This is a genomic window from Microvirga arsenatis, from assembly GCF_009910705.1.
GTDB classification, from domain to species: Bacteria; Pseudomonadota; Alphaproteobacteria; order Rhizobiales; family Beijerinckiaceae; genus Microvirga; species Microvirga arsenatis.
This window is the reverse complement of the sequence record NZ_JAAAXJ010000005.1, coordinates 217,367-273,433: the sequence shown is the minus strand read 5'-3', so window position 1 is coordinate 273,433 and position 56,067 is coordinate 217,367. Positions and strand designations below refer to the sequence as shown.

57 protein-coding genes (2 of these 57 only partly in view) are annotated in these 56,067 nt (G+C 64.7%); 4 read left to right on the top strand and 53 right to left on the bottom strand.

From position 1 onward, the window contains the following. The 7 genes in view from GR303_RS12615 to GR303_RS12585 are tightly spaced (at most 54 nt apart) and all read right to left on the bottom strand, a layout consistent with a single transcriptional unit that may run on beyond the window. On the bottom strand, positions 1-2,584 hold the 5' portion of the coding sequence (locus tag GR303_RS12615) for a tetratricopeptide repeat protein (RefSeq protein WP_161725754.1). It extends 362 nt beyond the left edge of the window; only the first 2,584 of its 2,946 coding nucleotides appear in the window; the start codon lies at positions 2,582-2,584; its stop codon lies beyond the left edge, outside the window. Next, on the bottom strand, positions 2,566-3,657 hold the full coding sequence (locus GR303_RS12610) for an alginate lyase family protein (RefSeq protein ID WP_161725752.1): 1,092 nt from the start codon (positions 3,655-3,657) through the stop codon (positions 2,566-2,568). Before GR303_RS12610 ends, GR303_RS12615 begins: the two co-directional genes overlap by 19 nt. A 7-nt stretch (positions 3,658-3,664) precedes the next feature. Continuing rightward, complete coding sequence (locus GR303_RS12605; protein ID WP_161725751.1) at positions 3,665-7,396, bottom strand: right-handed parallel beta-helix repeat-containing protein; 3,732 nt, start codon at positions 7,394-7,396, stop codon at positions 3,665-3,667. Then, a complete protein-coding gene (locus GR303_RS12600; protein ID WP_161725749.1) occupies positions 7,374-8,792 on the bottom strand; it encodes a mannose-1-phosphate guanylyltransferase/mannose-6-phosphate isomerase in 1,419 nt (472 codons plus the stop codon). Before GR303_RS12600 ends, GR303_RS12605 begins: the two co-directional genes overlap by 23 nt. A gap of 54 nt (positions 8,793-8,846) precedes the next feature. Further along, positions 8,847-10,055: a PilZ domain-containing protein gene (locus tag GR303_RS12595; RefSeq protein ID WP_161725748.1), complete on the bottom strand. Its 1,209-nt coding sequence runs from the start codon at positions 10,053-10,055 to the stop codon at positions 8,847-8,849. A 30-nt stretch (positions 10,056-10,085) separates the two neighbouring features. Beyond that, a complete protein-coding gene (locus GR303_RS12590; protein ID WP_343038488.1) occupies positions 10,086-11,627 on the bottom strand; it encodes a glycosyltransferase in 1,542 nt (513 codons plus the stop codon). Further along, the gene (locus GR303_RS12585) at positions 11,599-12,909 is read right to left on the bottom strand and encodes a nucleotide sugar dehydrogenase (protein ID WP_161725745.1); all 1,311 of its coding nucleotides are present in this window, start codon (positions 12,907-12,909) and stop codon (positions 11,599-11,601) included. Before GR303_RS12585 ends, GR303_RS12590 begins: the two co-directional genes overlap by 29 nt. A 693-nt stretch (positions 12,910-13,602) precedes the next feature. Here GR303_RS12585 and GR303_RS12580 point away from each other — a divergent pair. Further along, complete coding sequence (locus tag GR303_RS12580) at positions 13,603-14,103, top strand: lytic transglycosylase domain-containing protein (protein ID WP_161725743.1); 501 nt, start codon at positions 13,603-13,605, stop codon at positions 14,101-14,103. 68 nt (positions 14,104-14,171) lie between these two features. On the opposite strand, the gene GR303_RS12575 is transcribed toward GR303_RS12580, so the two are convergent. After that, complete coding sequence (locus GR303_RS12575) at positions 14,172-14,552, bottom strand: rhodanese-like domain-containing protein (protein ID WP_161725742.1); 381 nt, start codon at positions 14,550-14,552, stop codon at positions 14,172-14,174. A 494-nt stretch (positions 14,553-15,046) separates the two neighbouring features. Between GR303_RS12575 and GR303_RS12570 the strand changes: the two genes are divergently transcribed. Further along, positions 15,047-15,652, top strand: a complete 606-nt coding sequence (locus GR303_RS12570) for a 3'-5' exonuclease (RefSeq protein ID WP_161725740.1) — start codon at positions 15,047-15,049, stop codon at positions 15,650-15,652. A 56-nt stretch (positions 15,653-15,708) separates the two neighbouring features. On the opposite strand, the gene GR303_RS12565 is transcribed toward GR303_RS12570, so the two are convergent. Together GR303_RS12565 and GR303_RS12560 are read right to left on the bottom strand one after the other, a co-directional pair. Then, positions 15,709-15,933, bottom strand: a complete 225-nt coding sequence (locus tag GR303_RS12565) for a hypothetical protein (RefSeq protein WP_161725739.1) — start codon at positions 15,931-15,933, stop codon at positions 15,709-15,711. Between the two features lie 523 nt (positions 15,934-16,456). Next, entirely contained in the window at positions 16,457-16,783 is a 327-nt protein-coding gene (locus tag GR303_RS12560; protein WP_161725737.1) for a hypothetical protein, read from the bottom strand. Between the two features lie 170 nt (positions 16,784-16,953). Between GR303_RS12560 and GR303_RS12555 the strand changes: the two genes are divergently transcribed. Then, positions 16,954-18,468, top strand: coding sequence for a sensor domain-containing diguanylate cyclase (locus GR303_RS12555; RefSeq protein WP_161725735.1), 1,515 nt, complete (start codon positions 16,954-16,956; stop codon positions 18,466-18,468). Between the two features lie 10 nt (positions 18,469-18,478). On the opposite strand, the gene GR303_RS12550 is transcribed toward GR303_RS12555, so the two are convergent. The 22 genes from GR303_RS12550 to GR303_RS12450 all read right to left on the bottom strand — a co-directional run bounded on the left by GR303_RS12550 (position 18,479) and on the right by GR303_RS12450 (position 36,021). Beyond that, complete coding sequence (locus tag GR303_RS12550) at positions 18,479-18,871, bottom strand: RidA family protein (protein WP_161725734.1); 393 nt, start codon at positions 18,869-18,871, stop codon at positions 18,479-18,481. A 268-nt stretch (positions 18,872-19,139) separates the two neighbouring features. Further along, complete coding sequence (locus tag GR303_RS12545) at positions 19,140-20,852, bottom strand: adenylate/guanylate cyclase domain-containing protein (RefSeq protein ID WP_161725732.1); 1,713 nt, start codon at positions 20,850-20,852, stop codon at positions 19,140-19,142. A gap of 208 nt (positions 20,853-21,060) precedes the next feature. Beyond that, a complete protein-coding gene (locus GR303_RS24480) occupies positions 21,061-21,213 on the bottom strand; it encodes a hypothetical protein (RefSeq protein ID WP_210254028.1) in 153 nt (50 codons plus the stop codon). Positions 21,214-22,419: 1,206 nt separating this feature from the next. After that, positions 22,420-22,968 carry a deoxynucleotide monophosphate kinase family protein gene (locus GR303_RS12540; RefSeq protein ID WP_161725807.1) on the bottom strand — a complete coding sequence of 183 codons (549 nt, stop codon included), beginning with the start codon at positions 22,966-22,968 and terminating at the stop codon, positions 22,420-22,422. Then, entirely contained in the window at positions 22,965-24,281 is a 1,317-nt protein-coding gene (locus tag GR303_RS12535) for a hypothetical protein (protein WP_161725808.1), read from the bottom strand. Before GR303_RS12535 ends, GR303_RS12540 begins: the two co-directional genes overlap by 4 nt. A gap of 8 nt (positions 24,282-24,289) precedes the next feature. After that, the gene (locus tag GR303_RS12530) at positions 24,290-24,508 is read right to left on the bottom strand and encodes a hypothetical protein (protein WP_161725809.1); all 219 of its coding nucleotides are present in this window, start codon (positions 24,506-24,508) and stop codon (positions 24,290-24,292) included. Continuing rightward, positions 24,505-24,687: a hypothetical protein gene (locus GR303_RS12525; RefSeq protein ID WP_161725810.1), complete on the bottom strand. Its 183-nt coding sequence runs from the start codon at positions 24,685-24,687 to the stop codon at positions 24,505-24,507. Before GR303_RS12525 ends, GR303_RS12530 begins: the two co-directional genes overlap by 4 nt. Before the next feature lie 10 nt (positions 24,688-24,697). Then, complete coding sequence (locus GR303_RS12520) at positions 24,698-25,030, bottom strand: hypothetical protein (RefSeq protein ID WP_161725811.1); 333 nt, start codon at positions 25,028-25,030, stop codon at positions 24,698-24,700. 2 nt (positions 25,031-25,032) lie between these two features. Next, complete coding sequence (locus GR303_RS12515; RefSeq protein WP_161725812.1) at positions 25,033-25,503, bottom strand: lysozyme; 471 nt, start codon at positions 25,501-25,503, stop codon at positions 25,033-25,035. Next, positions 25,491-25,724: a hypothetical protein gene (locus GR303_RS12510; RefSeq protein ID WP_161725813.1), complete on the bottom strand. Its 234-nt coding sequence runs from the start codon at positions 25,722-25,724 to the stop codon at positions 25,491-25,493. Before GR303_RS12510 ends, GR303_RS12515 begins: the two co-directional genes overlap by 13 nt. 154 nt (positions 25,725-25,878) lie before the next feature. Beyond that, on the bottom strand, positions 25,879-26,319 hold the full coding sequence (locus tag GR303_RS12505) for a hypothetical protein (protein ID WP_161725814.1): 441 nt from the start codon (positions 26,317-26,319) through the stop codon (positions 25,879-25,881). A 2-nt stretch (positions 26,320-26,321) separates the two neighbouring features. After that, a complete protein-coding gene (locus tag GR303_RS12500) occupies positions 26,322-27,017 on the bottom strand; it encodes a hypothetical protein (protein WP_161725815.1) in 696 nt (231 codons plus the stop codon). A 48-nt stretch (positions 27,018-27,065) separates the two neighbouring features. After that, complete coding sequence (locus GR303_RS12495; protein ID WP_161725816.1) at positions 27,066-29,036, bottom strand: putative phage tail protein; 1,971 nt, start codon at positions 29,034-29,036, stop codon at positions 27,066-27,068. Between the two features lie 12 nt (positions 29,037-29,048). Continuing rightward, the gene (locus GR303_RS12490; protein WP_161725817.1) at positions 29,049-30,143 is read right to left on the bottom strand and encodes a baseplate J/gp47 family protein; all 1,095 of its coding nucleotides are present in this window, start codon (positions 30,141-30,143) and stop codon (positions 29,049-29,051) included. After that, positions 30,140-30,649, bottom strand: coding sequence for a phage GP46 family protein (locus GR303_RS12485; RefSeq protein ID WP_161725818.1), 510 nt, complete (start codon positions 30,647-30,649; stop codon positions 30,140-30,142). The genes GR303_RS12490 and GR303_RS12485 overlap by 4 nt, the downstream gene beginning before the upstream one ends. Positions 30,650-30,660: 11 nt before the next feature. Further along, complete coding sequence (locus tag GR303_RS12480; protein WP_161725819.1) at positions 30,661-30,924, bottom strand: PAAR domain-containing protein; 264 nt, start codon at positions 30,922-30,924, stop codon at positions 30,661-30,663. Further along, positions 30,924-31,319: a phage baseplate assembly protein gene (locus tag GR303_RS12475; protein WP_161725820.1), complete on the bottom strand. Its 396-nt coding sequence runs from the start codon at positions 31,317-31,319 to the stop codon at positions 30,924-30,926. Before GR303_RS12475 ends, GR303_RS12480 begins: the two co-directional genes overlap by 1 nt. Further along, positions 31,316-32,374: a phage baseplate assembly protein gene (locus GR303_RS12470; protein ID WP_161725821.1), complete on the bottom strand. Its 1,059-nt coding sequence runs from the start codon at positions 32,372-32,374 to the stop codon at positions 31,316-31,318. The genes GR303_RS12475 and GR303_RS12470 overlap by 4 nt, the downstream gene beginning before the upstream one ends. Beyond that, the gene (locus GR303_RS12465) at positions 32,371-32,841 is read right to left on the bottom strand and encodes a hypothetical protein (protein WP_161725822.1); all 471 of its coding nucleotides are present in this window, start codon (positions 32,839-32,841) and stop codon (positions 32,371-32,373) included. The genes GR303_RS12470 and GR303_RS12465 overlap by 4 nt, the downstream gene beginning before the upstream one ends. Then, positions 32,841-33,614, bottom strand: a complete 774-nt coding sequence (locus GR303_RS12460) for a DNA circularization N-terminal domain-containing protein (protein WP_161725823.1) — start codon at positions 33,612-33,614, stop codon at positions 32,841-32,843. The genes GR303_RS12465 and GR303_RS12460 overlap by 1 nt, the downstream gene beginning before the upstream one ends. Before the next feature lie 9 nt (positions 33,615-33,623). Then, a complete protein-coding gene (locus GR303_RS12455) occupies positions 33,624-35,582 on the bottom strand; it encodes a phage tail tape measure protein (RefSeq protein WP_161725824.1) in 1,959 nt (652 codons plus the stop codon). 82 nt (positions 35,583-35,664) lie between these two features. Next, on the bottom strand, positions 35,665-36,021 hold the full coding sequence (locus GR303_RS12450; protein ID WP_161725825.1) for a hypothetical protein: 357 nt from the start codon (positions 36,019-36,021) through the stop codon (positions 35,665-35,667). A 132-nt stretch (positions 36,022-36,153) separates the two neighbouring features. Here GR303_RS12450 and GR303_RS12445 point away from each other — a divergent pair, with 132 nt between their 5' ends. After that, positions 36,154-36,669, top strand: coding sequence for a hypothetical protein (locus tag GR303_RS12445; RefSeq protein ID WP_161725826.1), 516 nt, complete (start codon positions 36,154-36,156; stop codon positions 36,667-36,669). Positions 36,670-36,677: 8 nt separating this feature from the next. Here GR303_RS12445 and GR303_RS12440 read toward each other — a convergent pair whose 3' ends face one another. The 21 genes from GR303_RS12440 to GR303_RS12340 form a co-directional block, all read right to left on the bottom strand. Continuing rightward, complete coding sequence (locus GR303_RS12440) at positions 36,678-37,046, bottom strand: phage tail tube protein (RefSeq protein WP_161725827.1); 369 nt, start codon at positions 37,044-37,046, stop codon at positions 36,678-36,680. Positions 37,047-37,085: 39 nt separating this feature from the next. Continuing rightward, a complete protein-coding gene (locus tag GR303_RS12435; protein WP_161725828.1) occupies positions 37,086-38,618 on the bottom strand; it encodes a phage tail sheath subtilisin-like domain-containing protein in 1,533 nt (510 codons plus the stop codon). A 53-nt stretch (positions 38,619-38,671) separates the two neighbouring features. After that, positions 38,672-38,875, bottom strand: a complete 204-nt coding sequence (locus GR303_RS12430) for a DUF2635 domain-containing protein (RefSeq protein ID WP_161725829.1) — start codon at positions 38,873-38,875, stop codon at positions 38,672-38,674. A 6-nt stretch (positions 38,876-38,881) separates the two neighbouring features. After that, on the bottom strand, positions 38,882-39,658 hold the full coding sequence (locus tag GR303_RS12425) for a hypothetical protein (protein ID WP_161725830.1): 777 nt from the start codon (positions 39,656-39,658) through the stop codon (positions 38,882-38,884). Then, the gene (locus GR303_RS12420; RefSeq protein ID WP_161725831.1) at positions 39,655-40,047 is read right to left on the bottom strand and encodes a hypothetical protein; all 393 of its coding nucleotides are present in this window, start codon (positions 40,045-40,047) and stop codon (positions 39,655-39,657) included. The genes GR303_RS12425 and GR303_RS12420 overlap by 4 nt, the downstream gene beginning before the upstream one ends. Before the next feature lie 6 nt (positions 40,048-40,053). After that, a complete protein-coding gene (locus GR303_RS12415) occupies positions 40,054-40,389 on the bottom strand; it encodes a DUF2190 family protein (RefSeq protein ID WP_161725832.1) in 336 nt (111 codons plus the stop codon). A 73-nt stretch (positions 40,390-40,462) separates the two neighbouring features. Then, positions 40,463-42,100 carry a phage major capsid protein gene (locus GR303_RS12410; RefSeq protein WP_161725833.1) on the bottom strand — a complete coding sequence of 546 codons (1,638 nt, stop codon included), beginning with the start codon at positions 42,098-42,100 and terminating at the stop codon, positions 40,463-40,465. A gap of 85 nt (positions 42,101-42,185) precedes the next feature. Next, on the bottom strand, positions 42,186-42,857 hold the full coding sequence (locus tag GR303_RS12405; protein WP_161725834.1) for an HK97 family phage prohead protease: 672 nt from the start codon (positions 42,855-42,857) through the stop codon (positions 42,186-42,188). Beyond that, positions 42,841-44,367 (bottom strand): phage portal protein, encoded by a 1,527-nt coding sequence (locus tag GR303_RS12400; RefSeq protein WP_161725835.1) that lies wholly within the window; start codon positions 44,365-44,367, stop codon positions 42,841-42,843. The genes GR303_RS12405 and GR303_RS12400 overlap by 17 nt, the downstream gene beginning before the upstream one ends. A gap of 7 nt (positions 44,368-44,374) precedes the next feature. Next, entirely contained in the window at positions 44,375-44,572 is a 198-nt protein-coding gene (locus tag GR303_RS12395) for a phage head-tail joining protein (RefSeq protein WP_161725836.1), read from the bottom strand. 2 nt (positions 44,573-44,574) lie between these two features. Next, positions 44,575-46,623: a terminase gpA endonuclease subunit gene (locus GR303_RS12390; RefSeq protein WP_161725837.1), complete on the bottom strand. Its 2,049-nt coding sequence runs from the start codon at positions 46,621-46,623 to the stop codon at positions 44,575-44,577. Beyond that, a complete protein-coding gene (locus tag GR303_RS12385; protein WP_161725838.1) occupies positions 46,620-47,219 on the bottom strand; it encodes an ArsR family transcriptional regulator in 600 nt (199 codons plus the stop codon). The genes GR303_RS12390 and GR303_RS12385 overlap by 4 nt, the downstream gene beginning before the upstream one ends. A gap of 135 nt (positions 47,220-47,354) precedes the next feature. Continuing rightward, positions 47,355-47,963, bottom strand: coding sequence for a phage tail protein (locus GR303_RS12380; protein ID WP_161725839.1), 609 nt, complete (start codon positions 47,961-47,963; stop codon positions 47,355-47,357). Positions 47,964-48,055: 92 nt separating this feature from the next. Further along, entirely contained in the window at positions 48,056-48,817 is a 762-nt protein-coding gene (locus GR303_RS12375) for a hypothetical protein (protein ID WP_161725840.1), read from the bottom strand. Between the two features lie 340 nt (positions 48,818-49,157). After that, positions 49,158-51,947, bottom strand: a complete 2,790-nt coding sequence (locus GR303_RS12370) for a phage/plasmid primase, P4 family (RefSeq protein WP_210254027.1) — start codon at positions 51,945-51,947, stop codon at positions 49,158-49,160. 8 nt (positions 51,948-51,955) lie between these two features. Then, positions 51,956-54,469, bottom strand: coding sequence for a DNA methyltransferase (locus tag GR303_RS12365; protein WP_343038489.1), 2,514 nt, complete (start codon positions 54,467-54,469; stop codon positions 51,956-51,958). Beyond that, positions 54,466-54,684 (bottom strand): hypothetical protein, encoded by a 219-nt coding sequence (locus GR303_RS12360; protein ID WP_161725842.1) that lies wholly within the window; start codon positions 54,682-54,684, stop codon positions 54,466-54,468. The genes GR303_RS12365 and GR303_RS12360 overlap by 4 nt, the downstream gene beginning before the upstream one ends. Then, positions 54,681-54,863, bottom strand: coding sequence for a hypothetical protein (locus tag GR303_RS12355; protein ID WP_161725843.1), 183 nt, complete (start codon positions 54,861-54,863; stop codon positions 54,681-54,683). Before GR303_RS12355 ends, GR303_RS12360 begins: the two co-directional genes overlap by 4 nt. Then, positions 54,860-55,099 (bottom strand): hypothetical protein, encoded by a 240-nt coding sequence (locus GR303_RS12350; RefSeq protein WP_161725844.1) that lies wholly within the window; start codon positions 55,097-55,099, stop codon positions 54,860-54,862. The genes GR303_RS12355 and GR303_RS12350 overlap by 4 nt, the downstream gene beginning before the upstream one ends. A 4-nt stretch (positions 55,100-55,103) precedes the next feature. Then, positions 55,104-55,562: a hypothetical protein gene (locus GR303_RS12345; protein ID WP_161725845.1), complete on the bottom strand. Its 459-nt coding sequence runs from the start codon at positions 55,560-55,562 to the stop codon at positions 55,104-55,106. 93 nt (positions 55,563-55,655) lie between these two features. Continuing rightward, positions 55,656-56,067: the 3' portion of a hypothetical protein gene (locus GR303_RS12340; protein WP_161725846.1), read on the bottom strand. 101 nt of this gene lie beyond the right edge of the window; only the last 412 of its 513 coding nucleotides appear in the window; its start codon lies off the right edge, out of view — the gene reads right to left on this strand; its stop codon occupies positions 55,656-55,658.

The following is a 56,067-nucleotide window of genomic DNA, read 5'->3' as shown; positions in this document are numbered from 1 at the left end:
TCGCTGGCGCGGAACCGGCCTCTGCGGCGCGCAGGTGCGAGGCGAAGGCTCCCTCCGCATCGACGGTCGACGTAAGGCCTGAGAGCTTCGCGCTTCCCAACTGCACCTTCGCTTCGATCAGCCCGGCCTCGCCGGCCTGGGACAGCCACTGCTCGGACAGCCGGCCGTCGCGAGCCACGCCGCCGCCGTGGAGATATGCCAGACCAAGGCGAACCTGCCCCTCGGGATCGCCCTGGCGCGCCGCCTGAGCGTAGAACTCCGCCGCCAGGGTCCGGTCCTGCGCAACTCCTTCACCGCGTGCATAGGCATCGCCCAGGGCCAGCTGCACCTTCGTGTCCCCCGGCTCCTCGTTGTAGATCTCGCGATAGAGAGCGATGGCCCGGGATGGATCGCGCGCAAGGCCGACGCCGTCGCGATAGGCCTTAGCGAGGATGAAGCGCGCGCCATCGTCCCCGAGCTGGATCGCACGGCGAAGCAGGGCCTCCGCGCGTGCGGGGTCCGGCTTCACACCCATGCCGTTGAGGAGCGCCGTGGCTAGAAGCGACATGGCCGGTGCGTTGTTCTTGCGGATCAAGCCTTCCAGGACCGAGGCGCCGTGCTCGATGGAGCCGCCGTCGGGAAGCTTCAGGTAGTTCAAGGCAATGCGCGCAGCCTGCTCGTCATCCCCGGCCAACGCCTTCTCCGCCAAGGCCAGCCAGCGGCGGGCAGCATTATGCTGTTCGGGGCCGGGCTGGTTCATCAGGTAGAGCTCGCCCAGTTGCAGGGCGGCCTCGGCATTGCCGGCTTCGGCAGGCTTCTTGAGGGTCGCCTCGGCGAGCTGGTATTCCCCACGGACGAGATAGAGTTTGGCAAGAGCGACGGGAGCCCGAAGGTCCCCTGCGCGGATCGCCTTCTCGAGGGCATCCTTCGCCAGATTGAAATGGCCCGGGCCGCCGGCGCGCGAGTAGAGGGCGCTCAGCTCCACCATCGCTGCGCCGCTGCCGGCAGCGGCCGCCCGGCTGAACCACGTGGCGGCTAGTGCCTGATCCTGCGGAACACCCCTTCCCTCGTTGAACATCTTGCCCAATCGCACCATGCCGATGGCGCTGTTGGCTTCGGCCGCCTTGCGGTACCACTCAAGGGCACGCGACGCCTCCGCACCCGACGAACGGCTGGCATACAGGTCGCCAAGGCGGATATAGGCCGCCGACGATCCGCTCTCCGCCGCCTTCTGATACCAGCGCATCGCCTCTGCCTGTGACTCGGGAACGCCATGGCCCCGGAGAAGCGCATCGCCCATGCTCACGGCCGCCTTGACGTGCCCGCGCTCCGCCGCATGGCGAAGATGCGCCACCGCGCTCTTGCGCATGTCCTCCGTCGCCTGATCGAGATAAGCCAGCGCCGTACGTCCGAACTCGTAGGATGCGGTCAGGTTGTCTGTGCGTGCGGCTCTGTCGAAGAGCCTGAGCGCGAGAGGAACGTCGCGATGGATGAGGATGCCGTCGCGGGCATGGCGGCCTAGGGCAACAAGGGCCGTCACATCGTCGTCCACCCTTTGAAGCGCCTCAAGCAGGAGGTTCTTCGCCGCCTCGCGCCCCTCGGACCCGAACTGGCTGCGGATCTCCGCCGCCAGTACGAGAGCCCTGGGCGCCTTGGTCTCGATGGCGCGGTTGAGCCAGAGATCGGCCGCAGCGCCCGGCACGCCGAGCGCGGCGCCGTTGTAGGGATCCTCCGAGAGGATCATGGCAGCTTCGATGGAGCCGCGCTGCGCCGCCTTCTCGAAGGCGATCCTGGCCTCTTGCGGTTGGCGCAACGGAGATTTCGGATCGAGCCGCAGACGACCGAGGCGCAGCGCAGCTTCGCCGTCTCCGAGATCGATGGCCCGCTGATACCATTCGACGGCGGCACTGAGGCGCTCCGGCCCATCTCCTGTGCTGCGGTAGTGATCGGCGAGGGTCCGTGCCGCCTCTGCCGAGCCCTGACGCGCCTCCTGGAAAAGGATCCTCAATCCCTGTGTCGCGAACACGGCCGCCTTGGCGGGATCCGTCTCGAGGCGGGCCAATGCAAGCCCGGCAGGTCCATGCTCGGAGCGCAGGGCGATCTGGTAAAGGTTCTTCGCCCCTTCCATGTCACGACGCCCGGCGATTCCCTCCTCCATCAGACCCGCCAGCACGAAGGCGGCCTCATGGTTCTGCATGGCGGCCGCGCGGCGCAGGAGTTCGGCGGCCCTTTCCTGCGAGGCCTGATCCTTGTCGCGCGCAAGAAGGAGCTTGGCCCGCCGCAGGGCCGCCGAAGGCCAATGCGCTCCCGGCACCCCTAGAGCCTGCTCGTAGAGCCGCTCCGCCTCATCGACCTTCGGCACTCTGAGCGGATTGATCTCGCTCACCGGCAGGCCGCTCTGGAGCAGTTGCGCCCGCTCGATCAAGGCAGCGGGATCGTTGCGCTGCTGGAGCTTCTCCATCTGCTCGGCCGCCGCCCGGAAGCGGTTGCGCGAATCCGTGTCCGCATCCTGCGCGAAGGCGGAAGACAGTATCAGCAGGGCGAAGGCTGCGACGGCTCCTGTCAGGCGCATGTTCGAGCCCACCATCAGCGCCCCCAGAAACATGTGGCGTTTCCGCCAACGGCCTCGTCAATCAGCGGGCGGTCCAAGCGCAGGCTGCGGGCATGCAGGCTCTTCAGCCTCCGGGTTGCCAAGCCCGGGCGATCCCGCGCCAGAACGGGCTCGGCCCAGGCCATGAGATGGCGCCCATTGCCCCGCTTGGACAGGAAGCCGAGTTCCTGGCGCCGGAAATCCAGCTCGCCGCCAAGGATGTCGCCTTCCGATGCATAGGCCATGACGACACTGGGTTCTGCAATGGCATTCAGCAGATAGGAGAGGACGCGATCGAAATTCGCTTCACCCTCGCGAATGCCGTAGAGATCAGCTCCGCGGGTCGCGGCCACCTCTGCCATCACCGTGAGGCTCGCGAGGGTCTGACGGGTGAACCACAGGGCGCGAGCTCCGCGGCGCACGTCCGGAGCCAAGCTCCCATCGGAGCGAGCCTGGGCCAAGATGGAGCGGTAGCGCTCATAGCCCTTGGCATAGAGAGCATCATCGCCGGTGGCGGCGCCCCATGCCATCAGGATGCTGGCGGCCATATGGCCATGGCTGCTGCCGTCACCTATGGTCTCAGCGCCGCGGTCGATCCTGCGGACCAGGGAGTTGATCCAGCCCGCAAGGGATTGCCGTTGCGCCTCATCGAGCCCTCGGTGCAGCACGGAATAGGCGGCAACCGTCGGCAGAAGCGCGCGCTTCAAGGCATGCTCGGCATCGCTCCCTGCTTCCGTCCTCTCAAGGGCCTTCGCCCTGGCCCAGGCGAGCAGGAGATCGCGAAGCGAGGCTTCGGAGGCTGTATCTCCGGCAAGAGCCCGCCCCGTCAGCACCATCACGGCCCATGTGAAATCGGCCACGGCACCATCGGCACCCGTGCTTTCACTCACCTTGAGCTGATCGACCGGCCGGAGGCCGGTCCAAGCCGGGTCCCGCGGAATGGCGAGGCAGGCAGCCCTGACGGTCGTCATTGCCGGCTGCGCGAGGGCAGCTCGCCGGGCTTCGACATCAAAGAGGCTTTTCACCTGAGCGTGGGAGGCTCCGATGGTGAGGAGATTGACGAGCAGGATGAAAAGAACGTGCCTCATGCTGCCTCTAAGTGCCTTGCGATGAGCTGGCGAAAGCCCGCTGTTGCACGGTTCCGTTGACATCGGTGCAGTTCGAACGCCCGTCCGAGCTGAAGATCTGGAGTTCCGAGTTGCCCTCGAAGAAGCCCTGGCTCCGGAGACGGCATGAGGTGGCGGGCTTCACCGGCCGGCAGGTGCTCGCGATCAGCACGTCCGCCTGGGAGGTCAGGCGCAGGACCGGCCCTTCCAGGCCACGGACATCTCCGCCGAACAGGCGCCGCGACTGTTTCACGAAATGGTTGCCGTACATCACCAGCCCCGAAGCGCCCTGGGCATTGATACCGACGCCGTTCGAGGAAAAGCGGTTGTTCCTCAGCGAAAGGCCCGTGACCGGCGAGAACATGTCAGACGCTTGGCCCTCCCCTGTCTTGCCCGAAAGAATATTCGCGATGTAGGCGCTCACACCGGATTGCGCATTCGCCTCGAACCTGTTGCCGTACGCCCCGATATCGATGCTGTTGCGCACCTTCAGGCCGTCACGCTTGTTGCTGGCGAGGAAATTGCCGCTCAGAACGTTGCAGGAGCTTTCGAAGACCGTCACGCCATCCTGGGCATTCCGGAAGGCGCTGTTGGCCTGCAGCACGTTGTTCGTACTGTTGCGGTCCAGAACGATTCCCGACCCCGCATTGTCGAAGGACAGGTTGCCGACGACCACGCTGTCCTCCACATCCCGCGAGATCGTGATGCCATGCCGCAGCATGGTGCCATAGGCCGCATTGAAGGCGAGGGTGATGCCTTTCGAGCGATCATGGGCATCGATGGCATAGAAGATGCTGTCGCGGAACTCGTTGCCGACCACCTGGACGCGTTCGGCTTCGTAGGAATGGAACCCGAGGTAGAAGTTGCGGAAGACGTTGTCGACGACGACTCCCGTGGGTCGCGTCTGATCGCGCAGGCTTGCGACCGCATCCGGCCCTGAGGAGTAGGAGAGCCCCGAGGATCGGGGATTGTCGTATCCGAGGGCGGCAAGAACGGAGGATGCCACATCCATGCGGCCGTCGCCCCAGCTCAGGAGGAATGGACGGAACTGGGCGGCCTTCGTGCTGTCGGCCCAGAAAGGCTGCTTGGCCTTCTCGTCATACCCGACGATATCGGCGTCGATGATCTGGACCTCGCCGGCATTCGCGATGAAGGCTCCCGCATCGGCGCTCAGCCGATAGACGGGTACATCCAGCCGGGAAAGGATGAGCGTTGCCCCGGGAGCGACGAAGATGGGAGCGCGGATCGTGAGAGCATCCTGCTCGATTCCGATCAGGTCTCGCGCATCGGTGCTCTGGAGTTGGCGCGCAACCATGCCGAGCGTCGCAACGCCGCTCTGCATCACGATGATCCGCGGCGAGGGCTGCCCCTGGTAGCGGATCGCCTGCTCCAGGCGCGTTGCGCCCTCGGCATCATCCTCGAGGAACTTGGCGATGTAAGGATTGTGATGGGCGAACGTGCTCCCGACAACTGCGCCGCTCGGCCACGGAACTTTTGCCCGGACATCCTCCGCGGCAGCCATGCGCCGCGGCATCCGGAGCCCTCCCGCCGACGGCCTGCCCGACTCCAATGTGAGCAGCGCGAGGCCCCGGCGCGTCTGGATCTCCTGAGCCGTTTCGCCCCCCTCCCCGGAGACGGACGCAACGGTTTCGACATCGACAGCAGGATCGGAAGAGGAATTGGCCGGAGAAGTGGCCAGGAAATCGGACCTTCTTTCGGCCAACCGGCGGAAGGCAGCCCTGCGGAGGCGGTCGTCGGCGATCGAGCGGATGAGGTCGGCGGCATGGATGCCGCCATCCGCCAGCACCGCCAGATCGGAGGCGAGATCGACCTTGTCCTGATCGTTCGTGACCCTTGCGAGGCTTCGCTTCAACAGCGCTTCGGGAAGGCGGGCATCCTTCCACTGGCTCACGGCGTCCCGCACCTCGGTTCGAACGATCCAATCCTCCGCCCGCTGGCGGAGGGACGCATCGGCGATGCGCTGCGCCAGTTCGCCGGCCTGTGCCTTCTCCCCTAGATCCGCCAGCATCCTGACGAGGGCAAGGATCGCCTCGTCCTGAGAGCCTGCCGCCTGGCCCGCGGCCGTGCGGACGGCCTCCTGCAAGGCCTTGCCGGCAAATTCCTTGTTCTGTTTCAGAACAGCCTGTCGCGCGATCCCAGCAAGCGTTTCGGTCCGCTGCTTCGTATCACCGATGCGTCCGGCCAATGCCAGCGCTTGTGCGAAATCGCCGGAGGCCGCGCGGGACTGAGCGAGAGCCAAGAACACCGCTGCGATATGCTGAAGATCGCCGATTTCACCGATCAGCCGCAGCGCGCCGGCGGTATCGCCGGCCTTTGCCTTGGCACGGGCGACCGCGCTCAGAACCTGGTCGCGGCGATCCCTGTCGGCAATGCGCGGCAGCAGAGCCTCGGCATCGGCGCTGCGGCCCTGATCCGCCAGGCGCTCGGCAAGCTCGCTGAGGACAGCAGGTCCCTCGGGACCGGAATCGAGACGGTCGGCGTAGGCGAGAGCATCGCTCAATCGTCCTGCACGCGACAGGGACCGCACGAGCTCCGGGTAGAGCGCCCTCCGCTCCTCCTCCGGCAGCGCTTTCACGATCTGAAGGCTTGAGGAAAGAAGCCGGTCGGCCATGCTGCCGTAGCCGGCCTCCTGAATTTCGGCTGCAAGGATGAGTTGGATCGCCGCTTTGTGCGGCCCGTCCAGCATGCCGTTGACGATCTCTGCCGCCTGGAACGGCACACCTCGATCGGCATAGTCCCTGACCAACACCGCCAGAGCCTTCTGCTGCCTGACGGACTCGAAGAATCCCTGCGCAGCAGCGATCGCGACATCCCGGTCCTGCTTCCTGATCGCAGCCGCGAAGAGATCGGAGAGGAGGTTCTCCCGGTCCTCGCTCGCGGACAATGCCAGAATCAGGGATGCACTGCCGTGCAGATCCCCCGCCCCCAACCGTCTCGCAGCCTCGACCTTGATCCTCGTCTCGGAGGCTTTTTCGAAGGTGCTTCCCTTGAGCTGTTCGCGCGCCGCCTCATGCCGGGCATAAGCGCGGTTCCGCGGTTGCGGGATCTGACCGATGGCACGGCTCGCCAGCGACGTGCCGGGCGCTCCGAGGCTGGCTGCCAGCCGGGCCACGGCACGATACGCGCCCGCCTGCGGTCCCGTGTCCTGGATCGATTGAGCCGCCTCGAGAGCGAGGGCGGCGTATCTCAAGGCCCGGTCCTGGGCACCCGCCCTGCTGAAAGCATAGCCAATCTCGATGAAGGCTGCCGCACGGTATGCGGGCGAACGCTGCTCGCTGGCGAGCTGATGCAGCGTGACGCCCACCTCCACCCGGTCGGCCCCAGCCTGCGTTCCCGCCAGGTCCCCGAGGGAGGCCTGAAGCAGCATGGAGCTGAGGATGTCGTGGCTCAAGCCGTCATCAGCGAGCCGCCGGAGTTCCGCACGCGCATTGTCGCGCAGTTCCGGGGAGCCCGATGTACCCTGCCCGGCGAATTTTTCGAGGAGCTTCAGCCGAGCACGCGCGATCTGGTAGAAGCCCGCCTTCTGCTTCGGGCTCGCATTCCCCTGCTCCGCGGAGAGGAAGGCCTGGCGAGCCTCCTCAGCGAGGCGGGCAATCTCGCTGCCGTCCTGTGCCATGGCGCCGGATGTCAGCGCCATGGACAGGATGAATGAAGCGATCAGCAGGCGAAGGCGACCGTCAGATCGTGACGATGCGGTCATACTGATCCTCCAGACGAACGATGTCGTCCTCGCCGAGATATGTACCGCATTGAACCTCGATCAGATGAAGCTCCTCGTCGCCGATGTTCTCCAGCCGGTGCACATCGCCCTTCGGGATGTAGACGGATTCGTTCGCCCTCATCACGAAGACCTTGTCGCCCACCGTGACGCGGGCCGTGCCGGACACGACCGTCCAGTGCTCGGAGCGGTGGTGGTGGTACTGCAGCGACAGCCGGCCTGCGACATCCACGATGATGTGCTTGACCTGGAACGTCTCGCCCACCCGCAGCGACTCGTAGGAGCCCCAAGGACGACGCACCTTCTTGTGCAGGGTCGCCTCCGGCCGCTTGGCGGCTGCGAGCTCCGCGGCCAGGCGCCCGACGTTCTGCGCCTGATCCAACGAGCTGACGAGAACCGCATCCGCCGTGTCGATGACCACGACCTTCTCGACGCCCATGACGGCTACGAGGCGGGTGTCTCCATGGACATAGCTGTTGCGCACATCGTGGAGGATGGTATCGCCGCGCGCCACATTGCCGTTGTTGTCCTTGGAGCCGACATCCCACAGGGCCGACCAGGAGCCCAGATCCCGCCAGGATGGATCGACGGGAACGCACACGAGCCGGTCGCTCCGCTCCATGACGGCATAGTCGATGGAGATGACAGGCGCCGTGTCGAAATCGGAGGCAAGGCGGATGGTGTCGTTGCCACGCTGCGCCATCGAGAGCGCGCGACGCGCGCAGTCCAGGACTTCAGGGGCGTACCGCTCCAACTCCTCGAGGATCGTGCGGGCGCTGAACATGAAGATGCCGCTGTTCCAGAGGTGCCGTCCACCGGCCACGAGGGCTTCCGCCACAGCGCGCTTCGGCTTCTCGACGAAACCCGCGACCTTGAAGCACGATCCGTCGAAAGGCTCGCCCGTCTCGATGTAGCCGAACCCCGTCTCCGGCTGGGTGGGCCGGATGCCGAAGAGAACGATCTGACCCTGCCGGGCGGCAGCCGCTGCCTGGGTCACCGCCTGCGAGAAGACCTCGTTCTGCTCGATCAGGTGGTCGCTCGGCGCTACCAGCATCAGTCGATCCGGATCCTCCTCGGCGATGAGGGCCGCTGCAGCCGCGATCGCAGGCCCGGTGCTGCGCACGCAGGGCTCGACCAGGAGACGCGCGGTTCCGGCGCTCAACCGCCCGAACTCACGCAGGGCCAGATCGCGGTGGTTGGTATTCACCACGATCAGCGGCTCCGCATAGTGCTCTGAACGAAAGCGCTGAACCGTCTGCTGGAAGAGGCTCGCATCTCCGGACAGGGTATGAAACTGCTTCGGCTCGCTGGACCGTGATACCGGCCACAGGCGGGTTCCCGACCCACCGCACATCAGAACCGGAATGATATTATCCATTATCGATCTCCAAGATTCGGGTTGAGGTCCTCCGGCTGAAAACTCCGGACCAGTTCATTCCCCTGATTTGAGCCCGGCAAGACGCCTCCCATTTTCGATTTCAGGCTCTTTGGCCCTCTTGGGTACTGTTGCCACTTCGCTATCTCGTCCGAGGATAGCGGCAATCCGCTTGCCTGCCCAGCTAGCCGCCGTCTGCAGCTTGCCGACTGCAGTCCCGAACGTCGATCCAGAGAAGGTGTTAAAGACGACCGATACGGGTTGACCGATCGCGGAAGCTTCAAGCTCGCGCCCAGGCGCAAGCTTCACGAGAAACCGGCCAGCACCGGAAGGATCACTTGTATAGGACGGTAGCGGCTCGATCTTTCCTTCCTTTACGCGAGTTCCATCCGCATATTCGATGATCGCACTGGCTCCACGGTAGAAGCGCAGCACTTGGTCCTGAGGAATACTTGCCGTGATATAAGGCGAGCTCGTTTTCTCACGCAACGTCAGGACCGGAGCTCCCTCGCGCACGAAACTGGCCGCGCGGGTGTAGCGGGTCTGGACGACGCAGTTGCAGGGACTGTCTATGACGATGCTGTTGCCTTGAGGTCCTAGGATCGTCAGCAGCGGCTCGCCGGCTCTCACCTCATTGCCCGATGCGACAAATGTCAGTTGCCCGTTCGATGGTGCGGGAACAGTGACCAGGTCGGCCGTGATCAATGCCGACTGTGCAGGGATCAGATAGAGACGCTGGAAGATACCAGATCCGATGAACCCGAGCAGACCCAGGGTCACAGCGCCGATACCGACATATCCCGCAACGCTGCGCCCCTGATGCTTCAGGCGACCCATGAAGCCCTGGGGCTCAGGCGGGCGCGGCACCTCACGGGTCTTGCCTTCGTTTCGGCGGGATGCGACGTCCAGAATATCGCCGGCCTCAACCACCTCGCCGGAGAGATAGGCATCGAGAACGAAGCGCAGAAGGTTGTGCTGACGGGGTGAGACATCCGTGAAGCGGAGGCCGATCCGGCTGTGCTCCTCGGCCACGTAGCGAACTTCCGCATTGATCGGAAGCGTGAGTTCATAGCCGCTGAACGGAAAGACCAGAGTAAGGTCGAGAATGCGGCCCGGCTTGACGTCAAGTGACCCTGACCGAAGCGCGAGACCGCCGACGGAAATGTCGACAACAGCAACCGGCGTGCCATTGTGGATGCATCTCACCGGCAGCCTGTACCGGGGGTGCTGCCGCTGAACCTCGGCTTCATGCGTGATCTTCGTCATCAAGTCGGTCTCCAATCGGTGTCGTTGTCATCACGGCAGGAAGAGCGTCGGTCGAGGCGTCGGAAGCACGTCCATGCCCCAAGCGATGATCGTCACGAACGCTGCAAGCGCGATGGAATGCATGTAGGCGGACATGAAGTTGCTTGCGATCAGTGGACGCTTCTCAACCTTGGCCGCCGTCGTTTTCTGCCGCGTCCATTTCTGCCGATCCAACCGGAACGTGACATGGACTTTGACGAACGAGCCGAAGATTTGGTTGAAGTAGAGAAGGAAAGGATAGAAGACGGAAACTCTTGGCCGCGAGGCCAGCAGGGAGAGAGTCAGGACATAGCGTGAGGATAGAATCCAGAGGGCGTAGAGAAGAAACGCGTATGGGCTGATGAAGATCCCTGCGATCAGGGCTGCCATGAATCCCACAAGCGAGGTCCACATGGACATGCGCTGGTCGAGAATGGCCCACCAGGTGAAGAACCTGATCCTTCCGGGTCCGAGCGCAAGGGCCCTTGAATTGGTGCGGAGCATGTTGCCGAACCATCTCACCATCAGCATGGCGGCCGCGGAGACGAAATTCTCCGAGGGCGGATCCTCGACCGTCAGGACGACAACATCCGGGACGTAGAGCATCTTGTAGCCATTCCGGAGCAGCCAGAACCAGCTCGACTTGTCGTCGCCCGTCAGGAATTTGAACCGGCCAAGCCGCCAATGGTCGACATAGTCGAGTTCCACCTGCCGGATGAACTCGGGATTGCAGACGATGGTGGCCCGAAACATCGCCATCCGCCCTGTCAGGGTCAGGACGCGCTCGGCCAGCCCGACCGAGGACATCAGCGTGTGACGCTGCGCGAAGCGAAGGGCATACCACTCCTGAAAGATACGGCTGCCGCGAACCTCGCTCATCTCATCGGTCGTCAGCGCGCCGACCTGAGGATCGAGTCGGAAGAACCCGGCACATTTATGCACGAGGTCGCGCGGCACGATGCTGTCGCCGTCGATCACGGCAACGACATCGTCCTCGCCCGGGGTGCGACGAGCGATGGCCCTGAATCCGTAAGCCAAGGCATCTCTCTTGCCGGTTCCCGCAATCCTGACCATGATCAGGTCGACCTTGTCCTGCTCGCCGCAGACCGCCTTGAACAGGGCTTTGATGAGCCGCTGATCGCCCGCCTCGACGACGGAAGCCACCACCGTCGCCGTTCCAGGCGCGGCAAGGGCAGCCTCGAAGGCAGCTCTATAGACACGCATGGTCACGACGCTATCGATCCGGAACGTGGTCACCAGAAGATAGGCATGAGGAGGATTCTGCTTCAGCGTCGCGTCGGCCGCCTTCCGCTGTCGCGGAAAGACGAAGCCGCGAAAGATCAGCGCTCGGACGAAGTGGAGGGCACCCCATCCGTAGCGCCAGAGAGCCAGAACGCCGATCGTTCCGATGATGCCTTTGCTGACCGAACCGTATGCTTCTGCGGGGAGAGCGGCAGCGTAAGCTGCCACTGCCACCACGTAGAGGATGTGCGCCCCAACCGACTCGGAGAGTCGTGTGCTGCCGTTACCAGCAGATTCCTTGATAGAGGTCACCTGAACACCTTGTCTGGTCGACTCGAACGAGATCAATGATCGGACGCTCGTCATTGATTGCGCTCATCAGCCGCTTGGCTTCATCACGATTGCCGAGGACGAAGACCTCTGCGTGGTCGACGACCTCATCGATATCAGACGTCAGCAGGGTGGCGAGATGCGGCAGGTGCGACTTCACGAACTGCAGGTTGGCACCGGTGAGCTTCGAGACCTGGATATTCGGATCATAGATCCGGATGTCGTATCCTCGTCCGAACAGGCGCTCAGCAAGCTCGACGAGCGGGCTCTCCCGGAGGTCGTCGGTCTCCGGCTTGAAGCTCAGGCCGATGAGGCCGATGCGGCGCTTGCCGGTGGCTGCAACCATCGAGTAGGCACGCCGGAGCTGCTCCTCGTTGGCAGCCATCGTTGCATCGAGAATGGGCGTCGGCACGTCCAACCGGCGCGCCGCAAAGCGCAGGGCCCGAAGGTCCTTGGGCAGGCACGAACCGCCGAATGCGAAGCCGGGTTTGAGGTAAGCCTTGGAGATGTTGAGGCGCGTGTCCGCGCACAACACATCCAACACCACATGACCGTCGATGCCCGCCTCCTTGCAGATATTGCCGATCTCGTTGGCAAAGCTGATCTTCAAGGCATGCCAGGCATTGTTGGTGTACTTCACCGCCTCGGCCGTGCGGATGGAGACGACCCGCGGCTCCACCTTGAAGATCTTGTGCAGCTCCAGGAGGCGGTCGATGGTCGCCTGATCATGGCGGCCGAAGATGATCGCACCCGGATCATAGTAATCGGCAATGGCCGTACTCTCGCGCAGGAACTCCGGATAATAGGCCACGCCGAAGCCCACCCCTGCCTGCCGCCCGGACGCCCGTTCGAGCGCCGGCAGAACGATGCTCTCCATGGTGCCGGGCAGAATGGTGGAGCGCATCACAACCGAGTGAAAGGAGTTCTTCTCGCGGATTGCCGCGCCGATCTGCTCGGCCGCCGCGGCAACATAGGACGTATCGAGAGAGCCGTTCGAACGAGATGGGGTTCCGACGCAGACGAAGGATATGTCGGTGCCGTTCACAGCCTCGCGCACGTCGCTGGTTGCCTTGAGGCGCTTGCTGCCGATTCCGTTTTGGATGAGCTCATCAAGACCCGGCTCGACAATGGGGCTGATGCCCTCGTTGAGAGGACCGACTTTGTGCGGGTTCGGATCAACGGCAATGACGTTGTGCCCGTCATTGGCCAGACAGGCTGCGGAAACCGCTCCGACATAGCCAATCCCAAAAACACTAATTTGCATTAGGCTGTTCCTGCTGAATAACAGTGGAATTGAGGCGCTTATTCTGAGGCGCGCCGGGTACAGCCCATTAAATACTACTGCTCCACTTAAATTCGCGTCACTATTTCGGCTGGAGAGATACCCCCTACGGGTTAAGCAGAGAATTACTCCTTAAAACAGATGCATTTAGCTCAGAAGAGCACCTGCACCGACGGCATCGTGCATTCCGCTCATATGGTCGCCGCCCTAACACGATTCATGCCGATCCTGCGCGCTCCTTTGTCGACGGAATGGAGCAAGCTTTCGAAGGAGCTTGCGCAGGGCAGTACAAGCGGCACCGTTGGGCAAGATGACGTCATCCCAATACGAGAGCGATGGCGTCGATGGGACAATGCGATTGCCGCCTCACCCTAAAGAGGCAGCCGCCCGCTCGACCGGCAGGCAGAATTATCCAGAAGTGCCATACGCTAATCCTTCTGCGCCTTTCGAGATCTGAGCCCGCGCTACCTCCAAAGAGGCACTCATTTGCGCATCACTGGAGCAATGCGAATGCGTCTCGTCACGACTCATGCGCAACTCTGCAAAGTATCATGAGGCTCCGAAACTTCAGCCCGACGAGCATCATTCGAGCACACGCGCTGAACTCTTACGGCCAAGCTGACGCCCTATTGCCACGATTGAGAGTGAAAAATTCTCCTGAACAAGGGGAAACACATGAGTTCACGCCTCATTCTTGCATGTGCGGCCATCGTCTGTGCGATCCCGGCTGCAGCATCAGAGCGCGCCACGATCGATGCCCTGGTGGCACGCCACGCCAAGATCCACGGCGTTCCTGAAGCACTGGTTCATCGCGTGATCAGGCGGGAGAGCGGCTATAACCCGCGCGCCCTGAGCCGCGGCAATTACGGTCTGATGCAGATCCGCTACGCGACGGCGCGCGGTATGGGTTATCGGGGGACGGCAGCGGGACTGCTCGACACAAACACCAACCTGACCTACGCTGTGCCTTACCTCGCCAATGCCTACAAGGTAGCAGGCGGCAATCACGATCGTGCGGTCGCCCTCTATGCCGGAGGCTACTACTACGAAGCAAAGCGCAAGGGCCTGCTCCACGCCCTGCGCACCGGGATCAGCGATCCCGAGGCGACGGGATCGATTGCGGCATCCACGAGCGCGGCCCCCTCGTCGGCCTACACATCGGGCAGCGCCCGCTAGCAGCGGCCGGTCGGCAAGCTCGCCGAGTCCGAGGCTTGGCGAGCCTGCCCATCTGCACGAGGATCCCGTCAGGCGGATTCGATCTCGACCCCTCCATCCGCCAGCTCCTTGAAGCCTCCAATGTTGTATACGTCCGTATAGCCCATGTCCTTCAGCACCTTGCCCGCCAGGGCTGAGCGGCCGCCGGAGGCACAATGCAGCAGGATGGTCCTGCTCTTCTCGAAAGCGGGATTATGATAGGGGCTCTCCGGGTCGGCCCTGAACTCGAGCATGCCCCGTGAGACGTTGACAGCACCCTTGATTTTCCCGGTCTGCTGAACCTCCGTGGGGTCCCGCACATCCACAACGAGAACATCGCTCGAGCGCATCCTCTCGGCAGCCTCGCTGGGTGATAATTTCGGCACTGAGGCGTTGGCTTCAGCCAACATATCCTTGACGGTTCGAGCCATAGCATTCTCCAAAGGCTGTTCTGCCCACCGGCAGGGCACAAAGGCTCGATCCGTCTCGAAGCCGTGTCAAGAAGGCGCGAGCCTGCAGCGACGCCCGGGGAGCCCTCCCCCACCTTCATGCGTTGTCGACAGGTGCGATGCATGCCGCTCGATCGAGTTATGAGCGGAGCATGATCGCCGTCAGGAAGTGAGGATCCTCATGCGGGAAGGGACGGTGGCATGCCACGAGAAGTAACCGGTGCCGACGGGGTGGCATGGTCCTGCATTCAAGCGTTTGCAGGTCTCGGCAACGACCCGGAGAAGAAGGATGCAGCCCGCGTGGAGGGCGATGAAGGCAGGGTTCATGTGGTCTGCACACCATCAGGTGGCGCAAAATCCGTGCGACTCGAACTTCCGGAGGACTGGGAACGGAGTCTCCAGGATGAAGAGCTGCTGAAGGAGATTCATGACCGTCTTGCCGAAGAGCCATCCTCTGCCGCACGATCCGAAACGTGATGAGCGAAGCGCCTGACATCGCATTCCTCGACTTCGAGGCCTCCTCCCTCGGCAAGCAGGGCTACCCCATCGAGGTCGCCTGGGTTCTAGGAAGCGGCGAAGAGGAGAGCCACCTGATCAGGCCTGCCTCCTCCTGGACAGACTGGGACGAGGAGGCCGAGGCAATCCATGGCATCTCCCGGGACCGGCTGAGAGCCGAAGGAGAGCCGGTGGAAGACGTTGCCCGGCGCATGGTCTCCACCCTCTCGCATCGTGCCCTTTATGCGACGGCCCCGTCATGGGACGGGAAATGGCTCAGCAGACTCTTGCGCACGGCCGGCCTTCCGCGCCATACGCTGCGCCTCGAGGACACGGAGGTCGCGCACAGGCGCGCCATCGACGAAGCGTTGAGGGCCGCCCCTCTGCCGGCCGAGCTCCACCACGGCATCGTGCGGGATATCCTGGCCCAGGCGCAGCGCAGGGACGATGCGCTCGGCCCGGCCGTCCATCGCGCCCTGGACGATGCCCGACGGGAGCTGCATCTGTGGCTCGACATCCGCCGCCGCGCAGAAGATGTCGTGATGCAATGGCGGAGCGATGGGCAATCCTCCCTGCCGCCGCAATAGGCGCGACAAGGACTGTCGGCGACATCGCTTCCAGCTTGCTTTCCAAGAGCATGCCGTCAGTCTGCATTGGGTATCGAGGGTGGAAGGTCCTGATCCGGGCGGGTGAGAATGTCGATGCGTCGCCCGTCGGGCAGTTGAATGGTTCTCAGGCGCATCACCTGAAGGCCTGCGTCGACGCCCTCCTGAGCCGAGCCATAGCGAAGGATCCGCGCCCGGCGCTCGGCCCCGTTGCGCGGCTGGGCGTGGGATGCCGTGGTGTCCGGCTCGCGGCGACGGACCACACGCTCTTCCCTCTTCTGGCTGCGTGTTGAATCGCCTGCCTGTTGCGATGGGCTTCTCGCCCTGCGATCGGGCTGGATCTTCTGCTTGGCCTGTTCTTCGTTCGCCGGCTTGCGGCTGGGGGCCTGCGCGCTGGCGTCTTCCGCTGTCTCCCCTCCACCCTTGGCAGCTTGCGCGGTGGAGGGCGCAGGCGGGGCGGTGGGCGGCTGCGCAGGGGCGGCCGCCTGGGCCGGAGCCGCGGCGGGCGGTGGCGCCGGCGTTTGAGACCGAGTCTCGCCTTCCGGAGGCGGATCGACCCAAGGGCGCCCGGCTTGGGCCAAGCTTGCCGGCGGGCTCACAAGCACGCCGAGAAGCGAAGCTGTGAGCAGCCAATGGGACCGCAATCCTGTCATGACATAACTCCCTCTCGCTGTCTGAAGAACGCATCTTGTGCAAGGCATGGTTCCACAGACACTCGCCATGAGGGCGTCATTAGAAGCGAAGCTGCCGTCGTAATAGGTTTCGGGACAGCCCGTCGGGCAACGGTCAATCCTCCGCCCCGGCGGCTTCCGCGGCTGCCCAGAGACTCAGCACGGCATCAGGGTCGGTCACCCGGAACAGCTCTTCCATCGAAAGCCCGATGGATGTGCCGTAGCGCAGGATTTTGTCCCGGTCGGCTTCGAAGATGTCCCTGTCCGCCCATTCCGGCCGGGCATCGATCAGGGCGTTCATCATTCTCCAGATGCGATGGGATTGAGACGGGCCGAACATCCACCCCTCCTCCATTGACTTCCATCCAGTAACGACTGCCAGCAAATCCAGAACAAATGATGAACGATCCGCCGTTCTTTGCGTTTCGGGATTGCTCGTCACGACAAGATCAGTTCCGAAACGTTACAATAGTCGTCGTCACTGACGCCGGAAGCGGTTTGAAATAACCTTGAATAAGGCTCCTACCCCTAAAGGATATCGTCAAATCCATTAGCCAGTCATTCCCGCATCGTTTATAGACATATATTCAAGTTTAATCTGTGTGCGGCGGAATGAAACGTCTGTTCTCGGAAGTCTATTTGCACCTGATCGCAGGGATCATCGCAATAGGCATTCTCGGCATTTCTGCCCACACCCTCTGGGTTGACCGCCTCAGCACCTTGCAGGAGGCGGAGCGATCCTCCCGGAACGTGCTGACGGCCGTTGCCCGGGATCTTGACGGCAGCCTAGAGCTCCTGGATCTGTCGCTGAAAGGGGCCATGGAAGGGCTGCGCCATCTGAACTTCCGCGACATGCCCGCCGACCTGCAGTACCGGATGCTCTTCGACCGGGCGGCGTCATCCTCTTTCATGGGAACCCTGCTGCTCGTGGATGCGGCCGGCAACCTCATCGCGGATGCGGGCCCGATCATCGCCCCCCGCTCCCTCAACGTTGCTGACAGGGAGTACTTCACGGTCCACAAGGAGAACTTGCACCTCGGCCTCTATGTGAGCCGCCCTTTCAGGAGCAAGACGTCACAGGGCGAGATCAGCATCGCGATCAGCCGGCGCCTTTCCAATGCGGATGGGAGCTTCGCCGGCGTCGTCATGGGGGCGCTGCCCCTGGACACCATCAACCAGCGCTTCAGCAACCTGAGCCTGGGCGCGAAATCGGCCATCAACCTCTTTCGCAACGACGGCATCCTGCTGACGCGCTTTCCCTATGACGAAAAGCAGATCAATCAGGATCTGAGCGGTTCACCCCACGTCCAGCGACTCCTGCGGGAGAAGTCCGGCACCTTCGAGTCGATTTCGCCCATCGATGGCGTGCGGCGCATCATCTCCTTCGAGAGACTGGAGCGCTACCCCCTCGTTCTGACCGTTGCGCTCTCGGTGGATGACGTCTTCTCCTCCTGGTGGCGGAAAGTCTTGATCCTGAGCGTCGTGACCCTTGTGCTCTGCTGTGCCGTGGTGGGGCTGACGATCCTCTTCCAGCGCGAGCTGAAGCGCCGGACGCGCGCGGAGACGAAGCTCAGGCGCATCGCGAGAACCGACGACCTGACGGGCCTTCCGAACCGCCGCGCCTTCCGGGAGACCTTCGAGCGCGAATGGCGCCAATCCGTTCGCTCGAGCACCGCCCTGTCGCTGCTCTACGTGGACGCGGACTACTTCAAGAACTTCAACGACCGTTATGGCCATGGCAGGGGAGACGAGGTCCTGCGCGCCATCGCCGGGGCGCTGGACGCCAACATCCGCCGTCCCCGCGACGTCGCTGCCCGCTTCGGCGGCGAAGAGTTCGTCATCGTGCTCCCGGAAACGGATCTGGCGGGTGCCCTGACGATTGCGGAGAAGATCCGCCAGACCGTCACCGCCATGAGCATCGCCCACGAAGGCAGTCCCTACCATATCGTGACGGTCAGCATCGGCGCCGCATCCGTTCAGCCAAGCCGCGGCAGCGACAAGGAGATCCTTCTCGAGGCCGCCGATCAGGCGCTCTATCAAGCCAAGGCATCCGGGCGAAATGCCATCCACAGCCTCAAGGCCGAGGCCCGTCTGCTCCGCAGGATGCTGCCGAACGCAGCCGCGTGACCGGAGAAGTTCAGGCCAGCGCGATGCACTCGATCTCGATGTCGAACTCCATGGGCCAGGACGCCACCGGCACGAAGGTCCGCGACGGCGGGCTGCTGGGGAAGAAGCGCGCGTAGACGCGGTTGATGGCGCCGTAGAAGCCGGCATTGGCCGCATAGATCCGCACCATCACCACCTTGTCGAGCGAGGTTCCGGCGCTCTCCAGGCAATGCTGCAGCGCCCGCAGGGACGCCTCTGTCTGCACCTCGATATCGCCTTTGACGAAGCCGCCCGTCTCGAGATCGAATGGCGGCGTTCCCGACACGAACACGAACCCGTTCGCCCTCGTCACCATGGACAGCGGAACACCCACCCGACGCACGCCCTCCGACAGAACGGGAACTTCGACGATCTCCTTCGACATGCTTGGTCCTCCTCTTGTACAGGAGGCAGTGTAGCGGGAGGGGAAGGCCGTGCCAGCGTTATATCGCGCCAAAAAGGCCAGCCACGCTCAGCAGCACCGGCACGATATCAGCGAGTCCCAAGGATGAAGGTCTGGTAGCGGAGGACCGATCTCGCCAGCCCTCAACCTGCTCGTATTGGGTACCAGCTACCTTCTCTCGGCTCAAATCAAAGATTTCAAGCGACGTCAGCTTAGTGCCAGGACCGGCCATTCGCGAGCCCTTGTGCCTTCACGGCGGCATTCCCGCCTCCTCCAGCCGGCTTTGCAACTGCCGGCGCATCGAAGGGTTACAATAGCGCTCCTGGAACAGGAACCGCGACACAGTAAAGTTCGGTTTTCCCACAATCGCTTCCCTGACAAGCGGGTGGGCTTCCTCCGGCCGGTTGAGCGCCATCAGCGCCGCGGCCCGGTACAGCCGCGAGCGGAACGTCTGGAACACGAGCTTGCCCAGGGCTGCGAGTGCCTCCTCGTAGCGGGCCATTGCATAGAGGGCGATGCCGCGCTCCTCGACGCACCACACCGGCAGCAGTGGATCAAGAGCCTCCGCCTCGTCGAGCAGCCGTAGCGCCTCCTCGGGCTCGCCGATGAACGTCGCGACAGCCGCACAGCGCGCCTTGATGTAGGCGTCGGACGGGTTCAGCTCCATGGCCCGGCGCATCAGCACCGCGGCCTGGTCGAAATCGCCCTTCAGCAGCGCGAAGAAGGACGCGATCCGGTTCGCCTCGGCGTCGCAGGGATCCAGCTCCAGCGCCCGGCGAATGTCCGGCTCGCTCTCCAGATAACTGAACTCCGGGAGGTCGGACGCCGCGCAGACCCGCCAAGCGTAGGCCGTCCCGTAGTTCGGGTCGAGTTCGACGGCGCGGGTGAACCATTGCACTGCCTCGCGGGAGTGCTCCTCCAGTACGCCGCCAAGACGGTGCTGCTCGAGTCCGCGGAGGAAGCATTCAAAGGCTGACATGTTCTCGGGGGGCTTGCGCCGGGCCGTGACCATGCTGTCATCCTCCATCCGGCCGAATACCGTCGCAGCAATCCTAGCCGCCGTCCTGTCGAGCAGGTCCGGGAGTTCGGCGAAGGGACGCGAGATCTTGTCGCTCCATATGACTGAGCCCTTCTTCGTCTCAATGAGGGTGAGGCCAATCCGCATCTGATCACCAATCCTCTGGACCCGCCCCTCCAGGACGTATTCGACGCCCAGCGTGGCACCAACCTTGACCGGATCAGCGTCGGCAAGGGCGAAGCTCGCGCTACGAGAGCTGACGAACAGGCGCCGGAAACGAGCCAGTTCGACAATGAGCTCATCCGTCAGCCCTTCGGCCAGGAACCGCTGATCTTCGTCCCCGCCCATGACACGGAACGGTAGGACCGCGATCGATAAGGGGCGTTTCTCTACGGCAGCTGGGATGCGTGTCGGTGCGGTTTGCAGTCTGTGCCGTGCCAGCTCCTCCCGCAGCCGGTAGATGCGAATTGGCTGCGACAGGTTCTTCAGACGTCGCTCCCCCAAGTCTTCGAAGGCAAAGGGCGAGTTGCGCCGCACGTGGTCGAAGAACACCCCACTGATGAAGATGCTGTCGGGGTCCGCCTCCTGCTGGATGCGGCTCGCGACGTTCACTCCGTCCCCGAGCAGATCGCTCCCCTGGACCACGACATCGGCAAGATGGAGCCCGAAGCGCAGCCTGAGCGGATCGGCCTCTATGCTCTCGGTGCCCGCGAGCGTGCTGCGGATCTCGGCCGCACAACGCAGGGCGTTGATGGGGCTGGCAAACTCCGCCAGCCAGGCATCGCCTGCGGTGTTGAAAATCCGGCCGCCGAGGGAGGCCGCCTTCTCCCTCACAAGCTCCCGGCAACGGGCCACCCGGCCGGCCGTATGCTCCTCGGCCTCCTCCATGAGGGACGAATAGCCGACGATGTCGGCCACCATTATCGCAGTCAGGCGGCGCTGCATGGTAACCTTCCCGCACGAGACCATGTTCGGGCCGGCCCAACTCCGCCTGGCTGGGCGAGAGCTGTTTGCCCTCGGAACAATCTACGCCCTGCTGGTCCGGAGGGCGAGCCGTCTGGAGAGATTATGGGTCCTGATGCCGCTCCTTTCCGGTTGCTGCCTCGGGCTCATGAGTCCGAATACTGGGTGGTGACGAGGTTGACCGCTCTCATCAGCCGAACCTGGCCGGCGACGAGAACGGCTTGTTGGCATCAACCACGAACAGCGCGAACTCACGCAGGTCCTCGGAGCCGCTATTCGACCCCACCATCGGCATGTCTGCCCCTTGGCCAACCATGCTCTGGCCAGCGGTGAGGCGAGCCACCCAGTGTGGCGCTTTCTGGGTCAACTCGCCCTGAGCACGTAGAATGCCTCCGAGCCCGGATGCGTGTGCGTCGCCGTGGCGCTGCCCTTCGGACCGCCGGCCTCGTTGACCGCAGCAGATACTCCTGAGCCGTGATGCGAGGAATAGGCCCGATCTCAGCAACCACCGTGCCGCCCTTGGCACCCTCACCCGCGCGGCGCAGCGTGAAGAGCCAGACCTTGCCGTCGTACTCGGCCACCAACCCGAGGGGATCTGCCGCCGCCTGTTCCTTCGCGTCAAATGTGTTGATATGCCGGAATAACTCTCCGGGGGGCAGCTCCGTCACCTTCTTATCGGCCAGGGGTTTACGAAGAAGCCTTGCTGTGCCGATGCTGGCGCCGACAGGATCAGAAATCCCGGGATCAATCCTGCAAAAAGCTTTTGTTTCATCTCGCAACCCTCCTGCGCCGGAGGAGCCGTAGCGCGAGCGTATGGCTCCACCTGGAACCCATTTGCCCAATGCGCGCTTAGCTGCCGTTCAGGCCGGGAGATCTAGGGAGGCTGGAGCAGGCCACGGGCTCTAGGTCTCATCAGGAGTTTGGTCGATCGGCCACAATGTCACCCCCGAATGATGTGGTCTGCGCAACCTCGATACTCCGCCCGCATTCACTGCAACCGGGGCAGCGAGAGGCAGCTCTGGGTCAAGAGCAGACACCTGCCATCGATGGAAAGACTGCTAAGCCAACAGAAGCCATTGAGCTTTTCACGTTGGAGGCACTACCTTTCAGGAGGCTAGAACCTGTTATTCTGCAATCACTCTAAGCACTCAAGTGATTGATGGTAGCGGAGGTCCGTTACAGCGCATCCCCCACTACAGAAGCCCCTATGTTCCTGTACCGTTCTCGGGTGGCTTAGCCGAGAGAAGGAGCCCCGCCAGCCCGAAGGCCAGAGAGGCAGGGTGCACGGGCCGGGTTTGCCTCCGGCACGGTTAGAATAGCTCGCGCTTCAACAGACGGGTCATGAGGCCGTCCGATCTCCCTTCCCGCACCGAGCCGGACGCCCGATGCCGTGCTGGAACAAAGTATCATTCTGAGCGCCGGTCGATATTGTCACATCGTTCAGGAAGCCGGAAAGTCGATAGGCCTTTAATCTTACGCGCGCGCGACATGACGCAAAAAAGCCCCTCCCCGGCCGGAAGCCGGAGAGGGGCAAATCAGGGTGTTCAGGTCAAGCCGCCATCAGGTTGTCGACGGCAGCGCGGAGGTCGTCAAGGGATCCATCGTTCTGGAGAATCAGATCCGCCTGCGCCGGCAGCTTCTCCGAGGGATGATCCGACAGCGGGCCGACGCCCGGGCGCCGGACCTCGATCAGCAGCGCGCCACGGGCGCGAAGCGCCTCCGCTTCGTTGGGGAACCGCACACTTTCCTGCGCGACCCTTCCTCCCCCAGCGATGATCTTGTCCGCCCTGGCGAGCCAGAGCGAGAGCCACAGGTCCGGCCGGATACAGACCCGGCCCCACTCGTTTCCGAGCGTCTGCTGCGCCCAGGTCGAGGTGACCCCAAGTTCTGGGATCACCTCCCGTTTCAGATCCCCGTCCACATACCGGGCGATGGTTTCCGCATCGTGCCCGATTTCCCGCAGAAGTGTGCCCAGCATGGCCTTGAGCGGCTGGACGATATGGGGCGACTGATAGCCGTGACGCTCCCGCAGGAGGCGGGCTACCTCGCTCTTGCCTGCGCCGGCATAGCCCATGAGGCCAATGAGACGGTGCTTCATGCGGCCTCCCTTTCCGGCAGCGACACCCAGCCCACACTCTTGCCAGCCCCCGGCTCCTCCACCTTCACGCTCCAGCGGCTCGTGATGCCGCGGCGCGGATGGACGAACCAGAGGGGCTGCGACGGCTCGCCCGGCGGGGCCCGAAGGACGTTCTTGGCGAACTCATCGAAGCCCTTGAGGGAGGAGGCCACGATGGCGCGCGGCAGCCAGAGCTCCTGGTGCCAATGGCCCATCAGCAGCACGTCGTAATCCCGCCCGGAGGAGGTCGCCTGCCCCCGCGTTTTCACCTCGCCGCGCATGATCGGGCCGATCGCGCCGATGATGCCGTCACCGCCCTTCACCCCCAGCTGATCGCCGTGCATGGCGAGGTAGCGCTGGTTGTAGATCCGGTAATAGACCTCGTTCGATTCCGGGATGTCGAAGTGGAACTCCGGCCTTCCCTCGAAATGGCGAGCGAGCAGCTGGTAGATCAGCCAGTCGTAGTTCTTGAAGACGTAGCGCTTGTGTTCCGGCTTCACCGTGGCCCGGCCGTGGTTGCCGGACGCGCAGGGCACGTAGACACGCCCGAACTCGGCCGCCAGCGTCTCCAGACCCCACACCAGCAGATCACGCGCCCGAAGAGCCGAGGGGATCGATTCCTCCGCATCCGTCTTCGCCAGTTCGGGATGGAGCCCGCCGGAGACGAAATCTCCGAGCAGGTTCACCACGATGCCGGGATAGCGACCCGGGCCGTGGTGTCGACACAGATGAACCGTAGCGTCCACCAGGCGGCGCACCCGCGCCTCGGCGGTCGCGATGTCGTAGACGTTCAGGCCGTTGGTCTCGGCCCGGGAGACGACCTCGCCGAGGTGCCAATCCGACCAGATCGTCGCCGGCACCTCGGGGGTGCGGTCGGCCGAGGCCTTGTCCGGCGAGAGCAGCCAGCGCGGCGGCTCGGTGGGCGCATCGGCGATCCGGCCGAGGATCGCGCGAACGCTCTCCTCCGTCAGCTCGGCCCGGTGCACCTCCTTCAGCTCCTTGCGCAGCCGCTTGTTCTCGTCCTCGAGGGCGACGATGCGGCGGTCGGCCGCCGTACCGCCGAGGCGATGGGCACCCGCTTCGGCAGGCTCCGTCGCTTCGGAAGGAAGCTCGGCGGCGCCTTGTTCCTCCCGGATGCGGGCCGCAATCCGCCAAGCGGAACGACGGCCGACGCCAAGGGCATCCGCGTGGTGCGCAGGCGGAACCTGTGGCCGCTCTCGGATGCGTCGCTCCAATTCGGCCTCCACCTCCGGACGAATGTGCTGCCCCTGAACGGGCTTGGCTTTCTTGCTCATGAACGGCCTCACCGTGGCGTCAGGGGATAGGGCAGATACTTGGCCAGCATGCCGGCCGAGAAGCTGCCGATGGCGATCAGGATGCCGAGGAGCCAGCGGGCGCCTTTGGCCTGCAGGAGGAGATCCCGCAGTTCGGTGACCACGCGGGTGTTGCGCTCCTGCATTTCGGTCAGGTGCTCGACCTTGACCTCCAGGGCGGCGATCCGCTCGCGGGTATCGTCGCTCATTTCGCGAGCCCTTTCCTCAGATCGTCATAGAAGGCGAGCGCCCGGCGCCCGCATTGCGCCTTCTCCAGCTCGGAGCGGCGCAGGCGGGCGATGAGGCCGAAGACCTGGCTTTTGGTCAGCGCGCCCGGGCCTGGCTCCGGCACGAGGCGCGCGAAGCAGGAGGGCAAGTCCGCGGGCATGGCAGGCAGATCAGCGCGCGGCGCGGAAGTGCTGACGCAGGCTGTCAGTGTCAGCAGGATCGAGGCAGACGCGATCCCCGTCTTGAAGGTTCTGGGCATCGGCCTCGGCTTTCTGCTGAAGGTCGCGCAGGAGGGTTTCGTTTTCGGCGTAGCGCGCGGCATCGGCCGCACGGGCAGCCTGCTCGGCGGTCCAAAGCTGGAGAAGCCCGTCACGCTGCTCCTTGACAGACTTGAGCTCGGCGCTCCGGTCGGCATCGGCATACCCCTTCAGGTAGCCGGCGCCTCCGGTCGCAATCAGGGCAGCCAGGCCGCCCGCGATGATCCAGGGGTTCAGGTTCAGCATGGTCAGAGATCCGCCATGCAGAGTTCCCGTTCCGCCGCGCGGCGGCGGACGAGGCCCCGGAACTTGATCTTGTTGGCGTAGACGAACTCCATGAGCTTGTCGCACGCTGCCCGGATGTTTCCGGCGTTCACGAGAGGGGCGATGCTTTTGCAGTACCGGCCCGTGCCGAGGTTCCAAGCGAATGATGTGAAGGCCACCCACTGCCGGTCGGTGATCGCGACCTTGGTGCATGCATCGACGGCTGCGCCGTAGCGCTCCTCGATTCCCTTGCGCAGGCCTTCCTTGCACTCCTCGATCGTGCGCCTGTCGCCTTTCTTGACCCCTTCGGTTTCGCCGTAACAGATCGTCCAGGGGTGCCCCTTCGTGGCGGGATCGGGATAGGCGAAGGTCTGAACGCCCTCCCAGCCCCCCGTGAAGGTCATGCAGAGCGCGACGGCCGCCGCCGACCGTCGTTTCGTGATCACACGGCCCATGGGTCGGACTCCGTCTGCTCGGACGCCCCGCCGGACACGGAGTCCTGCTTGATCACGCGGGCGACCAAGATGGCGCCGAGCAGGACCAGGACGGCCCAAGGGGGCAGTCCGCCGACCTGAAGCACGTATTCGAGGACGATCTCGGCGAGCGCCCCCAGGTAGACCACCTGCGCGCTGAGGCCCTTCGTCAGCACGGTCTTGACGTTGTCGATGAGTTTCATGTTTGCCCCCAAAGAAAAAGCCGCCCAGCGGGGCGGCTGTTCTGCGGCTGACGGTCAGCCGGGATCACAGATCGGCAAGGACGGTGTCGGGTTCATCCCCAATCCAGCCACAACGGCGGATCAGTGACGGTGGCCCCGCCCAGCGCAATAGCAGTTAGGCTGGTCCCTTCCCCGCCATGACGGATACCTTACGCTCCGCCGAGATCAGGCTCTCATCGACCAGCTTCTGCAGGCCTGCCTCCGTGCGCGGATCGTCGAGGTCGATGAACTGCGCTCCGACGGCCCGGTCGTACCAGAGCTTGATCGCCGGAAAGGTCATGGAGGCTTCTACAAGCGTCAGTTGCTCGGGCTCCTTGAACAGGTCCATGAACTCGAGGAAGGAGAACCGGCGCTTGGGAGGGTCGCTCGCCTGGTCCGCCTCAGCCAGGGCTTTGAACAGCTCCTGCTCCGTCGGCAGTTCCCTGCCGTAGCGTTCCCGAATGCCATCAGCGTCCGCCGTCTCGACGAACGCCTCGTAAGACGAGACATCCCGGTAGCCGTCGAGGATGCCGAGATGCGTCAGGGCGCGACGGATTGCGATTTCATCGAGTGTCATGATCAGCCGACCTTCTGGATGGTGATAAGGGTATAGCGGTTTGGAGCGCCAAAGGTATTCGACAGACCAAGTCCGTAGGTCTGCCCTGAGAACCCAACCTGATCGACGCGCTGTTCAATGCGGAATGTCTTGGTTGATGCTATGTTGATCTCGGTGAAGATGATCGCATAGGAATTCACAAGGTCAGCCGATCCGGCGTCGTTCGCGTTCGCGGTCGTGCTGTAGTCCACCACGACGGCATCGGAGACGTTGTAGAGCCGCGCCATGTGGCGCTGGACGGCCTCACCGAGTACATAGGCTTGGAAGAGATATCGCCCCGCTTGAAGGGTGAACTGATCGGACGACAGGGTCACGATACCCTTCGGATCGGCGATGATCGCATTGGTCTTGCGCGTGAACCAGGTGTTGGCGGCCGGCGCATTGCCGGCATTCGTTCCGGCCGGCTCCGTGTGCGCGAGCACGGCATAGGACGACGCCTGGGCTGAGATCAAAGCTCTGATGGCCTTGAGAAGCTGGGTCGTGTCGCTTTCGCTCGGCGTCAGCACCTCTTTGATGACGTTGACGATCTCACGCTGCGGATGCTCGACGGCCCGCGGCGGGATGCGCGAGCCCTGCGTGCCGGCCGCGAGGTTGCGGCCGACATAGCCGACGCTTTCATTGAAGGGATCCGGCGTACCGGAGGGCGCGACATAGCGCATCAGGAAACTCCCGAAGTGGTTGAGGCGGAATGGAAGGGGGATGGAGCCTCAGGCGGTCAGGGCCTGAAGCTCCGCATTGGAGAGGCGCTCGGGGAAGTAGGTGATGCGCCGGATGTAGCCATTGAGAGGAACCGTACCTCCCGGCCGGGTTCCGAGACGCAAGGCCGACACGGCCGGGATAGCGGCCGCCCCGGTCGCGACTGCGGACCCGCCACTCGAGACACCGCAATCGGCCGCCTTGTAAGCGCCCGCGATGCGCGACACGCTGCCATCGGCGATAGCTGCGCCTGGGGCCACATCGAACCCTGTGACACCGCCGCTCGTCACCACAAACCCACCGATGTTCGGGATATTGCGCGTGATCATCATGCGGTTTGACGCGGTGCCGTCATCGATGTGCAGGAGGGTATCCGATGCAAGCCCAGCCGTCCCGGGGTTATGAAGCGCCTCGGCATAGAAGGTGCCCTCGACCGGATTGAACTCTGCCCCGAGCACCCGCGTGATCTGATCGGCCTGGCGCGTCACGACAGCATTCGTGACGGTGCTAGTGATCGGAGACGTGATGAACGCCCCTTTCTGCAGGTCCGCGATGCCAATCCGGAACGTATGGTCGAACGGGGCACCGACAGGAACCGTGACGATCAGGAACGTATGCGCTCTGGCCACCGATGCGCCATTGAGCGTCCGGTTCTCAGTCTTGAACCTTGCATCCTTCAGGGAAGCAGCATCGAGCAACGATTGCGGAATGGTCGCACTCAGATCAGAACCCGCTGAGGCCCCTGTGTTCGTGCTCTGGCGGATGCAGTATTGCGCCTGCGAGGGTTTACTCCCGGACAGTTGCCGGATGAAGACCGCCGCTGAGACGACATCGTTAGGTGCAAAGTTGTTCTGGTTGCCGTTGCTCCATGCAAACGCCCAGTAGGTGCGGTCGTTGTTCTGGCCGTTGGTGTGAACCCTCACGTCGAAGTAGGGGATGCCATCCTCGGTGCCGGTTCCAAGAACCTGCCAGATCTGGGCAGCGGTAAAGTCCCCCGATCCCATGCCTGTCGGCAGCGCGCCGCCCGCGCCCTTCGCGCCGACGACCGCCCCAAGATTGGCTGGGTTGGTGAGGTAATTGACGCGCGCCTCCTCGACCAGCAGACCGTTGTCAGTGATGCGCGGCTCGTTGGCCGCAAACGACACCCAGGTGCCGTCCGCGCGCTGCGCCATGCCGGGAGAGGCGCGCACACAGGTGAAAGCCGCCGCCCGCTCCGTCGTGGTGCGGTCAATGGCATAGACGTCGTTCACGAAGTCGAAGTCGAGACCGCTGCCCTCCATCGACCAGAAGGCCACCGTGTAATCGAACACGACCGTGGTGTGCTCCGGCGCCACCCGCCGGAACAGGCATTCGAGATCGGTGGCGACCACGAAGCCTTCGAGGGGCGTGTCGTCGCACTCTCCCTCGTCGCAATAGAACCAAGTGTCGCCGAGCCCGTTGAGCCGCACCACCCATTCATGGTGCCCGTTGACGTTCACCACCGTGTCGTCGCCGTCGCATTCCGACACATCGCAGATGAAGTCCGCGGGCTCGGTGATGGTGACCTCGTAGCCGATCGAGGCGGCCAGGCACACGAAGTAGGCCGGGCTCGACCCTCCCTGCGCGCCGAAGCGCGCCCGAACGGCATTGATGCGGCCCTGCACGCCGGATTCCGGCGAGGTGCAGGGATCGGGTAGGCCGTACTCCGCCTCCCAGTCCTCAAGAGAGAACGTGATGCCGGAGGGAAAGCACTGCGCGGCCGTGTCGAAGGCAACCTTGTAGAGGTCCGCCATCCAGCCGGCCATGGCCGTCCAGACCTTGCGCATCACCGGCGAGGCGCCGGTGCCGTCGCTGGCTTCGTCCGTGCCCCAGATCACGCCGCGCGGGGCGGTGGCGATCACCTGCGGCAGCAGATCCTCCTGCGCCGGAGCACTCAGCCGGTCGCCCACGGAGGGCGGCGAGGCAGGCAGCAGTGCGCAAGGCCAGCCGGGCTGAACCGCCATGAGGGGAACTCCTTAGACCGTAGTGTAGGAAACCGTGCCGAGCACCGGGTAGTGCGCCGGCGTGGAATAGGTGAGGTATTCGGGCAGCCCCGGAAGGGAGTGGCTTTCCTCGCCGGTGGCGCGCGAGATCGCCTCCGAGATCCAGGCGCGCGGCAGCTGGAAGCTCTTGGAGGGGGTTGCCGGCGCGGCGCGGTCGGCGAACATCGCCTTCAGCTCCGCCTCGACGGCCGCGCGGATCGCCGGTGTGTCCTGGCTGAGGTTCGCGATGGTGAGGTTCACCGCCTGCGGCACCGGCGCCACGACCGTGACACGCGCCGTCACCGGACGGCGGATCGGGTCCTGCACATAGGCCTGCACCGCCGCCACGTCGGCTCCGGTCGGGATGCCGTTGACGCGGTCGGAGCGCAGGAAGCAGATCCAGACCTCGCGCGCATCGCCGATGAAGCTGTCGACGAAGACGCGGGTGATGGCGCCGGAGCTCTCCTTCACCCAGCGGATCCAGTCCGTGGCCGAGCCGCCCTGGGGCGGGTTGCGCTTGCGGTCGAGGATGCGCTGGCGGAAGCTCTCGACCGGCTCGACATCGGCGCCGCCTCCCAAGCCGCCCGACGCGACCGTGGCGGTCGTGCCAAGGCCGGGCACGACGCCGGTATCGACGAGGCTCAGGACCTGCCCGACGTCGGTGTTGCCGCTCGCTCCAGCGGTAAGCGCCTCCAGCTGGATGCTCGTTGCAGCCCCTGCTCCGACGGCGCTGGCGCGGGTGCGGAACAGCGCCCCATCGGCTCGGCGGAAGGTGAGCCCGAAGGGGATCACCGTGCCGGATGGACATGAGATCGTCGCCGCGCCGGTCGCTGCCGTGGCCGGGATGCGGGTGATGCCGAGCTCAAAGCCGTGGCGGGTCAGCCAGACCTCGTCGGCCGTGGAGGCGAAGAGCTGCCGGTAGAGAAAGCCCAGCCGCAGGTGCCATTCCTTGGCGTGCAGGGCGAGCACCTTGGCCAGGATCGGAAAGAGGTTTGGCCACAGGTCGATGGTGGCCCCTTCCGTCGCATTGGCGATGATCAGGCGCGCGCGCTGCGACAGTTCGGAGAGCTTGGGAACGACAAAGGTCATTGAGCCAGTTTCCAGAGGGGATCGAAACGAACATTCGCGGAGGTGCGGCCGTCACGGCCGATCACCGCCACGTCGAGAGCAATGCGCCCTTCCGCCTTCTGCACCACCGCCTTCACCTCGATGCGGGCAGCGGCGCCCTGACGGATGAGCGGCTGCAGGGCGCGGCGAGCCTCGTCCTCGACCGCCCTCCCCGTCTCGTCCGTCAGCTCGTGCCGCCGGTAGAGCCAGAGCTTGGAGCCGAGCTCCGTCTCGCTGCGAGAGGCGTCGATGTCGAAGCCGTCGCCAGGCCAGCCGCGGGCGTCGCCGGCATGCTCGTGCCGCAGCTCGTCGGCGGATGCCCGGGCGTCGGTCAGCAGGCAGAGCACGATCGCGGTGGCGATCGGGTTCTGCGCTCGCAGGCCGGTGCGCTCGTCGAGCACGAAGTCCCCGGTGGTGCCGTCGACGATCACGACATCGGGCGGCAGGACCGTGCGGTCCGCCGCCGAGAGCGGCTTGATGGTGAGCATGGAGAGCCCTTTCAGGAGCACTCGAAGGTGGGCGAGCCGTCGGAGATCACCGCGCCACAGCCGCACACACTACCGATCCGGGCGGCGGACTTGCCCTCAACCTCCAGGTTCGGCGAGCCGGTGAGGATGGGCGTCACCCCATGGCCGGGGATCGGGCAATCGTGGAGATCGCCGACCCGTGCGATCAGAATGCCGTCGGCATAGGTGCGCGCGGACGACGAGATGATGACCCCGCCATGATCTGAGGAGTCTCCGAGGCGAGCGACTTTGGGCATCAGGAATTGATCTTCACTTTGCCGTCGGCGGTCATCACCAGGGTGGCGGCGCCGCAGACATGCTCGATCTTCTGGGCGTGGACGATGCGCATGTTGCTCTGCACGAGCGACACTGCCGAGCCGTACATGTCGTAGAGCACCGTCCCGCCGAGCTGGGTGGCCTTGGGCCGGTATTGCGGGTGCTCCAGGCCGAGGACCGCAACGAGATCCCGCTTCCCATGCAGGGCCATGCCGATGCCGTGGGAGCCGACGGGCGGATGGGAGGAGAGGCCGAACGGCTGCACCCGGTGCACCCGCGTCAGCTCCTCGCCACCGACGCCGTAGAGGGTGACCGTCTGCTGGTCGCCATCGTCCTGCGTCTCGCGCAGCTCGGTGCGGAAGATGTCGTAGTTCATTCCAACAGCCCCTTGCCGGCATCGTAAGCCTTGTCGGACTTGCCCTTCGGCTTCTTGCCGCCATGGCTGCGCGGATCGACCCAGGTGGTCACCGCAATCGTGCCCTGATGGTTCTGGGTGAAGGTGACGCTGGACAGGGTCATGTCCTGATCCACCCGCTCGCTCGGCAGCTTGATCGCCATCAGGCGTCCGGGCTCCCAGAGCAGGCCGTCAGCGTCACGCCAGGTAGTGACCGTGATCGGGATCGAGGTGCTCGTGCCCTGCCGCCGCAGGCGTTCCCATTGCGCCCGGGTCTTCAGGTCCTCCTCGGTGCCGTCCCCCTCCAGGAACACGACAAGGGGCCGGTAGCGGCCGACCTCCGGGTCGTACTCCTTCACCTCCTGCCGGAGATCCTTGGCGCTGGTGCCGAGCGCGCGCTGCGCCTTCGCCGTCACCTCGGAGAACTTGCCCTCGGCCGAGAAGCTCACCCCGAAGCGCTTGATCGGCGGCTGCCCCTCGACCAACGCCCCGGCATGACGCTTCGAGCCGGCCCGGGTGATGAGCACGCCGCCGTCGGGCTTGCCCATCAGCATCAGGCCCTGCGCGCGCGCCTCCCGCTCCAGGGTCTCGTGAACGCTGTCGGTGGGATAGCGCTGCACCTTCGGGATGGGCTTGAGCGGCACGTCGGCCTCGTAGCCGATGCCGAACTCGTCGAACTCCTTAGCCACGTCGACCAGCGTTTTGCCCTCAACCCGGCCGGTTTTGTGCTTGGCCGGCGGACAGTCGATGGCATCCGCGGCTTTCGACCGGCCGGAGACCCGCACCTCGTGTTGCCCGCCTTCGCCATGGTCGGCCTCGTAGCGGTCGATGTAGCCCCGGCACAGGAGGTCGCCGTTGGTGTAAAGCTCCACCAGCGCGCCAAGCCGCAGCTCCCAGGCATCCTCGTGCCAGGAGGGGTTCGTGGCCTTAAGGCCGAAGGTGATCGCCGCCTGCTCCATCGAGCGGGTGACGTTCACCTCCTGGAAGCCGGCGAGCTTTTTGCCGCCGACCACCAGGGTCACGATCTCTTCGGTCATGAGGCCAGCGCCTCCAGGGAGGTCGGCATGAAGAGCGAGGTCGTCACCCCGTTGCGCGAGACCAGCTCCTCGGCCCGCTCCGGATCGCCATAGAGACGCCAGGCGAGCACCGTTGACGGGAAGGAACGCATGCTCTCGACCAGCACCACGGGCTTCAGGTCGAGGGACGTGCGCGAGAGATGCTCGATGGCGTGCTGCACCGCGTCTGAGGCGGCCCGCCAGACCTCCTCGTTGGTGTATTCCGCGATTTGTTCCAGCGCTGGCTCGGCGGTCGCCATGAGTTCCTGGATGGCAGCCTCCGCCTGCCGCCGGTCGGCATACTCGATGCTGGCGTAGGCGACCGCGGCTTCGGCGAGCAGGGCGGCCTCCAGGCACGCCGCCGCCGCCTTCGCCAAGCGCGACTGCGCCTGTAGAGCCGGGGACGACGTGCTCATCAGCGCCAAGGCATCGTCATAGAGCGTGGTCATCACAGTCCCTTCACGAGTGCGCCCGCCTGCCGGGAAGCGGCGAGCATCATAGGCGCCGCCTGGAGCGGATTGGCAGACCCGCCGATCTCCCGCACCACGCCGGAGAGCGTGCCGACGGCGCCACCGAGACTGGCTGCCGAGGTGAGACCGGAGGCCAGGACCCCGGCGCCTGCCACCTTCGAGGCGAGCGAGGCGCCGAGATCCACCGGCAGCGGCAGGGAGGTCGCGAGATTACCGACCACGCCACCGAGCGCCTGGGTGACGGTGCCGGCCATCGAGAGGCTGGCGCCGCCGAGCAGGGAACCGGCCACACCCGAAAGCATGGAGCTCGCCGCGCCGCCGATTAGCCCGGCCGCCGCACCGGCGAGCCGATCGCCGAGCGCAAGGCTGGGGAACGCCGAACTGGCGCCCGCCTCGACGGCCTCGAAGTCGAAGCCGACATAGCCGAGCCGGTCTTTCGAATGGTTCGTGCTGACGTCGCCCGAGATCCGGACCTCGACCGGCCCAAGCATCGGCAGCATCAGCATGCCGGTTCCCGGGGCGGTCAGGGCAGCGACGAGCGCCGCACCCTGCATGTCCGCCACGTCGTTGGCGATATAGGCGGTGACCCGGTAGCGCCTGGCCTTGCGCCCCATGTCCTCCGTCTGGATCTCCTCCGAGCGGACATACTCGTGCACGGCGACATGGCGGCCGGCAACGATCCCCTCGGTTTCGACGTGGAACGGCACCCCGCGGAACGACGCCGGCCGCAGGGTCTTTGTCCAATCACGCATGGTGAGCCCCTATCGCGGTCCGGCCTTGATGTGCGGCATGGAGGTGCCGACGCTGGCCTGGATGCTGCCGGAGGATTGAGCGGACATACCAGTCACTTGACCGCCGTCGACCTTCACCTTGACCTCGACGGTGGCTTTCGACGAGGGGTCGAGTTCCACCTTGCCGGTCACATCGACGGGCCGCGGCGGCGGCAGAGGGACGCTGCCGATGCGCGGCGTGGGAACGCCTCGCGCATCGCTGTCGTCGCCAGCCCACGAATACGTCGTCTGCCCTGCGGAGTACCGCGATTGGTTTCCGCGGCGCATGACTTCGAGATCATGGTCGGCAAAGAACAGCTTGCGCTCGGTGTCCTTCAATCCGAACCCGCCGCCGGCACGCTGACGGTCGGCAAGCTCCCTGAGGTCTGCGGCTCTCGTGAGAGCCGACACCTCATTCGCGCTCCGCTCGGCGACAAACCTGCTGCGCTGCTGTTCTAAGAAGCGCCGGGACGCTTCCCGGCGGATTTCCTCGTTGTCGCTCTTCATCAACTCGTTGAAGTTGAGCGTCTGGTTCTTCAGGAGATGGCTGCCGCGCCCGATGCCGATGTTGTCGACAATCGGCTTGTTGGCCTTGAGATCCTCAAGGGTCCTCCGATCCTTCTCAGCCTGCGGCACCTGCTCCGGCGTCGGCAGCCAGTTCAGGGGATTGAGAGGCGATTTCGGACCAAGCTCTTTCTCCCGCTCCTGCTGAGCGAGCTTTCGGATCCGGTCAGCCTCCTCCATGGCCCGGCTGGTCTTCTCGATGCCGTCGACGAAGCGGTTGACACCCTCCGCGAGGTCGCCCGCCACCAGCTTGAATCCGTTGCCGGCGCGGGTGGACAGCACGTCGATGGCCTGAGTGGCGCGCTCGATCCGCCCCACATCGGTATCGATGGATGTCTGGAAGTTCCTCATCACGGAACCGGCATAAGATCCCTTGTTGGCCACGAGGCCGAGGGCCCTTTGCACTCCATCGAGATTGCCGGAGAGGATCGCGATGTTGTCCTGGTACTCCTTGCCGAACATGTCGGTCAGGATCTCGGCCCGCTTGATCGGATCCTTGATCTTGTTGATACGCTCCAGCAGTTTGACCGTGGTCTCCAGCGGCTTCTTCGCAAACTCCTTCTGCACCTTGGCTGCATCAAGGCCGAGTGCCTTGAAGCCGCGCCCGCTGCTCTTCAAGAACCCATCGCCTAAGGCCATGGCGTTCATGAGGGTGTTGTAGGTATTCGCCGCCACCTCGGTGTTGACGCCCACCTCCTTCATCGCCGCACCGATGGCGATGGTCTGCTCGGCCGTCATTCCCGCTTGAGCGCCCACGGCGCCGGAGCGGCGCAGGAACTCGATCAGATCGGGCTCGCTCGCGGCCGCGTTGTCCGCTACATGGTTGATGGCGTCGCCGATCTCTTCGAGGCGACCCTGGTCGGCCTTGTAGATGTTGCCGAGCTCGGCAAGGGCCTGACCGGTCTCCTTGGCGGAGGTGCCCCAAGCCCCCGTCGCCTTGGTGGCATACTCGGTGTAGCGCAGGAGCTCGTGCGCGGGACGCCCTGCGAAGGCCGCAGAGGCGAGAACGTCGCCTACCTCTTCCTTCGACTTGCCCGTTGCCCGTGCCAGATCGAGGATGGCGGTCTCATAACCTTTCAAGTCCGAGCCGGAGGCGTTGGTTGCCTTTCCAACCTTGATCATCGTGCGCTCGAGCGACAGCGCCTCATCGGTCACATGCTTGATGCCGAGCGCTACAGCACCCGCCCCCAACACGGACGGGTTGAGCACCGGAGCCAGAGCGCGGGCGGAGGTCGCCATCATCGCGTTGGAGCGCGAGACGGTCGTGCCGACGGCGCGGGCCTGCTGGTTGAGGGCCTTCATCTTGCCCGCAACCTGCTGGAACACCCGCCCGGTCTTGTCAGCGGCCGTGATGACCGCGCGGGCTTCCATGGTCCGCGTGCTCATCGGTAGCGCCTCCACATCGGGTGCTTGGGATCGTTCCAGACGGCGACGCCGCGCTCATGCCAATAGGCAATCTGGGAAAGCGTCAGTTGGCCGACGCTGCCGGCGTCCCATCCGAGCGTGAAGACGAGGTCGTCGGCTCGCTCGCGGATGGCGCCGGCTGTTCGAAAAAACTCCGAATCGCATCCACGACCCGGAAACTGTCCTTGACGTTAAGCTGCCCCAGCAGGGCAGCGTTCCACGGCGACTGCACGAGGCGCTCGGCATAGGAGCGGACCGCCTCGTAATTGACGTTGTGGATATAGACCCCGTCGGCCATCAGGCCTTTGGCTATGGGCTCGCCGAACTCCATGACGTCGTTGAAGACCGGTTCACGAAAGGACACTTTGTCCGAGCTCCCCTCATGCGTCATGTAGGACTGGCTCAAGGTAACTGTCTTCATCGATTGTCCTTGCATCACGCTCACCCGCCGCAGCCCATCACGGAGCGGAGGGATGATTACGAACGAAACCCAATTGCGCGGGATTGCGCGTTCTGGCAGCTTTGCGGTTCTCAACTGCCAGTTGGAGGCGCCATGCGCATCGTTGTTTGTCTGATAGGCCTGATGCTGACGACATCGGCCCTTTCCCAAACGGTCGATCCGAAGAAGATCGAGCCGACCTGCAAGAAAAATTGGCCTGCCGAACTCCAGCAATGGTGCATAGACTGGCTCAAGAACGCCGCCGAAACCAAGGACTGGAAGATCATCGACGCCGAAGACGTCGCGGTCAGCCCTCGCAAGTACGACGGTCAGAAGGTCAAGCTGCTTGGCCTTCAGTGCTACTATGCCGATGTCGATGACTTCCGCTGCGTCACTTCAACCCCTGCGGTGATATTCGCCCAGAAAGTGGAGCCCGTCCCCGCGCGGCTATGGCTTCAAGACAACTGTCACCAAATCCGAACGGCTTTGAGTTCCGACAAGTGTCGGATGTCAGTGCGCTTCGTGCTCGACGTCGAAGACATCAAGGAGGACATCGTCTCTGGCTATAAGAAGCGGGTCATCCTCCAGCCACCGATGATCGAGGCCATTCCGACCAGACCGAAGGGCTGAGACGCTGATCACGCCCTGATCTGCTGATAGCTGTCGGTTTCGATGGAGAGGCCGGACACCTCGCCGGTCTGGCTGTCGATCTCCGGCTCGCCGGCCCAGCGGCCGCGGGTGTAGAGATGGGTCACGCCCGCATCGTCCTCGACGAAGGTGACGTTGATCCGTTCGAGCAGCATCGTCTCGTCCCACCGCAGGCCGACGCCTCGATCGAAGGTGAGTTCGAGCGAGGCAAGCTTGGGCTCCACCGTGCTGTAGCCGGTGCCATCCATGTTGACCCCGTTCGTCGGCACGGCGCGCGCCGGCTTGATCTTGGCTGCGCCGCGCCCGGAGACGGTGCGGCCGTTGATGTCGAGGGTGAAGCGACCGCCCTTGGTATCCATGGCGTGTGTCTCCTATCGGACAAGAGGAAGGAGCGGCGCTTATTGAAGCGCCGCGATCTGGCTGTTGAGTTCGGGAAAGATCGTAACGTTGGCCGCGAACACCCGGAGCTGGTTCGCCACATCGAAGGGGATGTAGGCGTTGACCCGGTTCGGGTCGCCGGACCGCTCCACGATCACGAACTGTGCGAACAGCTCCGGCTTCTCGGCCAGACCAGCATCGAACAGCTCGCGGTAGGCGTGGATGAGCGTCGCCTTGATCTGCGGCGGGGTGACGATGCCCTGCACCTTGCGCGGGTTCTCGTCCTTCAGCACGTGGCGCGGATAGGTGGCGAGGATGCGCTGCTTGAAGTACCGGGCCGCGTACATGGCGATGTACATGGTCTCGACATCGAGATAGGTGATGTCGGGCTGCCCCCAAGCATTGGTGCGGTAGGTGGTCACCACCCGGTCGATGGCGGCCTGCCCGTCGGCGCGGAAGGTCACCGCCGAGATGCCGTTCGAGTAGAGCGATTGCCGGTCGGCCATCTTCCACTGGTCGGAGGCTGCCTTCGGGCCGCGAAGGCCCTGGAGCACCAGCGTCTGCAACGGGCGGGCGATCTCGACCGCCTCGGTAACGAGGCGTCCGAGATCCTTCGATAAGCCCACCACGCCCACCAAGGCCGCTACCCAGCACCAGGACGGATGCGGGTAGTTGTTGAGGCCGAGGATCGAGGTGTGCTGGTCGTTGCGGCCCTGGCCGAGCGCCGTCTGCGCAGCAAGGTTGCCATTGAAAGCGGTGAAGTTGTGCCCCATCAGGCCGACCGTCGGCGCCCATCGGCCCGTGCCCGAATCGGACAGGAAGTCACGCACAGCGTTGAGCTGGCTCGCCGACACGTAGGGCGAGCCGATGTGATCGAAGGGCGCGTCGCCGAGCGCGGCAAGGGCTGCGGCGAGGTCCACGTCGCCGGTCCCGCCCGACATGGGCGTGATGGTGACGGTCAGACCCGCCGGGTCGATCTCGTCGCCGTCGAGGCCCGCCTCGATGCGGATGCCGTTGCCCTCGGTGCCCACATGGCGGGCCGTAAGCGTCACGGTGCCGGTCGAGACCGCCGTGGTGACGGGCGCGCTCATGGCGCGGTTGAACTTGGTGTAGCCCCGGTCGATGGCAGCCTTGAGGGCCGTGGCCACCGTGGCGGCCGTATCGCCGACCGCGACACCAACCGAATAGCGCTCGCCCGCAACGTAGCGCACCAGCGTGCCGGCGGCGGTCGCCGTGCCGGTGATGGCGATTGAGCCGGAGGCGGCCGTGCCGGACGGATCCGTGACCGGCAGCAGCCAGATCTCGCCGATGGGATTGTGCTGGCGGGCGTAGAGCGCCATGTCGGCCAGCATGGATCCTGCGCCGAACAGAGCGTTGGGATCGCCCGATCCCAGGTTCACGACCTTGCCGATTTCCGCCGAGCCCGCCGATGTCTTGCGGCCGATCAGCAGGGTCCGCGACAGGCCGGAATAGGGCGGGACGCCCGCATTCACCTCGAAATAGGCACCGGGCACCCGAATGTTGCCCGGCATGTTGTTGAAGGCGACAGCCATGAACGGCTCTCCTCGAAAATGAAGAGGGCCGCGTCATGCGGCCCGGGTGGGGTTTAGGATTCGGGGGTGGCGGGCGCCGGTTCCGGCGCGGGCTCCTTCGGAGGCTTTGCCTCCACCAGGTCGGCCCGGACCAGAAGCCCGGACCAGTACGGGTCACGGGGCACGAAGGCCCCGTCCTGCGGCACGTAGTGACCCCGGAGGGGATCGAAGATCTGAGCGCCGGCGACGGCGGGCTTGACGTAGATGCGGTCTGACATGGTCCCTCACGGACGGACGGCCTGCACCTGGACCAGGGGAGCGTGCGGCTCGCCCTCCCCCGGCTGCGGCAGCGGCTGGGATGGATCGGGGCGCAGGGTGATGTCCGCGCCCGTGTAGAGCTCCACCTCCAACGGAGGCAGGGCATCGTGAATCATCTGGCAGGTGGCCCGCGCCGAGGAGCCCTCCGGCATTGCCGCGCACACCGTGCGCAGGGGTTCCGGCAGGCGGGCGAAGGGACCCTGCGGGATATCCGCCGCGTGCCGGTCCTCGCCTTTCAGCGAGGCCGTCAGCGTCACCAGCCGGATCGCCAGCTTCTCGCCGGTCTCGTCGGTGACGAAGCGAGAGGATTTCATCGCAGGCGGACGGCGCGTGACCTTACGGACCAGCGAGGCCGCATCGGCGAACTCCAGCGCCTCGATCACCCGCTCCTCGAGCAGGTCGAGCGAGGCTTCGATCTCACCGTCTGTTGCGGGCGACCCGATGCCGAGAACCTGGTCGGCATCGTCCGTTGCCAGCGCCTTCATGGCGATCTCGACGGTGAGATCGACCACGTGCTCGATGGCAGGCCCGCCCGCCGCGTTGCTTTCGCGCCGGTCGTCGTCGGTGGTGACGACGATCACCGGCACCGGCTCCTTGCGGTCGAACTCCTCCAGACGAGAGTCGTAGATGCGAATTGAGAGTTCGCCGTAGGCGGTGATCTCACCGCACATTGCGGCAATCACGGGATCGTCTTTAAGAGCGGCGACGGTGGCCAGACGCAGGGCGGTGCGGGCAAGGCTCATTGCTGCCTCGTCAGAGCAAGGATGAGCCGCCCGCCCTCGCGGTCCATCACCTCCGCGATCCGGAAGCGCTCGCCGGTCTCGGCACGCGTGACGTGCCAGCCCACCTGCGGGCGTTCAGGAAACGCGGACGCGAAGGCATCCACGAAGGGCGGCGCGGCGATCAGCGCGGTGGTGTCGGTGTCCTCCACCCGCCCGCGCGTCTTGGCGGTAATGGCCTGCCCGTTGCACGAGAAGATCCCCCGAAACGGGACGGCCGGGCCGGCATTGCCGGCTCGGGCGTTCACGTCGCCGCCGGCCTTGGCGCGAGGCTGAAGGAGGAAGGCCTCGGCGAAGACGGAGTCGACGGTCTCACCCGCCGCCTGTTCGAGGGATGCGAAGAGCGAGGGCATGGCGGATTACGACGTGAAGGCGCCGTTGAGACGGACCTTGCCGGTCGCTGACGGATTGGCGGCGGCGGCAATCGCAGCTCCGATGAGCTTGTTGTTCGTGGCGGTCGTCGTCGCTTCCTTGGCCGTGTTGTCCCAGTAGATCAGGGCGCCGAGCGCCCAGGCCTGGGCCGACGTCTTCTTGAGATCGAAGACTTCCGTCGTCTTGATCTCGACATCCTCGCCCTGGGCGGCGCTGGTGACGGCCACTCCGAAGATGGAGCCGACCAGCACGCCGTCGCCCGAGGCAACGGCATAAGGAGCCGGCACGGTGAGCGTGTCGCCCTTCTTGACATGGTTTTTCATGAGAGCAGTCTCGCGATGGTATGAACAGGCGGCGGCCGGGGATCCGGCCGCCGGGCGATCAGGTCAGACCGGCTCAGTTGCCGGGATTCTTGTAGAAGGCCTTGTGATCGATCGCCTTCGCCGCGAAATCGAGGCGTCCTTTGATCTGGATCCCATCGACCTCGAAGCCCATGCGCTCCTCGGTGTAGAGGCCTTCCTCGCCTTCGAGATAGGCGTACTCGATGGTATCCCACTGCGCCGGATCGCCGATGATGAACCAGGGGCAGGCGCCGCCGGCGTTGTAGAGGCGATCCTCGACGATGAGATCCATCGTGTTCTGATAGACGTTCACATCGCCGGTCTTCGACGCCGTGACGGCCGTCAGCAGCTTCTGGGCGCCGACCTTGTGTTTGCGCGATACGGCGAGGAAGCGAGGCGTCAGATTGAGCGGCTTGCCCGCAGCATCCTTCTGAGCGCCGATGGCGATTTCCGCCGCCTCGACGGTGGTCTCGCTCGGAGCACCGCCCGAAGCCGCGAGGTTGCCGTGGTCCGCATGGAAGAGATCCACGTTGTCGCCCATCTTCGGGTTGTTGAGGAGGACGCCCCAGACCAGATCGCTCTCCAGCTCCGCCGCGGCTCGGCCGAACAAGGTCGGCAGACGGTCGAAGGCGCCGAGATCGTCGTTGATCAGGGTCTGGCGCGTGATCGAGATGATGCGGCCGTAGGTGGCCAGCGCATACTTCTCGACGCTCTCTCCGAGGAAGGCGCTCTGGTATTCGCCACCTTCCTTCACCTTCAGGAACTCCGGCATGCCTGAGAGCTGAACGATCGCCCGTTCCTTGAAGTCCGGGGCATTGGACTGGCGGGAGAACGGACGCCAGGTCTGGCGGGCGGAGCCATAGCCGTCGCGCAGGCGCTTGGAGGCGACATTGGCGAGGAGCTGCGGGAAGTCGGAGGTCGACATCATGCCCGAGCGGCGGTCGAGGCCGAGCAGCACGCCAGCCAGCTCGCGCTTGCCGAGGCCGCGCAGCTTCACGCCCTGCGTGTCTTCCACGAACACGCGCCCCATCTCGAGGAGCGACATGCCCCGCCATGAGCGTGCCGCGTCATCGAGCTTGACGGCGGCCGGGTTGGCACGGTGGAGGATCGCGGTCTCCACGGCGGCGCGGATAGTGTCGCCCTCATCGGTGAGGACCGTCGCCCTGGGGGAGATGCGGCTCTGCTCCGCACGCTTGGCCACCTCGTCGAGAACGATCTTGCGGACATCCTCCAGGGAGGTGCCGTCCGCGATGTGCTTGGCGGCAAAGTCGGCCGGCATGTTGTGGCGCTGGGCCAGCGTGGTGATCTCGGCGGAACGGGTCCGCTCGGCAGCGACGGAGGCTGGATTGGAGCGTTCCTCCTGTTCCGCTTTTCGGATATCCTCCTTCACTCCCTCGATCTCGCGAACGAGGACTGCATGCTCGTCTTCGATCCGCTTCACGTCCTCGGGCGCCATGCCGTCCTTGATCTCCGCCTGCTTGGCCTGGGCGCGGGAGACAAGGTCGTCGTGCTTGGAGCGCAGGGTCGCGAGGGCGATGCCGGCTTCGGACACCAGCTGCAGCACGGACGAGTGATCGATGAGCGACGCCTTGACCGGCAAGGTGGCGGCGAACGCTTCCGGGGAGAACATCACAAAGGCGGCGCACAGCGCAAAAGCGACGGCCGCCAACTTCAGGCTATGGGCCTTCAACATCGTTGGTTCCTCATGGATCATCCGGGGCTGTCGACCGTTTTCCTGCGGCCCCGGCGGGCGCAGGCGGCAATTGTGAAGGGTTCGATCACCGTGCCGAGGCGAGGGCCTCGCGCATGCGCATGCGAGCGATCGTGGAGTGAGACAGAGGGTCGGGTGCGGCGTCGATGCGACCGATAATCTCGACCGGGTACATCGCCGCATTGTCATGACCCCGGACCTGGGCGCCGGGATCGGCCGGTATAGTCACAAAGGAGATCTCGTGCGGCGTCCACCGCTCCGCAATCCGCTTCTCGACCTCTCCGGCTTTTTCAGGCTGGACCACCCGCACCTTGTCGATGGAGTAGCCGACCGAGATGTTTCGGAGGATGCCCTCAGACACGAGAGCGAAGATGCGGTCCGCGTTCTCGTCCGTTCCCTTGGAAGGAAAGCGGACAACCGCGCGGCCCTCACCACCTTCAATCCACGCTCGCTCGACGACGCCGACCTGCGAGAAGGTCGACCACATCGAGTGACTGTCGAGAACGGGAGCACCGGCATTGAGGCGCTCCAGGTTCACCGCATCGCGGCTCACCGTGAGGATCTCGTCGAAGGGAACGACGGTGTCCCATCCCACCCAGCGGCGGCGGCGCACCGCGGCGCCGGTGGTCCAAGTCACCTCGACAGTGCGCTTTTCCGCATCCACCGTAGTGACTGGGGCAGCGCGGGTCTGCAGCGGCAGAGCCGACGGCAATGCCCTTTGATCAATCGGCTTGTTCATCCGGCGGATCCTTAGAGGTTGAGGAGCCCGGCTCGCTGACATCGTCCTGCGGCGCACCCTTGACGCCCTTGAGCGCCCGGCGCGGATCGGCGTCCAGCACGATCCCCCGCTTGTCGATGTCCTTCTGCCAGCGCTCGATTTCGTCGAGTTGCTCCTCGGGCTCGAAGCCCCAGGCGGCCACGAATTGCGGCCAAGTCATGCGACCGGCGCGCACGGCCAGAATGTCGGCCTGCAGATCCTTCAGCGGGTCGATGGGCTCCACCGCCGGCATGATCCACTCGACCGGGTAGCCGCCAGCCCGTCGCGGCAAGGCACCCCAATCCTGGGCGGCCTCGGTGAAGGCCTGCCAAAGCGGATCGAGCAGCATCGGCACCAGCGTGAGCCATTGGAACTGCTCCACCAGGCGGCGGAACTCGATCTTCCCTGCCCGCAGGCTGGAATAGTTCGCCTGGCGCAGATCGCCGGTGAGCTGGTCGTATGTGAGTCCGGCTCCCGCCGCGAGCGCCATCCAGGTGTTGATGAGCACCGCGTCGAACGCCAGCGACGAGGAGGGGTTCACCGAACCCATTTCCTCGCCCTGCTCGAGGTAGGTGACCATGGCAGGAGAAAGGCGCTCGATACGGCGGTTCTTGCCGCCGCCGCGTTGCTCGGTATGCGCCTGCCCGATGGTGCGTGCCGGATCATTGGTCTTGACGTAGGCCGCGAAGCAGGCCTCGACCTTCGCCTTGACGATGATTGCATCCTCAAGGTCCGCCAGATCGCGTCCCTTAAGCGCCACCGGCGAGAGCCACGGCACACCGCGCCCCTGCCCGACCCGGTCCTTGCGGTAAAGATGAAGGATGTCGGAGGCGGCGATGCGCTGCGAGGCGGCGCGCGAGCGGACGATCTGAGAACCTGGGTGTTCCGGCAGCAGCCAATAGGCCGTGCGCTTCCCGTTGCGGCCGTACTCGATCCCCTGATCGATGACCACTTCGGCATCGGCCCGGTCGCGGCTTCCGTCCAGGTGGTCGGGCTCCAGCAGCATGATCTCGAGCGGCACCTTCCGGGTGCCGTCGAGCGGCGTGAGGATCTTTCGCGCCAGCACCTCGCCCGATTCAATCGTGGTGCGGCAGGCCAGGGCGAGGAGACCATTGATGTCGAGTTGGCCTTCGGCGTCGCAGGTCTTGCCCCACTCGCGCCAGAGCTTCGCAGCCTTGCGGTCGAGGGTTCGGTTGCCGGTTTTGCTCACCGGGGTCGGGCCGGTGCCGACCGCATGCGCGGTGAACACCGACACGATCCGGGGCCCCCACCAGGTGTTGCGCACCAGCTCGCGGGAGCGCGCCCTGATCAAGGGCAGCTTGCCCTTGATCAGGGAATTGGCGGAGCCTTTGGAGGCCTGCCACCCTTCCGTGCGCCGGCCGATGCGGGCCGATTCGTAGGAGCGGACCTGATCGAGCACGAAGCGAGCCTCGGCCCGGCGCAGCCCGGCGCGGGGCGCGAAGAACTCGATTGCGCGATCGAGAATGTTCATGATGTCCTCAATCGCGTTCGAAGGAGGCGAAGGACGTGCGGATCCTCGCCTCGCCTCTCACCTCGGTTTCCATCATCTCCAGGGTTTCCCGCATCTCCTTGAGGGAGCGGAAGGTGGTCTCGCGCCCGTCTGCATAACGAACCTTGAGCGCGCCCGTGGCGATGGCCCTCTTCAGGGTATCGATGTCATTCTGCGAGAAGGCCATCGTTAGCGGCGTCCCATCCAGTCGTCGGTGCGGTCGTCGAACCAGGAGGATTCCGGTTCAGCGGAAGGCGTTTGATCGTGGGCCGGCGGCGCGGGCGCACCGGGCGGCTCCTGTTCGGTCGCGACGCTCCGCGTAGGCGTGAAGAGGTCGACCTTCAGAAGCTCGTCCGGCAGCCCCCGGGCCCGCGCCAGCGCGGCCCACTCCTCAGGCGTCATGGTCGACAGCCCGAGGTATTCGGCGAGTGCGTCGTTGTAGACAGCGCAATCGAAGAAGTGATTGTCCGGGCGCAGCGGCACCCATCGGCGTCCAGTAACCCGGCCCTTGACGATGATGTCCTCAAGCCCCTCGGCCGTGAGTTGCTTGAAGAACTCCTCGTCCTGCCACGTTCCGAAATGGCAGTAGCCATCCGGGTCCGTGAGTTTGCCGGACTTGACGCCCTCCTTGTGCAGGTCGGCGTAGTAGCTGCCCTTGAGCGGCCACGTGCCGACACCCCACTTCTTACACCCCTGCTTGACCTTGCGGCCGTCGAGATCGATGTCGACAAGCACCGGCTGACCGATGGCCGGTTTGCCCCAACCCTCGTCGCCTTTCAGCGCGAGAATGAGATCTCGGCCAGTGTCCGGGTGAGGTCGCTGAGTGTTGCGCACCCAGGCATAGACCACATGGGTGCGATAGCCGGAATCGATGCCGAGCGCGTCGATGGTCCGCAGGCGCCCGAAGGCGTCCGGGTATTTCCGCTCCAGCACCTGCTGACGCAGCTTCTGGAACGCCTCACCATCGGGGGTGGACGTATCGCCGTCGAGATAGAGGGCCTCCACCACCCACCGCTCCCGATTGGAAGCATAGGCAGTAACCATCACCCAGATGCCGCGCATCTGCACGTCCGCGGATGCCACCAGGATGAGACCGCGCGGTGGCACATGCCCGCGTTTCATCCCCTCCTCGCGGCGCTCCATCAGCTTGACGTGATCGGGCGCGTTGCCGGTGAACTTGAACGGCAAGCCGAGATTGAGGTTGTAAAAATCCTTCTTGGCGCTTTCCGACTTCTGCGCCTTGATCCAGTCCTCGGCGATGGCCTCGTAACTCATCATCAGCGAGATGAAGGCATCGATGTGAAACCCAGGGTGACGATCGGGATCGTCGAGCATCGGGATCCACCGGCCGGCCTTCACGCCCGCGACCCGCTCGGCCTCGGAAATTTCGTGGCCGCAGGAGTGCACGTAGACACTTTTGTGCGGCTGCTTCTCGTTGACCTTGAAGCGTTCGAAGGAATGCACGAACAGCCGCTGGCATTCCGGGCAGGTCAGATTCCAGTAGCGCTGATCGGAGCGCTTGAAGCTCCTGTCGATGCGGCAATGGCCGGGCATCTCGCCGAGCTCGTCGCCAGTGTCGATTTCTGGCGTCGAGATCTCAAGGATCTTGTAGCTCTTGGTCCGGCGAAAGGCGGTGAAGCGCCCGAAGAACAGTGTCTCCGGATCGCCGAAGCCGGGGATGTCCTGCCACTTCGACAGTTCGTCCTTGACCCCTTTCTTCGCCGTCTTCGACGAGAGGTCCATGACGGTGTTGGCATTGGCGAGCCAGATGCGTCCGCCCGGGAAGACTTTTTCATAGGTAGTCGACCCGGTGCCGGAGCGCGAGGTCTGCGGCACGATCACCTGACGGTTCGTTCGCTTCTGCCACGCGTCTATCAGCGGCTGAAGCTTGCCACTGTTGAGGTCGCGTAGCGCGTCGATGCCCGGAACGCCGTAGAGCAGGTTCGCCGGCTCGCGCTCTGACACGTAGAGGGTCCAGCCCAGCGCCAGGATCGAAGCGCCGGTCTGCTGCGACTTACGCACCGTGACCAGATTGCACGGGTGATCTTCCGACAGGCAGTCGGCGATCTCGACCAGGTACGGCGCTCCGGCTGGATCCCACAACTCACCGGCGAGAGGGCCGTCGACCAGCTCCAGGTTCTCGGCCAGCCACTGCGATAATGGCATCGGACGCGGCGGCCTGATGCTCTCAGCGAGCCGCTCGGCCAGAAGCCGCAGGGCAGAAGGATGTCCGCTCATGGGGCATGTTCCGGGGCCGGCGGCGCTTCATCGGTGGCGGGCGCGCTCTCGGCCAGAGCGGCGAGAGCCTGCGCCACATCCTGCCGCATCTTCGCCGCTACGTTCTTGAGTCCGACGCGCAAGCCATGCGCGCCCTCGCGGGCGACGGCCGCGGCGAGATCGTCGGTGGCGTTGGGCAGGCGATCGATCACCCGCACGATGTCCTCGCCCACGCGGGCGATGGCATCGAGCAGGGCATCGACCCGCACCAACCTTTTCTTGAGTTCGTCGAGTTCGATGCGTCGGCGCTCGGCCTCATGCCAGGTCTTCTGGCGCAGGGCCTCGTCATAGGATTCGCTTTTCGGCAGATCCTGCGCCTCAGTCTTGCGCGGGACCTGCGCCTTCGAGGGGTCGCCGTAGCGACCGTTCAGGTGGTCGTACTCGGCGACGTTCACCGCCTGAATGCGCCCCTGCCCGTCCCGCTCGACCGTGAGGCCGTGACGCTCCACGAGCGTTTTTACCTTCTTAGAGACCGCTTGTCTCGAGACGCCGTCGCGCTCCGCGATCTGGGACACAGACCACATGACGGTGCGCGGTGCGTCAACCGCAGTTGTCACCGTCGTCAACGTCGTCAACCCTGAATTTGGAGGTGGATTACTGGCAGAAATTCGGGAGCGATCTCGCCCGCGAGAGGGTGGGGCCCGGGAAGGACCCGCACCCCCTCGGGGCGCATGAGGTAGGCGTGGCCTCGGTCAAAGCAGACCCTCGATCTGCATAAGGATATCCATTTCATGCTCGAGCCTCTTGGGCAGATCGCTCTGCACGACTTGGAAGAACGCCGCCTCTGTTGCACCCTGCACCATCTCCTCAGGGATAGTGAGGTTGGACTTAACCTTCTCGATCTTACCCCGCCACTTGCCACCCTCCACGTTGCGGAACACATGTCCGCCGAGCTTGGAGATGCCGACCCGGTTGGGGTGAAGGCCGCCACGAATAAACGTGCCGGGGTACAACCGGCGTTTGCCCCATGGTTTGGCTGAAACACCTTTTCGCACCTCACGTGCATCAAAGTACTTCAGCGAGATGTTGCCGCCGCGAGATTCGATGATGTAGGAGGAGCGCGCATCCAGCCGCCCGATCTTGGGATTCCCGTACTTGACCGGGTTCACCTTCAGCGCCCGAACGATAACTTTGCGCTTGAGGCCCGTCTGCTTGGTCAGGCTGCGGATCATCGCCGTGCGGGCTTTCGCCCCAGTATGGTTCAGCGCACGGCCGATAGCCAGCGGCGCATTCTCTCCCAAAGCTTCGAGCTTGTTGGCAAACCGTGTGAGATCGACCGTATCGACCTTGATCTCGATCACATGACCCACCCCGAAACGCAAAACCCCGGCGCGGAGCCGGGGTTTTCTTGACCTGATTGACTGTGACCAGAATAGCGTCAAGGGGGCATCTGTCAAATCGCCTTTTTCCTTCGCCTCTCCAAGAGTTTAGCATGGGTAGCCTCGCACATCGGACCGATGTCGATGATCTTTTTTTCGCGCTGTTCCTCCCACCAGGGCGCCGCCGGCGCGCGCGGGCCGGTGACAGTGAAGAGCTCCAGCTCGCCTGCGAGTTCCTCCGCCAGGGCCGCCAGCGCGGCGCGCCACACGTGGTAGCGCGCCCGCGCCACGCTCACCTCCTGCGCAGAGATCTCAGCGGCCTCGTGATCCGGCACGTGCCGCCCGCGCGCATCGATGCGCATCGGTTGCCCCGGTCGCCAGCCCTCGTATACGTCGGGCCTGTCGCCCCGCTTGGCATGCAGCACGACGAGGGCCGATGTCACCGCCCGCTCCACCGGGCGGGCGGGACCATCCGCCGGCCGTACCTCGAAGCCGCGCGCCGTCTTGCGGATGGAAAAGCCCAGCGCCTCCTCCTCCGCCCGGTCCCAGACCTGCGCATGGTCGTCGCCTGCCTCGATGAACATCTCTCCCAGGCGCAGCACCGCCGCGTGCACCCGGTCGGCATCCTCGTGCGCCGTCGAGCCCGGCGCGTCCATGCCGGCGCCCGTAGTCGGGATGAGCAGCCCGAGCTCGGCGATCATCTTCAACGCCCCGAAGCCCGGAGACCACGCCGGCGGCGGCTCACGGTCCTCCCGCAGCAGCGTGGTCCGGTCAATCACCATGTCCCGATAGGCCCAGATCAGCAGGTCCTCGATATCGATTGTCGCCTTTTCCATAGCCCCTAATCCTGTTGCGAGAGTTGCGAGGGTTGATCGAGGGTTTTCAAAAACCCTCGCAGCCCCATTTTCTTCAACACCTTCATATATTTAGTTACTCTTCTACGAGGGTTGCGAGGGTTTGTCCCATATACATGAGAATTTTCATCGTCTTAGAAATCCTCCCCCGTAGCCCCAAAACATATACATACGCGAGGCTAAACCCTCGCAACCCTCGCAGAACACGCGCAACCCTTTGATCATGCTCACTTAAGTGGTTTGCGAGGGTTTCGTATAACCCTCGCAAACCCTCTCAACCCTCGAAAGAATACACGCGTACGCGAGGGTTTCGGCCATCGCCTTAGTCGTCATAGGGGCTGCGGGGTTGCGCATCCGGGCGCGGTGGCACGTCGTGCAGCCGGCAATCGACGTACTGGCGGATGCGGCTCTTGTCGTCGCGGGCGAACTTGGTCTTCATCACCCGGCCGAACTTGGTCTCGAACACCGGCTTCTTCGCGTTCGCAATGCACCACGACACGTAGGAATCGTACATCGTCCGTGCCGGCACATTCTCGCCAGGCGCCTTCTCCACGCAGTCCGCCGCGAACTGCCCGATCGGGTCCATCTCGTCGCGGTACTCCTGCGTGGCGGCCCTCACCTCGTCGGGCAGCACGAGCCCTTCCCTGAGGTAGGTGATGGCCCCTTCGACAAGCCAGTTGAGGATGCCGGACTGCTCGTCGGCAAAGCCGCTCACCACATCCTCGAAGTTGCCCTGCCGGCTTTCCTCCAGTGTCACTGGCCAGTGGATCACCGCAATGCGGCGCCAGATGCCGTTGTCGGTGCCGTCGATGCGCGGGAAGCCGTTGCCGGACATGTGCGCCTTGAACACGGGCTGGAACTCGAAGAAACCCTTGAACAGCGATCGCACCGGGATCTTCTCGCCGCCCGTGAGCTTCTTCACCAGGTCTTCCTGCACGGGCTTGTCCGCCGGCAGCTCGAGCACGCGCACCACGCGCCGGCCGTAGAGCCGCGCAAGATCCGGGCTGGCGCCGGCGCCGGAGCGTTCCGAGGAGCCGACGATGGACTCCGACGGCAGGCCCACGGCGAGAGGCCCGAAGAGGCGCATCAGCACCTCCATGAAAACCGACTTGCCGTTGGCGCCGAGCCCATAGTGAAACAACAGCTTCTGAATCGGCAGCCCCAGCAACCCGAGCCCGGAGAACACCTGCACGCAGCGGCGCACGCTCTCCACGGGTAGGAATTCCTCAAGGAACGCGGTCCATTTCGGGCATGCCGCCTGCGGATCGTAGAGCACCGGCACGATATGGGTGATGTAATCCTCGCGCCGGTGTCCTTCGATCACCTCCACCCTGCCGGTCATGCGCGGCTCGTCGGAATTGGCGTTCTCGTCGTCGACCATGCGCACGAAGCGCAGGGTATGCGCCTTGGTGGCGACGAGCATAGGGTCAGCATTGAAGGCGTCCGGCCGGCGGGTGAGATGCGGCGCAGCGCAGGCGAGCATGGCCTCCAGCCTCGCCTTGTTCTTGGACGAGACGGCGAACTGCCGGCGCGCCTTCTTGCGCTTGTCCAGGGCCGCCCGGGCTTCCTTACCGGCGGAAATCGATCGCTCCAAGTCGCGCACCTTCGCCTTGTCGGCATCGTTCCACTCGGACCGCCGGGTTTCCATTGCCGCGAGTTCCGCCGAGGCTCGCTCCGCATCCGCCAGAAGACGCTTCTCATGCGGCAGGAAGGTGAGGAAGTCGGCCTCCAGGGCAATGCGGCCGCCGATCTTCTGAGCGACCCGCAGGGCGGCGTCGTTGCCGCTGACGATATCCCAATGCGTTCCTGTCCAGGCGAGGAAATCGAGATTGCGCGCGCCTTCCTGCTCCATCACGCAGAGATCCTGCCCGAAATGCGCGATCAGCCGGCGGCCGTTGTCGGTGTCGGAGTGATCGAGGGCCGCGCAGCGCTCCAGCACCTCGGGATCGACACCCGTGGCATCGGCATCCGATGGCCCGGCATCACCATCCTCGTCGAAACGGTCACCGGAAGCGCCGCCGTCATCGAAGGTTCCCTCAGGCTCCTGAGACGACGGGGCTGCGGGGCGCGCCTCGGATCGAGGCGGCGCCACACGCGCGCCCTGCTTGGAGCCGAATCGCTCGGCCCGTTCGCGGGCCTTGGCGGCCACGTCAGTGAGATCGCGCGGCTGCATCAGGCCTGCCTGGAAACCGGACTGAATCGTGTCGCGCACGGATTTCCAGCCATCATCCTTCACCAAACCGCTGCGGTTGGCGGCATCCTCCAGCGAGGCCCGCACCACGCTCTCGGTGAGCACGCCCGCCGCGACGAGCTGCGCCAGCGCGAAGGCGGCCCGATTCAGCGCGTGATTGCGCTGGCCGGATCCGGCACGGGCCACCTCCTGGATTTCCTTGTCCATGGCGGCAATGGCATAACGGCGCACGCTGTCATCCGCCGGGTCGCTTGGCGACGGCGCCGAAGGGGGCACCCGCTCCCGCTGCCGGTCGCGGGAGAACTCCCCGCGTCGGAGGATCACGTCGAGCAGCCGCGGCGGTAGCGCGGGTGGAGGCTCGTCGTCGGGTTCCGCTTCCCAGGCGTATGCGAGGCCGTCGACCATCACCGACGGCGGCACGATCACGTAGCCCCCCTCGCCACGAATATCCACGTGCTCGCGGATCGCCTCGTCGATGCCTTCCACATGTTTGAACAAGGCCGCACGGTTGCCGAGCTTCTCGCCCTCCGGCAGATCGGGATAGGCGAACCACAGGTGCAGCCCGCCCGATTGCGTGCGCACCACCGGGCAGGGCGGCAGCACGCCGCCACAGAAATCTGTCACTGCCCGCAGCATCGTGTCGGCGGGAAACGTCTCAGGGTCGAGATCGAGCACCACGATACCGGAGCGGGCACCCGTCGGCAGACCGATCAGAGCCTTGGGCCACCGCCGCCACCACTCGCGGATCTGCGCCCCATCCGTGGTGGCGAGGTACAGGCCTCCATCCTTCGCGCCGGGCTGCGTCTCCTTCGGAGTGAGCGGCCGCTTCGAGACGCCCTTCTCCTGGCTGGGCGAGCATGGGAACACAGGCCATCCGCGCGCCGCATAGGCCAGCGCCATGCCAAGGAGAGGCGATTCCACGGGCGCGTTCATTCTGCGGCTTCCAGAGAGGGCGGCGCGAAATCGAAGAGCGACGGCATCGCCATTTGGCGCTCCTTCGCCTCAAGGTACTTGACCCCATCGAAGAAATAGCCGGTGTTGAGTTCCGCAGCTCGGCCCCTGCGACCCAGATGCAGTGCCCGATAGGGGACCGTGAACAACCCGCCGAAAGGATCGAAGACGAGTTCACCCTTGTTGGAATAACGCTCGATGCAGCGGTCGACGATATCGAACTGCAAGGGACAGACATGCTTCTCGCGGCCCTTCGCCGACTGGTTCGTGTTCAGGGTCAGCATGCGGTTGACATCGTCCCATACGAAGGCGCTGGACGCCCCCGGCATCAGGGCCATGAAGGTCGAGGGCAGCGCATGGCGGGTCTGGAGTGCTTCGCCGATCCGGACGTGGTGCTCGTAGTCGTAAATGCTCTGCAGGCTGTAGGCCCTGAACACCTTGGCGAGAACATCAGGCGGCAGCGCCGCCATCTCGTCCGGCGACAGAAGACGATCTCCGCTGGAACGCCAGCGGGCATGGGCATCGATCTGCCAGCGCGCGAGGCTGTAATCCTCGATCCTCTTGACGACCGGATCGTCGGCATAGGACCGGCTGCGGTCGGTGGGCAGCTTGCGCATGAGCAGCAGGTATTCGGGCGAACCCACGCCCATCTTGGTCCCGTCCTTGCGCATTTCCGTGTAGCCGAGACGATAGGTCTGGTTGTTCTCCCTCACCACGTCGGTGTCGATCTGGATCATGCCCATATAGGCAAACCCATGCGACATGCAGTGAAAGAGCGTCTTGGCATGGAAGGGATTGACCGTCGGCGTTCCGTAGCCGGTCACCGACCCGAACAGGATCCGGTCCTTGACATGAATGCAGGCAAGCCGACCGGGCTTGAGGATCCTGAGCAGCTCCGGGGTGAGAAAGTCCATCTGGGCAAAGAAATGCTCGTCGCCGTCCGTATGCCCGAAATCGTTGTAGCTTGGCGTGTACTCGTAGTGGTTCGAGAAGGGGATCGACGTGACGATCAGATCGATGCTGTTGTCCTCGATCAGTCGGCATTCCTCGACGCAATCGTTGTTGGCGACCAACCAACCCTCACCGCTCGCCTCGATCCGCTCCACTCCGATGGAGCGCGTCAGAACCTCGGCCATGGTCAGATGATTGAGGCCGTGCTCCCTGATGATCTCAGTCATAGTTTCAACCATCTCGTTGTGCTGCGCCCACTTGGCCTGGAGTGTGCGGAGAACCTCGCGCTCGCTCTCGGCGTAGATGATGTGGATCTCCACCGGATGCGCCTGCATGAAGCGCTGGATGCGGTGAATCGCCTGGATGAAGTCGTTGAACTTGAAGCCGATGCCGAGGAAAATTGCCTTGTGGCAGTGGCGCTGGAAGTTGCAGCCCGATCCGGCGATCACGGGCTTTGCGGCCAGGTACTGAAACCGGCCCTCGCTGAAGTCGACGATGGCGCGCTCGCGCTCCTCCAGGTCCTGCGCCCCATAGACGCTCACGGCCCTCGGCACGGCGGCCTCGATGGCGCGCCGCTCGTCCTCGAGGTCGTGCCAGAGGAGGTAGTGACTTTCGGGATCCGCCTGCAGAATCGCCTGCATGGCGGCGATGCGCGCCGGCAGGCTGTCGCGCTTCTCCTTGGCCGTGTCGGTCAGGTTCAGGGCGGCATCGCGGAAAAGGATGCCCTGTCCGTCCCGGTCAGGGCCTGCTGCCGCCAGATCGATTTGAACCTCGTGGTAGACCACCGTCAGCGGCGGAAGCTCGTAGCCATCATCCGGGAAGCCGAGATCGGACGGCCGCTGCAGGAAGATGGCCCAGGAGTTGAGCCAGAGCCAGAACTCCTTTTCCTTGTGCGGATAGAGTGTGAGGTTGTTGGCCTTGGAGCTGTCGCGCTGGAAGAACCGGGTCAGCGCCTGGCCCGTATCCATGACGCCAAGGAAGCCAGCATAGTGAATCAGCTCCTTGTAGCGGTTTGGGCTCGGGGTCGCGGTCGCCACGAACCGATAGCGCACATGGTCGAAGAGCGAGAGAAAGGTCTGGTAGGTCTTGGAGCCGAACGACCGCAGGACGGAGGCCTCGTCGAGGCTCGCCACGTCGAACAGATTGGGATCCAGCTTTCCGTCCCGCACGGTCTCGTAGTTCGTCATGTAGAGGCCCGGCCCGTCGATCTCCTCGGGCCTGCGGATGAACCGGATCGTCAGGCCGAGCATGGCCGCATCCCGGGTGAACTCCTGACGGACGCCGAGCGGGATCACGAGGAGCCCCCGTCCGCTGTCACCCACACCCTTCAGGACCAGCCGCATCGCCTCGAGCTGCATGACCGATTTGCCGAGACCGAAGGCGGCGAAGATGGCACGACGGCCGCCACGAACCGCCCATTGCACGATGGCCTTCTGATGCGGCTTCAGGAGCGGGTTGATCTCGTCGAGTTCCACATGGAATCCGATCGAGGGCGCCATCCGCACCTTCTGTTCGAGAAACGTGCGATAGGAGGCGCTCACGACACCAGCCTCATCTCGGCAGGTCGGCGCACCAGCAGGTCGCCGCGCAGGTGGCGCATCTGGTCGAGGGCCTGGCGCAGCTGCGCCTTCACCCGCTCCAGCTGCGCGATGTCCTCCGCCGAGCCGCCGTAAAGGCGCGCGGCTTCGAGGTCGCGCGCGATGTCGAGCGAGATCTTCGACATCTCGCGGATGGCCCGGTTGAGCGGCGTGGTCATCCGCGCCTCCCGAGCCTGTGGCAGACCGCGTCCACCAGCCGGTCGCACCAATGGATGGCGAGCAGAAGGAGGATTGCCGAGACGATGAAAGGAACCGACACCACCACGAAGCCGAGCGCGCCGTGCGCCCCCTTGGCGAGGGTGAGGAAGTAGAGATATTCGATCCACAGCTGCATCATGGCAGGACTCGCACGGGTTCGTTGACGGAGGACGGCGCGGCGAGCGCCGCCTGGATGAGTTCCCAGGCCCGTTGATCCCACAGGCCCCGCGCGGCGAGGATGGCGGGCAAACGCCTGGGCGAGAGGTGCAGGGCGCGGCAGATCGCGGGATGCGGGTAGCCCAGCCGGTGCATGCGCCGTGCGGCGGCATGCGCCCGGCGGCGGTTCACCCGCACGATGTGAGGGCCGCGGCGCATGAGGCTATCCTGCGCGAAGGCACAGGGCCGACCAGCCGGGCGGCGGGTCGCCGAGCACGAGGGCGGTTACGTTCGCCGGCAGCATGCGCCGAAACGGAAGGAACTCCTCCGGCGGCTCGCGGGCCTCGGCCAGCGACGGGCAGTTCTCCGGCGAGCCGAATTCCCTTTCGAGGTCCGCCAGCACCGCCGCGTTGATCGCGACGAGCTCCTCGTAAGCCATCTCGCCGTCGGTCTCGTGCTGCACGATCTCGTCGTGCGTCGGATCCTCGGGCGGCTGGCGCTTGCTGTGCGTGGTGCCGACATCGTTCAGCAAGGCGTGCACCCGCCGCACCCACGAAAAGGGCGCTCCGGTCTCGGCGACGGTCTTGCGGAGAGAAAGCCCCTGCCTCAGGCAGGCGGCGATGGCCTTGCGCGTGGCCGGCGGAATCGCACCGGCCTGCGGCAGGTCTGCATGCTTCTGCATTGGTTGCCCCTACACTCGAATTACGCAACACCGGGCCTCTTGGCCTCTTGGTCTTGGGCGGCAGGTGTTCCCGCTCGCCGGGATGGTGCCGCGTCAGCCCCCGCGCGGCACCATCCGCAGCGGCGTGGGCTGCGTCGCCTCCCCCGCCTTCACCGCCGCCAGGCGCTGACGCTGCTCGGTGGCCTTGGCGATCAGATCGGCGAGTTGCCGGTCGACGATGTCCGCCTCCACCGGAGTCATCGTGAGATCGGAGAGTGCGTCCGCCGCCGCAGCGCCCACCTCTGCGCTGGAGCGCATGACCTCCGCATGGCCGCGGGCGACGCACGCGACGGTCGCACCCTGCGCAGCATCGGGATCGTTGAGCCGCCGCCCGTTCAGCTCCGCCATCACGGCGGTGATGTACGGAATGCCGCATTCGGCCTCGAGAGCGAGCGCCGCGGGCAGCGGGATGATGTCCGGGTCGGTGGAGGACTGGTAGCGCCCGATGGTGCTCTTGCCGAGGCTG

What these genes read in the sequence shown, in the direction of transcription:
- GR303_RS12610 (WP_161725752.1), bottom strand. Translation starts at nt 3,657, where the DNA reads ATGAGGCACGTTCTTTTCATCCTGCTCGTCAATCTCCTCACCATCGGA.
- GR303_RS12605 (WP_161725751.1), bottom strand. Translation starts at nt 7,396, where the DNA reads ATGACCGCATCGTCACGATCTGACGGTCGCCTTCGCCTGCTGATCGCT.
- GR303_RS12600 (WP_161725749.1), bottom strand. Translation starts at nt 8,792, where the DNA reads ATGGATAATATCATTCCGGTTCTGATGTGCGGTGGGTCGGGAACCCGC.
- GR303_RS12595 (WP_161725748.1), bottom strand. Translation starts at nt 10,055, where the DNA reads ATGACGAAGATCACGCATGAAGCCGAGGTTCAGCGGCAGCACCCCCGG.
- GR303_RS12585 (WP_161725745.1), bottom strand. Translation starts at nt 12,909, where the DNA reads ATGCAAATTAGTGTTTTTGGGATTGGCTATGTCGGAGCGGTTTCCGCA.
- GR303_RS12580 (WP_161725743.1), top strand. Translation starts at nt 13,603, where the DNA reads ATGAGTTCACGCCTCATTCTTGCATGTGCGGCCATCGTCTGTGCGATC.
- GR303_RS12575 (WP_161725742.1), bottom strand. Translation starts at nt 14,552, where the DNA reads ATGGCTCGAACCGTCAAGGATATGTTGGCTGAAGCCAACGCCTCAGTG.
- GR303_RS12570 (WP_161725740.1), top strand. Translation starts at nt 15,047, where the DNA reads ATGAGCGAAGCGCCTGACATCGCATTCCTCGACTTCGAGGCCTCCTCC.
- GR303_RS12555 (WP_161725735.1), top strand. Translation starts at nt 16,954, where the DNA reads ATGAAACGTCTGTTCTCGGAAGTCTATTTGCACCTGATCGCAGGGATC.
- GR303_RS12550 (WP_161725734.1), bottom strand. Translation starts at nt 18,871, where the DNA reads ATGTCGAAGGAGATCGTCGAAGTTCCCGTTCTGTCGGAGGGCGTGCGT.
- GR303_RS12545 (WP_161725732.1), bottom strand. Translation starts at nt 20,852, where the DNA reads ATGCAGCGCCGCCTGACTGCGATAATGGTGGCCGACATCGTCGGCTAT.
- GR303_RS12540 (WP_161725807.1), bottom strand. Translation starts at nt 22,968, where the DNA reads ATGAAGCACCGTCTCATTGGCCTCATGGGCTATGCCGGCGCAGGCAAG.
- GR303_RS12535 (WP_161725808.1), bottom strand. Translation starts at nt 24,281, where the DNA reads ATGAGCAAGAAAGCCAAGCCCGTTCAGGGGCAGCACATTCGTCCGGAG.
- GR303_RS12530 (WP_161725809.1), bottom strand. Translation starts at nt 24,508, where the DNA reads ATGAGCGACGATACCCGCGAGCGGATCGCCGCCCTGGAGGTCAAGGTC.
- GR303_RS12525 (WP_161725810.1), bottom strand. Translation starts at nt 24,687, where the DNA reads ATGCCCGCGGACTTGCCCTCCTGCTTCGCGCGCCTCGTGCCGGAGCCA.
- GR303_RS12520 (WP_161725811.1), bottom strand. Translation starts at nt 25,030, where the DNA reads ATGCTGAACCTGAACCCCTGGATCATCGCGGGCGGCCTGGCTGCCCTG.
- GR303_RS12515 (WP_161725812.1), bottom strand. Translation starts at nt 25,503, where the DNA reads ATGGGCCGTGTGATCACGAAACGACGGTCGGCGGCGGCCGTCGCGCTC.
- GR303_RS12510 (WP_161725813.1), bottom strand. Translation starts at nt 25,724, where the DNA reads ATGAAACTCATCGACAACGTCAAGACCGTGCTGACGAAGGGCCTCAGC.
- GR303_RS12505 (WP_161725814.1), bottom strand. Translation starts at nt 26,319, where the DNA reads ATGACACTCGATGAAATCGCAATCCGTCGCGCCCTGACGCATCTCGGC.
- GR303_RS12500 (WP_161725815.1), bottom strand. Translation starts at nt 27,017, where the DNA reads ATGCGCTATGTCGCGCCCTCCGGTACGCCGGATCCCTTCAATGAAAGC.
- GR303_RS12495 (WP_161725816.1), bottom strand. Translation starts at nt 29,036, where the DNA reads ATGGCGGTTCAGCCCGGCTGGCCTTGCGCACTGCTGCCTGCCTCGCCG.
- GR303_RS12490 (WP_161725817.1), bottom strand. Translation starts at nt 30,143, where the DNA reads ATGACCTTTGTCGTTCCCAAGCTCTCCGAACTGTCGCAGCGCGCGCGC.
- GR303_RS12485 (WP_161725818.1), bottom strand. Translation starts at nt 30,649, where the DNA reads ATGCTCACCATCAAGCCGCTCTCGGCGGCGGACCGCACGGTCCTGCCG.
- GR303_RS12480 (WP_161725819.1), bottom strand. Translation starts at nt 30,924, where the DNA reads ATGCCCAAAGTCGCTCGCCTCGGAGACTCCTCAGATCATGGCGGGGTC.
- GR303_RS12475 (WP_161725820.1), bottom strand. Translation starts at nt 31,319, where the DNA reads ATGAACTACGACATCTTCCGCACCGAGCTGCGCGAGACGCAGGACGAT.
- GR303_RS12470 (WP_161725821.1), bottom strand. Translation starts at nt 32,374, where the DNA reads ATGACCGAAGAGATCGTGACCCTGGTGGTCGGCGGCAAAAAGCTCGCC.
- GR303_RS12465 (WP_161725822.1), bottom strand. Translation starts at nt 32,841, where the DNA reads ATGACCACGCTCTATGACGATGCCTTGGCGCTGATGAGCACGTCGTCC.
- GR303_RS12460 (WP_161725823.1), bottom strand. Translation starts at nt 33,614, where the DNA reads ATGCGTGATTGGACAAAGACCCTGCGGCCGGCGTCGTTCCGCGGGGTG.
- GR303_RS12455 (WP_161725824.1), bottom strand. Translation starts at nt 35,582, where the DNA reads ATGAGCACGCGGACCATGGAAGCCCGCGCGGTCATCACGGCCGCTGAC.
- GR303_RS12450 (WP_161725825.1), bottom strand. Translation starts at nt 36,021, where the DNA reads ATGAAGACAGTTACCTTGAGCCAGTCCTACATGACGCATGAGGGGAGC.
- GR303_RS12445 (WP_161725826.1), top strand. Translation starts at nt 36,154, where the DNA reads ATGCGCATCGTTGTTTGTCTGATAGGCCTGATGCTGACGACATCGGCC.
- GR303_RS12440 (WP_161725827.1), bottom strand. Translation starts at nt 37,046, where the DNA reads ATGGATACCAAGGGCGGTCGCTTCACCCTCGACATCAACGGCCGCACC.
- GR303_RS12435 (WP_161725828.1), bottom strand. Translation starts at nt 38,618, where the DNA reads ATGGCTGTCGCCTTCAACAACATGCCGGGCAACATTCGGGTGCCCGGT.
- GR303_RS12430 (WP_161725829.1), bottom strand. Translation starts at nt 38,875, where the DNA reads ATGTCAGACCGCATCTACGTCAAGCCCGCCGTCGCCGGCGCTCAGATC.
- GR303_RS12425 (WP_161725830.1), bottom strand. Translation starts at nt 39,658, where the DNA reads ATGAGCCTTGCCCGCACCGCCCTGCGTCTGGCCACCGTCGCCGCTCTT.
- GR303_RS12420 (WP_161725831.1), bottom strand. Translation starts at nt 40,047, where the DNA reads ATGCCCTCGCTCTTCGCATCCCTCGAACAGGCGGCGGGTGAGACCGTC.
- GR303_RS12415 (WP_161725832.1), bottom strand. Translation starts at nt 40,389, where the DNA reads ATGAAAAACCATGTCAAGAAGGGCGACACGCTCACCGTGCCGGCTCCT.
- GR303_RS12410 (WP_161725833.1), bottom strand. Translation starts at nt 42,100, where the DNA reads ATGTTGAAGGCCCATAGCCTGAAGTTGGCGGCCGTCGCTTTTGCGCTG.
- GR303_RS12405 (WP_161725834.1), bottom strand. Translation starts at nt 42,857, where the DNA reads ATGAACAAGCCGATTGATCAAAGGGCATTGCCGTCGGCTCTGCCGCTG.
- GR303_RS12400 (WP_161725835.1), bottom strand. Translation starts at nt 44,367, where the DNA reads ATGAACATTCTCGATCGCGCAATCGAGTTCTTCGCGCCCCGCGCCGGG.
- GR303_RS12395 (WP_161725836.1), bottom strand. Translation starts at nt 44,572, where the DNA reads ATGGCCTTCTCGCAGAATGACATCGATACCCTGAAGAGGGCCATCGCC.
- GR303_RS12390 (WP_161725837.1), bottom strand. Translation starts at nt 46,623, where the DNA reads ATGAGCGGACATCCTTCTGCCCTGCGGCTTCTGGCCGAGCGGCTCGCT.
- GR303_RS12375 (WP_161725840.1), bottom strand. Translation starts at nt 48,817, where the DNA reads ATGGAAAAGGCGACAATCGATATCGAGGACCTGCTGATCTGGGCCTAT.
- GR303_RS12360 (WP_161725842.1), bottom strand. Translation starts at nt 54,684, where the DNA reads ATGACCACGCCGCTCAACCGGGCCATCCGCGAGATGTCGAAGATCTCG.
- GR303_RS12355 (WP_161725843.1), bottom strand. Translation starts at nt 54,863, where the DNA reads ATGATGCAGCTGTGGATCGAATATCTCTACTTCCTCACCCTCGCCAAG.
- GR303_RS12350 (WP_161725844.1), bottom strand. Translation starts at nt 55,099, where the DNA reads ATGCGCCGCGGCCCTCACATCGTGCGGGTGAACCGCCGCCGGGCGCAT.
- GR303_RS12345 (WP_161725845.1), bottom strand. Translation starts at nt 55,562, where the DNA reads ATGCAGAAGCATGCAGACCTGCCGCAGGCCGGTGCGATTCCGCCGGCC.